The following is a 57,671-nucleotide window of genomic DNA, read 5'->3' as shown; positions in this document are numbered from 1 at the left end:
AGCGCCCCGATGACGATGTGCGGTCCAGGATATCGGCCGTCGAGCAGCGCCTGGTCGACGAATACGGCTATGACGCCCATAGCGCGCGCGAAGCGCTCAACTACGTAACCACCTTGCTGGCGCAGGAATAGCCATGTCCGCCACGCGCTCGCCAGGCAACGGCAATCAGCATGGCCCTCCGGCAAGGGATGACCGCGCAGGCTCGCCAGCCACGCCAAGCACGGTGCATTCCGCCGGCGCGACAGCGCCAACGGGCACAGCGCCTGCCCTGGCCCAGCCGTGGTACGGGCTGTTCTCGCGCGGCGCGCGCGACTGGCTGCGCCACAACCAGAAAGTGCGCGACGCCGTGCAGGCGCACTTGCCCGAGCTGATCGCCACGCCTGACCTGATCGGCGGGCCGCAGCAACGCACGGTGCAAGTGCCCATGCGCCTGCTTGAACATGTGCATTTCCGCCTGGCGCCCGCGCGCACCAGCGTGGGTGCGGGCCAGGGTGGCGGCCAGCCCGGCGATCTCCTGCGCGCGGCCCGCCCCGCCGCCACGGGCGGGGCGGGAACGCAAGGCGAAGGCGGCGATGGCGAGGGCGCGGTGCGCCTGCTGCTCGAGTTTCCCATCGACGATATTCTCGACTGGTTGTGGGACGCCTTCGAGCTGCCGCACCTGAAGCCGCGCCACCTGGGCGCCATCGATGAAGTCCGGCTCGTGCGTAGCGGCCTGGACCGTCATGGTGCCCGTTCGCGCCTGGACCGGCGGCGCACTGTCAAGGAAGCCATCAAGCGGCGCGCCTTGCAAACGCAACCCGTGCCCTTCACCAATGACGACTTGCGCTACCGCCAGGTGCTGCCACAGCCCCGCCCCAGCGCGAATGCCGTCGTGTTTTTCGTGCTGGACGTGTCGGCCAGCATGGCGCAGGCCGAGCGCAAGCTGGCCAAATCCTTCTTTTTCTTTGCCTTGCAGGGCTTGCGCCGCAGATATGTGCGCGTGGAAACGCGCTTTATCGCCCATACGACGCGGGCGTGGGAGTTTTCCGAAGCCGAGTTCTTCCAGGTCAACGGCATGGGCGGCACCATGGCGTCCACCGCCTTTCGCCTGAGCCGGGAGCTGCTGCAGGAACACTACGCGCCGGGACGCTACAACGCCTATCTGTTCTATGCTTCCGATGGCGAGAATTTCAGCGAAGACCGGGGAGCGACCAGCCTGGTCCTGGGCGAACTGGGCACCTTGCTCAACTATATGGGCTATGTGGAAACCGTGCCTGGCGTGCCGCGCAGCCTGGAAACGGAAATGCACAGCCTGTGCGCCGAGCAGGAACGGCGCGGCTTGCCCTTGCACAGCAGCATCCTCAGCAAAAATGACGATATCTGGGCGGCCATCCGCACCTTTTTCCAGCACGAGGCGGCAGAAACGGAGGAACCGCCATGACCCAGCCTGACGCTCAGCGCCACGGCGACACGGCCGGCCTGGACAGCTACGCGGCGCGCATTGAAGCGCTGGCGCGGGAACTGGGGCTGGCATTTGCACCCGTCGAGTTCGAGCTGGTGCCGGACAGCTTCATGGCCGAGATCGCCATCTATGGCTTGCCCGTGCGCATGCGCCACTGGTCGTTCGGCGTGCGCTACATCCACCAGCTCGTGCATCAAAAAATGGGCAACTCGCATATGTTCGAAGTCATGTTCCCCGGCGACCCTTGCCACGCCTACATGGCCGAACACAATTCCGTGGCGGAAAACACCCTCGTCACAGCGCATGTGCTGGGCCACGCCGACTTTGCCAGCCGCAATGCCCTGTTCCTGCGTTTCGGTGCCATGGCGGGCCAGCACATCCTGGAACAAAGCGCGGCACGGGCACAGCGTCTCGAAATGGCGCTGCAACGCCATGGGCAGGAGCAGGTGGAAGCCGTGCTCGACGCGGCACTGGCGCTGGAACAGCATGTGGACATCCACGCCGAACTGCACCGCCCGCCCTATGCGGCATCCGGGCCAGCCTGCGTGACGGGTACGCGCGACAGGACCAGCGACGACGCTCCTTTTGCACAACGCTACCGGCGCCTGCCCGGCGAAGCGGCCGCGCGGGCGGCGCACGAGGCGGCACGGGCACGCGTGACGCAGCGCCCGCTCCTGCCGCCGCAGCCCGAATACGACTTATTATGGTTCATTGCGCAATATGCGCCTGAGCTGGCCGACTGGGAACGCGACATTTTCCTGGCCGTGCGCGAAGAGTCGTTTTACTTCTATCCCGTGTACGCCTGCCAGATCATGAACGAAGGCTGGGCCTCGTACTGGCATGCGCGGCTGCTGCGCGAAGCCGACTTCCTGCCGCCGGCCTTGTATCTGTCCGCCATCAAGTCGCATTCGGACGTGGTGCGTCCTTACGCGGGCGAGCACCAGCAGGCGTTGGCCGTCAATCCCTATCACCTGGGCTTTTGCATGTGGGAACACATCATCGAGCGCGAAGGATTGGCGCGGGCGCGCCAGATTTGCCGCGACGACGATGACTGCAGTTTCATACGCAACTATCTGAACGGCGAACTGGCTGACCGCCTGGGCCTGTTCGTGCATGAAAGCCGCCGCGATGGCGAAACGCGCCTGGCCAGCCGCGACTTGCGGGCCATCCGCGAAGCCATCCTGGCGCCCAAATACAACTATGGCGCGCCGTGCATCGCCGTGACCCTGCTCAATGACGACGGCAGCCTGGTGCTGCGCCACGATCACCAGCGCGACGGGCGCGGCCTGGACCTGGAGCGGGCGGAACAGGTGCTGGCCTACATCGCCCGCGTCTGGCGCCGCCCCGTCACCCTGCATACGGCCGATTTCCGCGGCACGCCCCGGGTTCTGCGCAGCAAGGCCGACGGCGTACCCGAGCCGCCCGAACCGGCAGCATCATCAACAACGTCAACAACGCCGACAGCGCCGCCCGTGCAACGCTAGACGACAGGAGGCCGAGCGAATATCAAGCATATGTGTCGGGCATGTGTATCGGACGCGTGGATCAGGCCTGGATCGGACACCGGCTACGGAAGCCAGCTGCGCGCCCACCTCAGGTGCGGCCAGCAAGCGCCACATACCAGGCGATGGTGTGCCGCAAGCCTTGCGCCAGGTTGTGCGTGGGTACATAGCCGAGCAAACGGGCCGCCTTGGCGATGTCCGCCTGCGAATGGCGCACGTCGCCGGCGCGAAACTCGCCGTACCGCGGCGCCTGCTGCACGTGCTGCGGGTGGACGGCCAGCAGCATTTGCTGCATGGTGGCGTGCAACTGCGTCAGGCTGGTGCGGGCGTTGACGGCCACGTTGTAGACCTGGTTCACAGCCGCCGGGTCGGTGCCGGTGGCGGCGAGGATATTGGCTTGCACGGCATTGTGCACGAAGCAGAAGTCGCGGCTGGTGGCGCCGTCGCCATGGATGTGCACGGCCTGGTTGTCCAGCATGGCGGCGATCCAGCGGGGAATGACGGCCGCGTAGGCACCCAGCGGATCCTGGCGCGGACCGAAGACATTGAAATAGCGCAGTCCCACCGTCTGCATGGCGTAGCAGCGCGCATACACTTGCGCATACAGTTCGTTGACATATTTACTCAAGGCATACGGCGACAAGGGCGAGCCGATGTGCTGTTCCACTTTCGGCAGGGCCGGATGGTCGCCATACGTGGCGCTGGAAGCCGCGTACACGAAGCGCCGCACGCCTGCGTCGCGGGCGGCGGCCAGTATGTTCAGGAAGCCGCTGACATTGACGGCGTGGCACAGCAGCGGGTCTTCCAGCGAACGCGAGACGGAACCGAGCGCCGCCTGGTGCAGCACATAATCGACGGCGACGGCTGCGCCGGAACCGTCCGGACCGGCACGGCCGCGCCCGGCCAAACTGCCGCCGGGACCGCTACCACCATCGGCAGCGCTTGTCTCACCATCGGTCTCACTGCCGCCGAGGCCGATGCCGGCGGCCTGCACCGGCGCACCACACGCGCGCGCGCACGCCTGCGGGTCGCGGATATCGCCTTCGATGAAGGTGAAGCGCCGCCACGCCTGTTCTCCCACGCTGGCGCGCACCAGTTCCAGGTTGTGCCGGTGGCCTGTCATGAAATTGTCGAGCCCGCGCACTTCCTGGCCCAGGTGCAGCAAGGTTTCCAGCAGGTGCGAACCGATGAAGCCGGCCACGCCCGTCACCAGCCAGCGGCGCGGTGCGCTGGCCAGCTGCGCGCACGCTTGCGCGTAGGCGCCGGCAGCCGGGCTGCCAGCAGTGGCGCCTTGCGCCGTGTTTGCAGCCCGGTCGAAGGCATCGGCCGCCATCACAGCCGCCATACGTGCAGGCCGCCATCCTCGAGCGGACGGGGGTCGAAATGCGATTTGATGTCGATGAAGCAGCCATTTTCCTGCACCTTGGCCTGGAAATCGGCCAGCGGGCGGGCCAGCAGGGCCTGGTGCGAAACGGCGCTGATGATGGCCTCGGCCCGCGGCAGCTGCTCCCAGCTTTCCAGCGATAGCCCGTATTCTTCCAGCGCTTCACGGCCATCGGCGACGGGATCGTGCACATGGACCTGCACGCCGTACGATTGCAATTCGTGGATCATGTCGACCACTTTCGAGTTGCGCAGGTCCGGGCAATTTTCCTTGAAGGTCAGGCCCAGCACGTTCACATGCGAGCCCTTCAATTTGAAGCCGGCGCGCACCATCTCCTTGATGGTTTTTTCCGCCACGAACTTGGCCATGCCGTCGTTGATGCGGCGCCCGGCCAGGATCACGTGCGGGTGGTAGCCGAGCATTTCCGCCTTGTGCGTCAAATAGTATGGGTCGACGCCGATGCAGTGTCCGCCCACGAGTCCGGGCCGGAACGGCAGAAAATTCCATTTCGTGCCCGCCGCCTGCAGCACTTCCAGGGTATCGATGCCGATGCGGTCGAAGATGATGGCCAGCTCGTTCATCAGCGCGATATTCAGGTCGCGCTGCGTGTTTTCGATCACCTTGGCCGCCTCGGCCACGCGAATGCTCGAGGCACGGTGCACGCCGGCCTCGACCACGCCTTCGTACAGGGTGGCCACCTTGTCCAGGGTGGCCGCATCGTCGCCCGAGACCACCTTGCGAATGCTGTGCAGGGTATGATCCCTGTCGCCCGGGTTGATGCGCTCGGGTGAAAAGCCCACATGAAAATCCTCCTTCCAGCGCAGGCCCGAATGCTGCTCGAGGATGGGGATGCAGATTTCCTCGGTGGCGCCCGGATACACGGTGGATTCGTAGATGACGATGGCGCCGCGCCGCATGTGGCGGCCGACGGCCGCGCTGGCGCCGGCCAGGGCCGAGAAATCGGGATTGTGCGCGCTGTCGACGGGCGTGGGCACGGCCACGACGATGAAATCGGCCAGTTGCAGCTCGGCCGGATCGCAGCCGACGCTCAGCCATTGCGCGGCCAGCAGCTGTTCATGGCTGACTTCGCCCGTCGGGTCGATGTGGCGCTGGTAGCTTTCCACCTTGCGGACCGACAAGTCAAAGCCGATCGTGCGCTGGCGCATGCCAAACGCCACGGCCAGTTGCAAGCCCACATAACCGAGCCCCACCACCGCCACCACACCCGCATTGCTATCCACATTGCTGTCCATATGCTTGTGCTCCGAATGGTTGCGGCCCGAGCATCGCCGTCCGGGAAATTCTACGGTTGCCGGTCCGGCCATTCTTGAGCGGGAACAAGAAACACGGGCCGGCGGCCAGCAGGCGCGCCGACAATCGGCGGCTTGTTGAGCGCAATCAAGGAGACCGGCGGCCATCTTTTTAAGCTAGGCCATGCCGATTCCTCATGCACGCCGTTACCGGAGACTTCCATGGCCCGTTCCCTGCCCCGCCCTTTCCCTGGCCTGCCTGCCGCCGCGCTGTGCTGCACCCTGCTGCTGCCCCTGCTGACGGCGTGCCACGGCACGCAGAGCAGCGAGACCCTGATGGCCGACGCGCAGCAGTACCGCCAGAAAGGCGAAGCACGGGCCGCCATCATCCAGTTGAAGAACCTGCTGCAAAAGGAACCGGACAATGCGGCCGCGCGCTTGCTGCTGGGCAGCATCTATATCGACACGGGAGAAGCGCTGTCGGCCGAGAAAGAATTGCGCAAGGCAAAGTCGCTGGGCCTGGCGTCGCAGCAAGTGATGCCATTGCTGGGCAAGGCCTGGCTGATGCTGGGCCAGTTCGACAAGGTGCTGGCCGAGATCGCCGACGATGCAGCGCAACCCGCCAGCGTGCTGGCCCTGCGCGGCGATGCCTTGCTGGCCCTGGGCCGCCGGGACGAGGCGCGCGCCCTGTACTCGCGCCTGCTCGAAGCCCACCCCGACCAGGTCGAGGCCTTGCTGGGCCTGGCACGCCTGGCGGCGCTGGACCAGCAAGTGCCGGCGGCCGAGCTGCTGCTGGCGCAAGCCTTGAAAAGCGCGCCCGCCAACCTGGACGCCTTGCGCCTGCAGGGCGATTTGCTGCGTCTGCAAGGCAGGAACGGCGCGGCGCGGCTCGCGTACATGCGCATACTCAAGATAAAACCGGACAATACCCAGGCGCATATCGACCTGGCCAACCTCGACATCGTGGAAAAGCGCTACCTGGAAGCGGCGGCCCAGCTGGCCACGGCGCGCAAGACGGCTCCCAACAGTCTAGGCTTGCTGCAGACGCAGGCGCTGCTCGACTTCCGCCAGGGCAAGAACAAGGCGGCCTTGCAAGCTTTGCAACTGGTGCTCAAGGCGGCGCCCGATCACATGCCGTCCATCCTGCTGGCCGGCGCCGTGCAACTGGCGCTCGGCTCGCCGCCCCAGGCGGAAACCTATCTGCAGCGCTTCCTGGCCGTGTACCCCAGGCATCTGTATGCCGTCAAGATGATGACCTCGATTGAGTTGATGCGCGGCAAGACCGATGCGGCCATCGGCTTGCTGCAACCGATGCTGGCCGCCTTCCCCGACGACGTGGAATTGCTGTCGCTGGCCGGCGAAGCCCACTTGCGCGCGCGCCAGTACGACAAGGCAACAGCGTATTTCGAACAGGCCAGCACCCTGGCGCCGGACACGGCCAGGCTGCACGCGGCGCTGGGTATCAGCCGCCTGGGCATGGGCGAGAACAGCCGCGCCATCAATGAACTGGAACGCGCCAGCATGCTCGACAAGAGCACGCCGCAAGCGGGCACCATGCTGGTGATGACCTTGCTGCGCAACAAGCAGAACGACAAGGCCCTGGCCAGCGTCAAGATGATGGAGCAACAGCAGAAAGGCACGAATCCCTTGCTGCTGAACCTGAAAGGCGGTGTCTACCTGGCCTTGCGCGACTTGCCCGCCGCGCGCGCCAGTTTCGAGCAAGCCCTGGGCATGGATCCCGTGTATTTACCTGCCTTGAACAACCTGGCACAGATCGACCTGGCCGAGAAAAAGCCGGAGCAGGCGAAACAGCGCTTCGAGCGGGCGCTGGCGAAGGCGCCGAAAAATGCCGACCTGTGCGCGGCGCTGGCCAAGCTGGCCGCATCGGAGGGCAAGACGGACGAGGCGCGGCGCTGGCTCGAACGGGCCCACCGCGACAATCCCGACGCCGTCGCGCCGGCTCTGCTGCTGAGTAACTTTTACCTGAAGACGGGCGCGCCCGACAAGGCGCTGGAACTGGCGCGCACCCTGCAGACGGGCCATCCGGGCGATGCCGATGCGCTGGCCCTGCGCGCCCAGGTCGAGTACAGCGCCGGCCAGGCGCCGGCCGCGCTCGACAGCTACAGCAAGCTGGCCAGCCTGCAAACCACCTCCGCGCCCTTGCAGATGCGCATCGCCAGCCTGCACCTGGCGCTGGGCGACCATCATCATGCGCTGCAAGCCGTCAAGCGGGCGCAGGCGCTTGACCCGGCCTTGCTGGAAGCGCGCGTGGTGGAAGTGGCGATGCTGCTGAACCTGAACCGCCAGCGCGAGGCGCTGGCCGTGGCGCGCCAGGTGCAGGAACAGCAGCCGAAGCTGGCAGCCGGCTACAAGCTCGAGGGCGACGTGCTGATGGAGCAAAAGCTGCCGCAGCAAGCCGTCAAGCTGTACCAGCACGCCTTCGGCATCAGCCCCATCGGCCCCTTGCAGGTGCAGCTGTACCGCGCCTTGCAGGCGTCGGGACAGGACCGCGAAGCCGAGACGCGCATGGCCGCCTGGCTGAAAGCCCATCCGGAAGACTTGCCGACACGCACCTATCTGGCGGGTACCCGGCTGGCAGCGAAGCAATACCGCGCCGCCATCGAGCACTTCCAGTATGTCGTTGCCAAGGACACGGGCAACGTGGTGGCGCTGAACGACCTGGCCTGGGCGTATCAGCAGGAAAAAGATCCGCGCGCGCAAGCCACGGCCGAGCAGGCACTCAAGCTGGCGCCCGACAATCCCGCCGTGCTCGACACCCTGGGCTGGATCGTGCTGGAGCAAGGCGACGTCAAGCGCGCCACGGCCCTGCTGCGCAAGGCGGCGGGCCTCGCGCCGAAGTCGCCCGAAGTGCAGTATCACCTGGGCGCGGCCCTGGCGAAATCGGGCGACAAGGGCGGTGCGCGCAAGCAACTGGAACAACTGCTGGCCGCCAACAAGGACTTTCCGCAGCGGGCCGCAGCGCAAGCCTTGCTGACCCAGCTGTAGGCCATGGCTGTGCACGCGGCCATGCCCGGCCTGGCGGCGCGGCCGCTGGCCTTGCTGGCGGGCACGGCCTGCGTACTGGCCTTGCGCCATTATCCGCTGGGCCACGGCTGGCCCGGCCTGCTGTTTGCCGCCCTGCTGCCCGCGTATTTCCTGCTGCTGTGCTGGCGCCCCGCCTGCTGGCTGTTCTGCGTGCCCGCCCTGCTGCCCGTGCTGGACCTGGCGCCGTGGACGGGCTGGTTCTTCCTCGAAGAAATCGACGTGCTGCTGTTGCTGACGGTGGCTTGCGGCTACTGGCGTCTGGGCAGGCCGGCCCGGGGCGCAGCGGCGCGCCTCTCGCCGGCCGCCCGCGCCTGTGTGCTGCTGTGCAGCCTGGCCTGGCTGGCGGCGCTGCTGCGCGGCGTCCTGCCGCTGCCGCAGCTCGAGTTGAATGCCTGGGATAACTACCTGAGTCCCTATAACAGCTTGCGGCTCGGTAAAGCCTGGGCTTGGAGCATGCTGCTGCTGCCGATGCTGCTGCGCGACGCGGACCCTCCCGCCTTGCGCCGCTATGCGCTGCCGGGCATGCTGGCCGGGCTGGCCATGGTATCCCTGTTCGCGCTATGGGAACGGGCAGTGTTTCCCGGCCTGCTGAACCTGTCCAGCGATTACCGCATCACGGCGCCGTTTTCCGCCATGCACACGGGCGGCGCGGCGCTGGACGGCTACCTGGCCCTGAGCTTGCCGTTTGCCGCACTGTGGCTGGCGCGCGCCCGCAGCCGCTGGCAGGCGGCGCTGGCCATGCTGCTGCTGGCCCTGGCCCTGCACGCGGCCTTCACCACCTTTTCACGGGGCCTGTACGCGGCGCTGGCAGCGGCCCTGCTGCTGGCATTCTGGCAAGCCCTGCGGACGGCGCCCGGCGCGGCGCGGCCACCGCAAGGCCAGCCGCCCGTGCGCCAACTCTTGCTGAAGCTGCTGCTGGCCGGCCTGGGCACCGTCCTGCTCGTATACATGTTCAGCCTGGCCGGCTACCGGGGCTTGCTCGCCGCCGCCGTCCTGCTTGCAGCCAGCTTCGTGCTGGCGGCGCGGCCCTTGCCGTGGCGCCTGGCGCCGGCCAGCCTGCTGTGCGCGCTGTGCCTGCAGGGCTTGCTGGCCGCCTGGTGGCCGGAGCCGGCCGGCCAGCAAACGGCCGGCTGGCTGAAAGGCCCGTATTTCCTGTTCCTGCTGGCCGCCGCGCTGCTGGCGGGCGCGTTGTGGCCCAGTGGCGCTGGGGGAAAAGGGCCAGCCAGGCTGGGCCTGGCGATGGTGGCGTGGACCATGCTGGCGTGCAATCTCGCCTGGATAGGCTGGCACTGGGCCGGTGCTTCCGCCCTGGCGCCGGCCGGCCTGGTCGTGCTGCTGGCCATGCTGATGCTGTGCAACGGACGCTTGCGCCCACCGCTGTGGCGGCTGGACCGGGTCAGCCTGAGCGTCGCGGGCGCGGCCGGCATCCTGCTGCTGCTGGCCATTCCCGTCTCGGCCAGCTATTACGCCACCGAACGTTTCGCCACCACCGCCTTCGACATGCAAGGCCGCTTGCGCCATTGGCGGCAAGTGCTGGCGATGCAGCCGTCCGCTTGGGACGACCGCCTGTTCGGCATGGGCATGGGCAGCTTTCCCGCCACCTATTACTGGCACAATCCCCAGCGCGAGGTGCCGGCCAGCATCGCCTATGCGGAAGATGGCGGAAGCGAGGAAAACCCGGGTAACCGCTATGTGCGCCTGGCCAGTCCCGGCTACAGCGCCGGCTATGGCGAACTGCTGCGCCTGCTGCAACGCCTGCACGTGCAGCCGGCCACGCGCTACACCCTGGCGCTTGATGCACGCCGGAGCGGGCCCATGCCCGTGCTGCTGGTGCGCCTGTGCCAGCGGCAATTGCTGTATGCGCAAGGCTGCGTGCATGTCCCGCTGCGCCTGCGCGCGCCGGCCAGCACGCCGGCCGGCACGTGGCAGCACTACGAGGTGCCGTTCGACAGCGCCTGGCTGGGCGGGGGCGCCTGGCTGCTGCGCCCGCCCGTGCAACTGGAACTGGCGGCCAGCGGCACGGCCACCTCGTCCGTGATCGAAGTCGACAATCTGAGCTTGCGCGCGCCCGGCGGCGAGGAATTGATCGCAAACGGGCGCTTTACGCAGGCCAACAATTACTGGTTTTTCAGCAGCGACCACCATCACTTGCCGTGGCACATCAAGAGCATGGCGCTGCATGTGCTGGTGGAAACGGGCTGGTGCGGCGCCCTGTCCATGCTGGCCCTGCTGGCCGTAGCCGGCCTGCGCCTGCTGCGTCAGGCCGGCCACGGCGATTCCTGCGCGCTGGCGTGCGCCGCCGCCCTGCTGGGTTTTCTCGTCGTCGGTCTGTTCGACAGCCTGCTCGACGTGCCGCGCATCGCCCTGCTGTGCTATCTGATGCTGCTGTGCGCGCTGCTGCAGCCCCCGCCACCTCCGACCGTTGAAAGCGCGCCGCCATGAAATTCCTGTCTTCCGTCCTATTGTTTTGCCTGGCCCTGGCCCTGGCCAACGTGCCGTGCCGCGCCGATGCGGCGCTGGCGCAAACCATCGCGCGCGTGAAACCGTCCATCGTTGGCGTGGGCAGCCTGCAAAAGACGCGCACGCCGCCCATGAATTTCATCGGCACGGGTTTCGTGACGGGCGACGGCTTGAGCGTGCTCACTTGCGCTCATGTGATCCAGAAACTGCTTGACGCTAACCCGAACGAAATCATCGGCATACTCACGGGCCAGGGCGAGGTGGCGCAATTCCGTCCCGCCAAGGTCCAGGCGCTGGATACGGAACACGACCTGGCCTTGCTGCGCCTGGCGGGCACGCCCCTGCCCGCCCTCGCGCTGGGCGACGCGGCCGCGGTGCGCGAAGGCCAGGCCATGGCGTTTACGGGATTTCCGCTAGGCACCTTGCTTGGTTTGCACCACGTGACGCACCGCGCCACCGTGTCATCGCTGACGCCGGTGGTCATGCCCAGCGAAAACGCGCAGCGCCTCGACGTGCGGCGCCTGGCGCAACTGCAAAAGGCGCCGTACACCGTGTTCCAGCTGGACGCGACGGCGTATCCGGGCAGCAGCGGCAGCCCCCTGTTCGATCCCGAGACCGGTCTCGTCTACGGCATCGTCAACATGGTGTACGTCAAGGGCCTCAAAGAGGCCGCCATCAGCGCGCCCAGCGGCATCACTTACGCGATTCCAGGCAGCTACATGCAGGCGATCTTGCTGAAAAACAAATGAGGTATCAGTTGCGCCCCTGCCTCAGCCGGTCCGTAATGCCAGGCTCATCCCATGTCGGAAAAAAAAAGGGGTAAAACGACCGTTCACCCCCATGCTGTTCCATCAGGCCACCGTATTTGCGGATCTGGGCCCCCATGTAATCGAGGTCCAGCCGTAGCAGCACGGCCGGCGCCCCCACGCGCGTGCACTCGCGCTCGCCGCCGAAGTCCTTGAAACCCAGCATGCGCTTGTAAAACACCACGTGGCGCGGGTTGACTTCGATCACGTAATCTGTAAAGCCGTGAATATTGTGGGCATAGATATAAGAAATATGAATCAGCGCCGCAAACACGCGCTTGCTCACGCCCTTGTCGATGGCCAGGCGTGATGGTTCGCACAGGCGCCGCCCCTCTTCGCGCAGCACGTCGAGCTTGTCGCGGAAGTTTTCATCGGCGGGCAGGCCTGTCTCGTCATTGTCAAGGCACAGTGTCATGGTGCCGACGGTGCTGCCGGCCGTTTCTGCAAACAGCGTGATTTTATTCAGGGCATGCGCGATGCCGGGATCGACGGCATAGCCGCGCCAGCCGTACATCTTGCGGATCAGCAAACTGGCCGCCTCGCGCCGGCCGCGCGAATTGGCCATGCGGATATGAAAGCGCTGCAGGTCGAGCTCGTGCTCCATGGCAGGGTCGATCTGCCCCTCGCCCACCACCAGGTCACTGAAGGTGCCTGGCGTGTCGAAGGAAATAATGGGTTCATCTTCAAAGCTCATCTTGTCCTCACGTTCATCGGCCGCCGTCGAGACGGACTGAAGCCAATGCCTTGTGACAAGATAAAAACTGGAGAAGTTCCCACATCCAGCTAAAAAAACAGAAGAAATGTGCTATTCAATAGCAAAATTGCATGCTGAAATTTGCCCGCAAGTACAAAATGACAAACAAAAATGCTGTTTTGATATTGTCGAGCTTGCTATTAAAAGAAGCTTTCCGGTATCAGCAGCACGTCGCCCGGCCGCATCATGACGTTGGCGGAAATATCGCCTTCTTTCAATAAATCATCGAGGCGCACGCGCAACTGCTGCTGGTTGCCTTCGCGCATGCGGATGATGCTGGCCTTGTTGCCGGCCGCAAAATCGGTAATGCCGCCCACGGCGATGAGCACGTCCATCAGCGACATGCCCAGCCGGTATGGCAGCGCCTGCGGCTTGGCCGCCTCGCCGATGACGCGGATCTGCTCGCCATACGGGCCCGAAAAATTGGTGACGATGACCGTCACCACGGGCTGCTGGATGAACTTGCTCAACGCTTGCTCGATGTCGCGCGCCAGCTGGGTCGACGTCTTGCCGCTGGCAGGCAAATCCTCGACCAGCGGCGTGGTGATCTTGCCGTCCGGCCGCACGGCCACCGTCAGCGACACTTCCGGGTTGCGCCAGACGATGATGTTGACGGAGTCGCCCGGTCCGATCAGGTAATCGTGCATGGGCGCGCTGTCGTCGGCCGGTGCCAGCGGATGGCGCGTGCGGCAGGCACCGAGCAGGCTGGCAGCGCCCGCCAGAACCAGCGTGTTGCAGACAAATGCACGGCGAAACGGATTCATGCGGAGCCTCTTCGAGTCGATGGCGCATCCATGGCCGGCCCCGCAGAACCAGCCTGGGCCGCGAACTTCCTATGATTATTAAAACTTGGCAAGAGAACCTTGAGGCGTATCAAGAAGCAATCATCTTGGGAAATCTTGCTTCACAGCCGCCCTATACTTTGCTTACCCAACAGGCAAGCATTTCTTGCAAGATGCCGTCGTTGTCCGCGCCGCCACCCCATCTACCGTGCAGCACCGTCACCTGAAGGAAGCGACATGGAAGAATTGATACAGCAACTGCTTTCCAGCCTGAAAGGTATCTGGAAGTACCGCTGGCATGCGGTGCTGGTGGCGTGGCTGGTGGCCATCGCCGGCTTCATCAAGGTGATCACCCTGCCCGACGACTTCCAGACGTCGGCGCGCGTGTTTGTCGATACGCAAACCATCCTCAAACCGCTGATGGCCGGCATGACCAGCGTGCCGAACACGGAACAGCAGGTGGCCATCATGAGCCGCACCCTGCTCAGCCGGCCGAACGTGGAGCGCGTCATGCGCATGGTCGACCTCGACCTCGATTCGAAGACCGTGCGCGAGCACGAAGCCCAGCTCGACGACTTGATGAGCCGCATCAAGATCACCGGCACCAACGCGTATGACATCTACACCATCAGCTACAGCGGGCGCGACCCGAAGCTGGTGCGCGACGTGGTGCAAAGCCTGCTGACCATCTTTGTCGAAGGCAGTTTCCAGGGCAAGAAAGGGGATACGCAGAAGGCGGTGCAATTCATCGACGAGCAGATCAAGAATTACGAGGACAAGCTGAGCGCGGCGGAAAACCTGGTGAAGGAATTCAAGATCCGCAACAACCTGCTGCTGCCGCGCCAGGGCATCGATTATGGCAGCCAGCTGCTGATGTCATCCGATAGCCTGAACAATGCCAAGCTGGAACTGGTCGAGGCGGAACAATCGCGCAAGGCCATCCAGAGCCAGATCGAGGGCGACGAGCCCGTGCTCGACCTGGAGCCGAACGCTTCGGCCATCACGAATCCCGAACTCGACGAGCGCATCGCGTCGATCAACAAGAACCTCGACAGCCTGCGCATGCAATTTACGGAATTGCATCCCGACATCATCGCCTCGAAGCGCCTGGTGGCCCAGCTGGAAGAACGCAAGATCGAGGAAAGCAAGCTGAAAACGGCGGCCGGCGACCCGGGCAAGAACTACAGCCCCATGCTGCAGCAGCTGAAGGTGGCGTTGACGGACGCGGATGCCAAGGTGGCCGCCATCAAGGCCCGCGTGCAGGAATACAGCGCGCGCAATGAGCGCCTGCTGGCGCAGAGCAATGCCGTGCCCGAAGTGGAGTCGCAGCTGGCGCAGCTCAACCGCGACTACATCATCAACAAGGAAAACTATGAAAAGCTGATCGGCCGGCGCGAAGCGGCCAAGCTGTCGGGCGAACTCAGTTCCACCACCGAGATGATGGCCTTCAAGATCATCGACCCGCCCACGGTGCAATATGCGCCCGTCGGCCCGAACCGCCCGCTGCTGTTCAGCGCGGCGCTGGGCGCGGCCCTGGTGGCCGGCGTCGCCACGGCCCTCCTGATCAGCCAGGTGCGCCCCACCTTTCTCAGTCCCGCCGAACTGCGCGATGCCACGGGCTTGAACGTGCTGGGCACGGTATCGATGAACTGGACGGCGCTGCAGCAGGTGCGCCGCCGCCGCGCCCGCTATGGCTTTGGCGCCTGCCTGGGCAGCCTGTTCGTGCTGTACGGCGGGGTCATGACGGCCGCGCTGCTGAAATTCTAGACCACGCCACGGGAGCGACGATGAGCAGCAAGGACAGCGGCAAGCAGGAACCCACGATCCTGGGCGTGGCCGAGGCCGGCGTGCCGTATGGCGCGGAAGGTGCGGATGGCGCGGATGGCGCGGACACGGCCCGCTCGCCCCAGTACCGCCCCCTGAACCTGGCCCGGCTGGCCGAGCAAGGCATGCTCACGCACGATGGCGGGCGCAGCTCGGTGGCCGAGGATTTCCGCATCATCAAGCGCCCGCTGCTGCGCCAGGCGCGCGCCAGCGGCGCCGAGGCCATCCGCCACGGCAACCTGATCGTCGTCACCAGCGCCATGCCGGGCGAAGGCAAGACGTATTGCGCCATCAACCTGGCCATGAGCATCGCCATGGAAATGGATATCACGGTACTGCTGGTCGATGCCGACGTGGCGCGCCCGTCCGTGCTGAAAGTGCTGGGCCTGCCACCGGAACCGGGGCTGATGGACGTGCTGCTCGACCCGCAACTGGCCATGGCCGACGTGATCCTGAAAACCAACGTTGCCAACCTGAGCATCTTGCCCGCCGGGCGCAGCAACAAGCACGCGACGGAATTGCTGGCCAGCCGCGCCATGAGCCGGTTGCTGGCCGAGATCGCCAGCCGCTATGCCGACCGCATCGTCGTCTTCGACTCGCCGCCTCTGCTGATCACCAGCGAGGCGCACGCGCTGGTGGGGCAGATGGGACAAGTGGTGATGGTGGTCGAGGCGGAAACGACGACCCAGCACGCCGTCAAGGAAGCGCTGCGCCAGATCGAGTCGTGCGAACACATTCATTTGATCTACAACAAGACCAAATCGTTCCCCGGCAACGACTACTACGGCTATGGCCATTACGATTAGCCGCGGGGTTTCGCTACCGCCGCCGCTGCTGCTGCCCTTGCTATCCCTGCTGCTGCCCCTGCCGGCCGGCGCCGTCGACTGGCTGGTGAAACCGTCGCTGCGCCAGCGTGTAAGCTATACGGACAACGCCTTGCGCGCACCGCCCGGCCAGGCGCAATCGGACTTCATCACGGAGATCGCACCCGCCATCGCCCTTATCGGCACGGGTCCCCGCCTGCGCGTGCACCTCGATTACAGCTGGCACAAATACCTGTCCGGACAACGTGCCGATACGGACAACCATGAACTGGCCGCCTCGGCGGACGCCGAGCTGGTCAAGGACTGGTTCTTCATCGATGCAAACGCCAGCGTGAGCCGGCGCAACATCTCGCCGTTCGGCCCGCAATTGATCGACGACCTGCCCGGCACGGACAATGCCAGCACCGTGCGCACCACCGGCATCAGCCCCTACCTGCGCCACCGTTTCCGCGGCCTGGCAACGGCCGAGCTGCGCTACACGCGCAACACGGTCGACAGTGGCGGCGCACTGCTGTCCGTGCACAGCGATGAAATGGAGTTACTGCTCAGCGGCGAGCCGCGCGCCAGCGGCTGGACCTGGAACGCCAGCCACGACGTGCGCCGCACGCAGGACAGCAAGCTGGCCCCCGTGCGCATGCAGCGCAGCAGCGTGGGCCTGCGCTATCCGTTCAGCAGCAAATGGGCGGCCACGGCCAGCGGCGGCATGGAAAAGGAAGGCTATCTGTCAAACACCGGCAAGGCGCCGGCAGGCCGCTTCTGGTCGCTGGGCGGCGTGTGGACGCCGTCGCCGCGCACCAGCGTGGCCTTCAGCACGGGCAAGCGCTTCTTTGGCCACACCTACAGCCTGGACGCCACTTTCCTGCAGCGCCATACCAACTGGCAACTCAATTACAGCGAAAACATCACCACCATGCCCACGCAGTTTTCGCGCCTGGGCGACCGCGACGCAGGCCGGCTGCTCGATCAATTGTGGCGCGGCATCTTTCCCAACGCGCGCGACCGGCGCCTGCGCATCGATGCCTTCCTGCGCTACGCCAACAGCCTGGGGCCGGAACGGGGCGCCATCAATTACTTCAGCCACCGCTATTTCCTGCAAAAACAGCTGAAGCTGACGATGGCGCGCGCCACGGCGAAAAGCACGATGATCGCTGGCGTCACGGCTGTCGACCGCACGGCGCAAACGGCCAGCGGCATCGACAGCGGCTTGCTGCCCGGCGTGGAGTTCGGCAGCGAAGACCGCACGCGCCAGATCGGCGGCAACGTGGGCTGGAGCTGGCAAGCCAGCTCGCGCACCAGCGTGAATGTCAATGCCGGCTACGCCAGCGTGCGCTCGCTGAGCGTGCCCCGGCGCGACAACAACATCACCCTGACGGCCGGCTACACGCGCATCCTGCAGCCGGACATGACGGCCAGCATCGACGTGCGGCACACGCGGCACGCCAGCAACCACGGCGGCGATTACCGCGAAAACGGCGTCAGCGCCACGCTCACCATGCATTTCTAAGGAGGCCGCAGCATGTCCGACCCGTCTCTTGTGTCCGCCGCGCCGGCGCACCTGCTGTGCGTGGTGGCCGCGCGCCCCAACCTGATGAAGATGGCGCCCATCCTGGCGGCCCTGGCCCGCCAGGCGCCTGCCGTGCGCGTGACCTTGCTGCATACGGGCCAGCACTACGACACGGCCATGAATGGGCAGCTGTTTATCGACCTGGACCTGCGTCCGCCCGACATCAGCCTCGACGTCGGCTCCGGCAACCACGCGCAGCAGACGGCCGAGATCATGCGCCGCTTCGACGCCGTGCTCGATGCGCAGCCGCCGCTGGCGCCCGACGCCGTGCTGGTGGTGGGCGACGTCAATTCCACCCTGGCGTGCGCGCTGGTGGCGGCCAAGCGCGGCACGCCCGTGATCCACGTCGAGGCCGGATTGCGCAGCGGCGACCGGCGCATGCCCGAGGAAATCAACCGCGTGCTGACGGACCAGTTGTCCGACCTGCTGCTGACCAGCGAGGAAGGCGCGCGCGCCAACCTGCTGCGCGAAGGCATCGTCCCCGAACGCATCCATTTCACGGGCAACGTCATGATCGACAGCCTGCGGCAGCAATTGCCGCGCGCAGCCAGGCCCGCCGCCACCCTGCGCGCCCACGGCCACGCCTGCCCGCCCGCGTATGGGCTGCTGACCCTGCACCGGCCGTCGAACGTGGATGATCCGGCGCAACTGGAAGCGCTGCTGCAGGCGCTGGGGCAACTGTCAACCCGGCTGCCGCTGCTGTTTCCCATCCACCCGCGCACCCTGGCCGGCTTGCGCCTGGCGGGCCTGGAGCCGCTGCTGGCGCGGCATGCCATCATCTGCCTGCCGCCGCTGGGCTACCTGGAAATGCTGGGCCTGATGCAGGAGGCGCGCCTGGTGCTGACGGACTCCGGCGGCATCCAGGAAGAAAGCACGGCCCTGGGCGTGCCCTGCCTGACCCTGCGCGCCAATACGGAGCGGCCCGTCACTGTCAGCGATGGCACGAATACCCTGGCCGGCACGCAGCCGGCCGCCATCCTGGCGCTGGCGCGGGGCATCCTGGACACGGGCGGCAAGCGCGGCCGCATTCCGCCCCTGTGGGATGGCCACGCGGCCGAGCGCATCGCCGCCGTCATCGCGCCCTGGCTGGCGGCGCGCCGGGGCACGCCATGACGCCGCCTTCAGCTGTGATATTGCGCAACGCGCTGACCATCGATGTGGAAGACTATTTCCAGGTATCCGCCTTTGCGCCGCACATCGCGCGCGCCGACTGGCCGCGCCTGGAATGCCGGGTCGAGGCGAATATCGAGCGCATCCTGCTGCTGCTGGACGCGCGGCGCATCCACGCCACCTTTTTTACCCTGGGCTGGGTCGCCGAGCGCTATCCGGCCATGCTGCGCCGCGTGGCCGCCGCCGGGCACGAAGTGGCCAGCCACGGCTATGCGCACCTGCGCGCCTGCGACCAGTCGGCCGCGCAGTTCGCCGAGGATGTGCGCCACAGCAAGACCATCCTCGAGCAATTGACGGGGCTGGCCGTGCACGGCTACCGGGCGCCCAGCTTTTCCATCGGCGCGGCCAACCTGTGGGCCTTCGACGTGCTGCAGGAAGCGGGCTACCGCTACAGTTCCAGCATCTACCCGATCCGCCACGACCATTACGGCATGCCCGATGCTCCCCGCTTCGCCTGGCGCCCGCGCGGGCCGCACGGCATGCTGGAACTGCCCGTCAGCACCGTGCGCCTGCGCGGGCGCAACCTGCCGGCCGGCGGCGGCGGCTACTTTCGATTGATGCCGTATGCACTGTCGCGCTGGCTTTTGCGACGCATCAATTCGCGCGACGGGCAAGCTGGCATATTCTATTTTCATCCTTGGGAACTCGATCCCGGCCAGCCGCGCCCGACGGGCCTGAGTGCCAGGACGCGCTTTCGCCACTACCTGAACCTGGGGCGCATGGAAGCGCGGCTGGAACGCCTGACGCGCGATTTCGCCTGGGACCGCATGGACCGTATTTTTCTGGAAAGCACATGATGCACGAGGCCAGCCTTGCCCCCGACCCGGTACAGTCCAGCACCGCCATCGCCGTGCGCTCCCTGCAGGGACACGAACATGGGCGCTGGGATGCCTTTGTCGACACGTGCCCGGAAGCGACCTTCTTTCACCGCGCCGGCTGGCAAACCATCATGCAGCAAGGGTTTAACCACGACAGCTATTTTTTGTACGCGGAACAGGACGGGCGCATCGCCGCCGTGCTGCCGTTGGCCCATCTGCGCAGCCGGTTGTTCGGCTCCTCGCTCGTCTCGCTGCCGTTTTGCGTGTACGGCGGCATCGCCGGCGGCGGCGCGGCCGTGCGCCGGGCCCTCGACAGCGCCGCGCAGGCGCTGGCCCGGCGCCTCGGCGTGGGGCAGCTGGAATACCGCTGGCGCGAAGTGGAGCAAAGCGCGTCGGAAAATGCGGACTCTTCCTGGCTGCAGAAACCCCTGTACGCGACCTTCCGCCGCCCCCTGCATGCCGACGCCGAACAGAACCTGCTGGCCATTCCCCGCAAGCAGCGCGCCGTCGTGCGCAAGGCCATGACGGGCGGACTGCACAGCGCCATCGACTATGACCTCAACCATTTCTACCCGGTCTACGCGGCCAGCGTGCACCGGCTGGGCACGCCCGTCTTCGCGCGCCGCCATTTTGCCCTGCTGCGCACGGTGTTTGGCAGCGATTGCGAAGTCCTCACCGCGTATCACGGCCAGCAGGCGCAAGCCAGCGTGCTGCTGTTCTATTTCCGAGATGAAGTGTTGCCCTATTATGGCGGTGGCAGCGTGCTGGCGCGCAGCACGGGCGCCAACGACTTCATGTACTGGGAGGCGATGCGCCGCGCCAGCGCGCGTGGCTACCGCCTGTTCGATTTCGGCCGCAGCAAGCTGGGCACCGGAGCATACGACTTCAAGAAGAACTGGGGTTTTACGCCGCAGCCACTGCCGTATGCCTACAAGCTCGTGCGCGCGAAGTCCTTGCCGGACGTCAATCCCCTGAATCCGAAATACGCACTGTTCATCCGCGCCTGGCGCCGCCTGCCGCTGCCGCTGGCCAACCTGCTGGGGCCGCACATCGTGCGGCAACTGGGCTAAGCGACGGGACCCGCCATGCGCGAACTTTTATTCCTCGCCCACCGCCTGCCGTATCCGCCCAACAAGGGCGACAAGATACGTTCGTGGCACATGCTGCAATACCTGAGCCGGCATTTTCGCGTGCACCTGGGCTGCTTCATCGACGATGAAGACGACTGGCAGCATGCGAAAACCGTGGCCGCCCTGTGCGCGAGCACGCGCTTCATCGCCTTACGGCGCGGCACGGCCCGCTGGCGCGCCATGCAGGCGCTGCTGTCGCGCCAGGCCATGAGCGTGCAGTACTACCGCGATGCGCGCCTGCTGCAATGGGTCGATGGCTTGCTGTCGGGCGGCAAGGTGCGCCACGCGCTGGCCTTTTCCGGGCCCATGGCGCAATACATCGACGGCAGCGCGGGCCGCGCCCTGCACCGCGTGATCGATTTCGTCGATGTCGATTCCGACAAATGGCGCCAGTACGGCGACAGCAAGCCCTGGCCCATGTCGCAGCTGTACCGGCGCGAAGCGCATCTGCTGCTGCAGTACGAGCGCCATATCGCCCAGCAATTCACGGCCGCCAGCTTCGTCTCGGCGGCCGAAGCGGCCCTGTTCCGCCAGTGCGCACCGATGGCGCGGCGCAAGACGGGCTATTTTAATAACGGTGTCGACACGGCGTATTTCACGCCCATGCCGGCCCAGCCCGGCGTGTATCCACCGGGGATGCAGGCGCTGGTGTTTACGGGCGCTATGGATTACTGGCCGAACGTCGACGCCGTGCAATGGTTCGTGCGCCACGTCTGGCCCGCCCTGCGGCGCCAGTTCCCCCAGTTGCAGTTCTATATCGTCGGCAGCGCGCCCGTGCCCGCCGTGACGGCGCTGGCAAAGGTAGCTGGCGTGGTGGTGACGGGCAAGGTGCCCGACATCCGGCCCTACCTGGCTGGTGCGGCGCTGGCCGTGGCCCCCCTGCGCATTGCCCGCGGCGTGCAAAACAAGGTACTGGAAGCGATGGCGATGGGCAAGATCGTACTGGCCACGCCGCAGGCGCTCGAAGGCATCGCCGCCCAGCCGGGCCTGGAACTGCTGCTGGCGCGCGACGATGCCGAATTCATCCACCATGCCGCGCGCGTGCTGCGCCATGCCCAAGGCAGCGCGGCCGAAGGCAACGGCGCGGCCATCGGCGCGGCGGCCCGCCAGCTGGTGCTACAGGATTACGACTGGGAACGCAACCTGCGCGGCCTGGGCGCCATGCTGGGTGTATCGGCCGAGACCGGTACGGATACGCCTGCCAGCGGCGCCGCCGCGCCTTTGCTGCCCGTGCGGGAGCCATCCACATGAGTCTGCAACTCGACCAGCTGGCCCGCTTGCCGGATGCGGCCGTCTGGCCGCACGGCCAGGACCGGCAGCAAGCGTTGATGCTCCTGCTGCTGGCCCTGGCCGCCGTCGTGCTGCTGTACCACGCCACCTTCTGGTCGATGGTGGAACTGTGGTCCCGCTCGCAAACCTTCGCGCACGGCTTCCTGATCGTGCCCATCAGCTGCTGGCTGGCCTGGCGCCAGCGCGCCCGCCTGGCCGCGCTGGCGCCCCAGCCGTCGCGGCAGGGCTTGCTGTTGCTGGGCGCGCTGGGCCTGGCCTGGCTGCTGGCCGACGCCGCCAACGTGCCCGTGGTGGAACAGTATGCGGCCACCGCCATGCTGCCCGCCTGCGTGCTGGCCATCCTCGGCTGGCCGGCCGTGCGCCTGCTGGCGTTTCCACTCGCGTATCTGTTCCTCGCCGTGCCGTTTGGCGAAGTTTTCCTCGATCCCCTGATCGACTTCACGGCCGCCTTTACCGTCACCGCGCTGCAATGGACGGGCGTGCCAGTGTTTCGCGATGGCAGCAATTTTTCACTGCCCACCGGGAACTGGTCAGTGGTGGAAGCGTGCAGCGGCTTGCGCTACCTGATCGCCGCGCTGGCCCTGGGCGCCCTGTTCGCGCATGTCCACTTCCGCAGCACGCGGCGGCGCCTGGCCGTCATGGCCGCCGCGCTGCTCGTGCCCATCCTCGCCAATGGCGTGCGCGCCTACCTGATCGTAATGCTGGGCCACCTGAGCAACATGCGCCTGGCCGTGGGCGTCGACCACCTGATCTATGGCTGGCTGTTCTTCGGCCTGGTGGCGTTGCTGCTGTTCTGGCTGGCCGCGCGCTGGCGCGAATTGCCGCCGGCGCGCGCCGTGCCGCCAGCTCAACCCGTACGCCTGGGCGCCGCTGCGGCCAGCCCGCGCGCCGCCGTGCGCGCCAGCATCGCCTGCCTGCTGCTGGCGGCGCTGTGGCCGGCATTGGCGCTGGCCAGCCACCGCCACGACAGCGCCAGGCTGCCCGCCATCGTGCTGGCCTTGCCCGATCCGCCCGCCTGGCGCCGCCTGCACGCTGCGGCAGCGCCGTGGCAGGCGCCGTATGCGGGCGAGCCCGCGCTGTTTGCCGCCACGTATGCGCGCCAGGACGGCGACGGCGCGCCCGTGGGGCTGCAACTGCACTGGTATGCGCGCCAGGCGCGCAATGCCGAATTGCTGACGCATCTATCCTCGCCATACGGCGCGCGCTGGACGCCATTGGCGCAGCGCGTGCAGCACGTCAGCCTGGCCGGCGCTTCCATGGGCGTGCGCGAAAGCGTGCTGGCCCACGGCGGCGAGCGCCTGCTGGTGTGGCGCGTGTACCGCCAGGGCGGCATGATGACGGCCAGGCCCGTGCTGGTAAAACTGCTGCTGGCGCAAGCCAAGCTGCTGGGCAGGCGCCAGGATGGTGCCGACATCATCGTCTTTGCCGTCTACGACGAGCTGGCGCCGCCACCGCGCGCGCACCTGCAAGCCTTCCTGCGGGCAGCCCTGCCCGTCATCGAACAACGCTTGCAGGAGTTGCCGCATGGCCCTTGACCTCACTCGCGGCGGCCCGCAGGCGGCCAGCGCCGCCCCCCTGATCGTGCACGTGATCCACCAGCTCGACGTGGGCGGGCTGGAAAACGGCCTCGTCAACCTGATCAACCATTTACCGCCAGAACGCTACCGGCACGCCATCGTCTGCATGAAGAATGCCACCGCGTTTCGCCAGCGCCTGACCACCCCCGGGGTCGATGTCATCAGCCTGGACAAGCGAGAAGGCAAGGACTGGCGCCATTACCTGCACCTGTACCGCGTGCTGAAACAGCTGCGCCCGGCACTCGTGCACACGCGCAACCTGGGCTGCCTCGAAGCGCAATTGCTGGCCTGCCTGGCCGGCGTGCGCCTGCGCGTGCATGGCGAACACGGGCGCGACATGAGCGACTTGCACGGTACCCGCCGCAAATACCGGCTGCTGCGCAAATGCATGCTGCCGCTGGTGCAGCACTTCATCGCCGTCAGCGCCGACCTGGGGCAATGGCTGGTCGATGCCATCGGCGCGGCGCCCGCGCAGGTGTCGCACATCGGCAATGGCGTCGACAGCGTGCAATTCCATCCGCGCCTGGGCCCGCCGGCCGCCGTGGGTCCGCCCGGCTTCCTGTGCAATGGCGCCTTCGTCATCGGCAGCGTGGGCCGCATGGCGGCCGTCAAGGACCATGCCTCGCTGGTGCACGCCTTCATGCTGTTGCTGGCGCAGCCGGGCGCCCGCGCGCGCCTGCGCCTGATCATCGTCGGCGACGGACCGTGCCGCCAGGCTTGCCTGGATCTGCTGCAGCAGGCCGGCGTGGCCCATCTTGCCTGGCTGCCCGGCGCGCGCGACGACGTGGCGCAACTGCTGCGCGCCATGGACCTGTTCGTGCTGCCATCTCTGGCCGAAGGCAGCTCGAACACCATCCTCGAAGCGATGGCGACGGGGCTGCCCATCGTCGCCACGCAAGTGGGCGGCAATGCGGAACTGGTGCAGTCGGGCTGGAGCGGCACCCTGGTGCCGCCCGGGTCGCCCGAGATGCTGGCCGACGCCATGCTCGACTATTACAGCATGCCCGAACTGGGCCCCCGCCACGGCGCGCGCGGGCGGCGCCAGGTGCTGGCCGAGCACAGCCTGCCCGCCATGGCCGGCGCCTACCTGGCCGTGTACGACCGCCTGACGGGCGCGCGCCAGCCCTCTCCCCTGTCCACCATTCCCTGAAAGGCCTCCCATGTGCGGCATCAGCGGCATCTTTGATTTGCAGGGCCAGCGCGACATCGACGTGCTGCTGCTGGCGCGCATGAACCACAGCCTGCGCCACCGGGGGCCGGACGAAGGGGGCTTGCACCGCGAGCCGGGACTGGGCCTGGCGCACCGGCGCCTGTCCGTGATCGACCTGGCCAGCGGCCAGCAGCCGCTGTTCAACGCCGACCGCAGCATCGCCATCGTCTTCAATGGCGAAATCTATAACTATCGCAGCCTGATGGCGGAACTGCGCCAGTTCGGCCACCCCTTCCGCACCAGCAGCGACACGGAAGTCATCGTCCACGCCTGGGAGCAATGGGGCGAGCAATGCGTGCAGCGCCTGCGCGGCATGTTCGCCTTCGCCCTGTGGGACCGCCGCCGCCACCTGCTGTTCCTGGCGCGCGACCGCCTGGGCGTCAAACCCCTGTACTACGGCGAGGCGCAGGACGGCACCCTGCTGTTCGGCTCCGAACTGAAGGCCCTGCTCGCGCATCCGGCCATGCCGCGCGCGCTCGACCCGCTGGCCGTGGAAGAATATTTCGCGTACGGCTACGTGCCCGAGCCGCGCAGCATCTTCCAGCACGCGCGCAAGCTCCCGCCCGGGCATACGCTGTCGATTCGCGCCGGCCAGCCGCTGCCCGCGCCGCAATCGTACTGGGACATCCCGTTCACGCCGAATCCGCCCGCCAGCGAGGCGCAGGCGGCCGACGAATTGCTGGCGCGCCTGCGCGAAGCCGTGCGCCTCCGCATGGTGGCCGAAGTACCGCTGGGGGCCTTCCTGTCAGGCGGCGTCGATTCGAGCGCCGTCGTGGCGCTGATGGCCGGGGCCAGCGCCACGCCCGTCAACACGTGTTCCATCTCGTTCGGCGACCCGGCGTACAACGAAGCGCGCTACGCCGACCTGGTGGCGCGCCGCTACGCCACGGCGCACCACGCGCGCCAGGTCGGGCAGGACGACTTCGAGCTGATCGACCTGCTGGCCAACCTGTACGACGAACCGTTCGCCGACAGTTCCGCCATGCCGACCTACCGCGTCTGCCAACTGGCGCGCCAGCGGGTCACGGTGGCCCTGTCGGGCGACGGCGGCGATGAAAGCCTGGCCGGCTACCGCCGCTACCGCCTGCACACGCGCGAGGAAAAAGTGCGCAAGGCGATGGATCCGCTGCTGCCGGCCGGCCTGCGCCAGTCGCTGTTCGGCACCCTGGGGCGGTGGTACCCGAAGGCCGACTGGGCGCCCCGCTTCCTGCGCGCCAAGACCACCTTCGAAGGCCTGGCGCGCGACACGACGGACGCGTATTTTCACGGCGTCAGCCTGCTGGGCGACGCCATGCGCGCGCGCCTGTTCAGCCCCGAGATGCGGCGCAGCCTGCACGGCTACCGCGCCGTCGAAGTGCTGCGCCGCCACGCGCTGGCCAGTCCCGCGCAGGATCCGCTGTCGCAGGTGCAGTACCTGGACTTGAAAACCTACCTGCCCGGCGACATCCTCACGAAGGTCGACCGGGCCAGCATGGCGCATGCGCTGGAAGTGCGCTCGCCGCTGCTCGACCACGAACTGGTGGCGTGGATGTCCGGCCTGCCGCCGCAGTTCAAGCTGCGGCGCGGCGAAGGCAAGTACCTGCTGAAAAAAGCCCTGCGCCCGCTGCTGCCGGACAGCCTGCTGTACCGCCAGAAGATGGGCTTTTCGGTGCCGCTGGCCGACTGGCTGCGCGGCCCGCTGCGCCAGCGCCTGCAGCAACGGCTGCTCGGTCCCACCCTGGCGCAATGCGGCCTGTTCGACATGGACTACGTGCGCCTGCTGCTGGAACAGCACGCGAGCGGGCGGCGCGACTACAGCGCGCCCCTGTGGTCGCTGCTGATGTTCGAAGCGTTCCTGCGCCAGGTGCTGCCCGTCGATGGCCGCCAGGCGCCGGCGCCCGCGCCGGCCATGGCCATGGAGTGACGCCATGCGCATCCTGCACATCCTCGACCACTCGCTGCCCCTGCACAGCGGCTACACCTTTCGCACGCTGGCCATCCTGCGGCAGCAGCGCGCGCTGGGCTGGCACACCATGCAGCTCACCAGTGCCAAGCAGGGACCGTCGGATGGCGCGCAGCAGCTGGTCGACGGCTGGCATTTCTACCGCACGGCGCCCGATGCACGCTGGTGGGCGCGCCTGCCCGTGCTGCGGCAAGCGGCTGTCATCATCGGCCTGGCCGTGCGCCTGCGCCGGCTGGCGCAGCGGATCAAGCCCGACATCCTGCATGCGCATTCGCCGGCCCTGAACGCCATCGCGGCCCTCAACGCGGGCCGCGCGCTGGGCATCCCCGTCGTGTATGAAGTGCGCGCCTTCTGGGAAGACGCGGCGGCCGACCATGGCAGCAGCCGGCCCGGCGGCCTGCGCTACCGGCTCACGCGCGCGCTGGAAACCTACGCGCTGCGCCGCGCCGATGCCGTCACCACCATCTGCGACGGCTTGCGGCGCGAGCTGTGCGCGCGCGGCGTGCCCGCGCATAAAATCACCGTGATTCCGAACGCCGTCGATGCGGGCGCCTTCAGCGTCACGGCGTCCGGCGACCTGTGGCTGGCGCATAAACTGGGCCTGCACGGCCATCTGGTTCTCGGCTTCATCGGCTCGTTCTATGCCTACGAAGGACTTGCCCTGCTGCTGCGCGCCATGCCGCGCCTGCTGGCGGCGCAGCCGGCATTGCGGCTGCTGCTGGCCGGCGGCGGGCCGCAGGAAGCGGCGCTGCAGGTGCTGGCGGCGCAACTGGGCATAGCCCACGCGGTGGTCTTCGCGGGCAGAGTACCGCATGCGCAGGTGGCCGCCTATTATCAGCTGGTCGACATCTGCGTGTATCCGCGCCTGCCCATGCGCCTGACGGAGCTGGTGACGCCCTTGAAACCGCTCGAAGCGATGGCCCAGGGCCGCCTGGTGGTGGCGTCCGACGTGGGCGGCCACCGCGAACTGGTCGAGCATGGCAAGACGGGCATGCTGTTTCGCGCCGGCGACGCCGAGGCGCTGGCGCAAGCCATACTGGCTTTGCTGCTGGCGCCTGCCAGCTGGCCCGCGCTGCGGCGCCAGGCGCGCGCCTTCGTCGAGACGGAGCGCAGCTGGGGTGCCAGCGTGGGCCGCTATGCGCCCGTGTATGCGCGCGTGGCGGCGGCCCGCATGGCGGTGAATGCGGCCGGAGTCATGCCATGATCTTCACGGGCCTGCGCATCGCGCTGGTCGGTCCGCTGCCGCCGCCGGCCGGCGGCATGGCGAATCAGACGGCGCAACTGGCGCGCAAGCTGCGCGACGATGGCGCGCAAGTGCAGCTGCTGGCCGTCAACGGCCCCGCGCTGCCGCCCTGGCTGGCGCGCATCCGCTACCTGCGCGCCGCGCTGCGCCTGCCCCTGCTGCTGTGGCGCCTGTGGCGCACGGCCAATACGGTCGACCTGTTCCACATCATGGCCAATTCCGGCTGGTCCTGGCATTTGCAGGCAGCGCCCGCGCTGTGGATCGCCAGCCTGAAAGGCAAGCCTGCCCTGCTCAATTACCGGGGCGGCGAAGCGGCCGCCTTCTTCGCCCGCTCGCCGCGCCTGGTGGCGTTCAGCCTGCGCCGCGCCAGCGCCATCGTCGTGCCCTCGGCCTACCTGGCCGGCATCTTCGAGCAATATGGCCATACGGCCCACATCGTGCCAAACGTGGTGGACTTGCAGCGCTTTGCGCCGGCTGCGCCACGTGCGCCGCCCGGGGACGGCCCGTGCATCCTCGTGGCGCGCCACCTGGAAAGCCTGTACGACAACGCCAGCGCCGTGCGCGCCTTCGCCATCGTGCGCGAGGCTTTTCCCGCGGCGCGCCTGGTGCTGGCCGGCGGCGGGCCGCAGCGCGCGGCGCTGGCGCGTCTGGCCAGCTCCCTCGGCGTGAAAGATGCCGTGCGCTTTGCCGGCCACGTCGACAATGCCGCCATGCCGGCCCTGTACCAGGCCAGCGACATCGTCCTCAATCCCAGCCTGGCCGACAACATGCCCAATTCCGTGCTCGAAGCGCTGGCCTGCGGCGTGCCCGTCGTCAGCACCAACGTGGGCGGCATCCCCGCCCTGCTGCAGGATGGCGTGACGGCGCTGCTGGTGCCGCCCGGCGAGGCGCCGGCCATGGCGCAGGCCATCCTGGCGCTGCTGCGCGACCCGCCCCGTGCGCGGGCCATGGCAGACGCGGGCCTGGCGCAGGCCGCCACCTTCGGCTGGCCCGGCATCGCGCCCAGACTGGCCGCGCACTACCGCCGCATCCGCGCCGCACCGCGCCCCGGCGCCTACACGCGCTGCGTCGCCCGCTGGCTATTCCCCCTGCATGAATGGTGCAAGGGCCACCACAGCGCGCGCCTGCTGCATCGGCTGGAACGCTCGCAATGGTGGAGCGCGCAGCAGCTGGAAGCGTGGCAGCTGGCGCGCCTGCGCGCGCTGCTGCGCCACGCGGCCGATCACGTGCCGCATTACCGGGCGCTGTTCGCCCGCAGCGGTTTCGATCCCGGCCAGCTCAGGCAACTGAGCGATCTGTCGCGCCTGCCGCTGCTGCGCAAGGGCGATATCGCCGCCGCGCGCGACAGCTTCAAGTCGGCCCGCGCCGTGGGCTTGCGGCCGTTCGCCACGGGTGGCTCCAGCGGCGAGCCGCTGCAGTTTTTCCTGGGACGGCGCAGGGTCAGCCACGACATCGCCGCCAAGTGGCGCGCCACGCGCTGGTGGGGCGTCGACATCGGCGACCGCGAAGCCGTGTTGTGGGGTTCGCCCATCGAGCTGCACGCGCAAGACCGCGTGCGCCGCCTGCGCGACGCGCTGTTGCGCACCACCCTGCTGCCTGCGTTTGCCATGTCGCCCGCGCGCCTCGATGGCTATGTCAGGCAGTTGCGCCGCTGGCGTCCGCGCATGCTGTTCGGCTATCCGTCGGCCCTGTGCCGCATCGCCAGCCACGCCAGCGCGCGCGACCTGCCGCTCGACGGCCTGGGCGTAAAAGTGGCGTTCGTCACGGCCGAACGCCTGTACGACGAGCAGCGCGCGCAGATCGCCGCCGCCTTCGGCTGCCCCGTGGCGAACGGCTACGGCGGGCGCGACGCGGGCTTCATCGCCCACGAATGCCCGGAAGGCGGCATGCACATCACGGCCGAAGACATCATCGTGGAAATCCTTGATGGCAATGGCCAGCCGCTGCCGCCAGGGGCCACGGGCGACATCGTCGTCACCCACCTGGCCACGCAGGACTACCCGTTCATCCGCTACGCCACGGGCGACGTGGGCGCGCTGGGTGCAGAACCGTGCGCCTGCGGACGCGGCCTGCCCCTGCTGCAAAAAATCGAAGGACGCAGCACGGATTTTCTGACCGCCGTGGACGGCACCGTCATGCACGGCCTGGCCCTCGTCTACATCGTGCGCGAACTGCCGCAAGTGCGCAGCTTCAAGATCATCCAGGAATCCCTGCTGCGCACGCGCGTGCTGCTGGTCTGCCTGCCCCGCCTGGACGCCACCACCCGCGTCGCCATCGTCACCGGCTTCCAGGCCAGGCTGGGCGCACAGGTGGACATCGCCATCGAGGAAGTCGAAGAAATAGCGGCGGAGGCGTCGGGGAAATACCGCTATGTGCTCAGCAAAGTCGCCTAGCACGGCGGCCTTCAGCGATATCATACATTTCCTGTTCACCAGGCGGTCATGCCGGTCCAGTTCTACTGGCCTACAGCTCCAGCTCCGTGTTCAAGCACTTCTCGAACCACAGCGCATCGTCGGCGTGTCTTGGCACGCCGGGCGTTCAGTCGTCCACCAGATCGAAGTCGGCAAACAAAGCGTCCGCCGTCAGGTAAACCAGCAGCGTGCGCGCCGGCTGGATGCCGCTGGCGCGGAAGGCAAGGATGCTGTCCACCTTGCTGTCATGGCGTTCGATCGCTCGGCCGGCAACGGGCTGCTCGTGCAAAAAAGTCAGCGATTTTGCATGGGCCAGTTCGCCTACCGCCTGTGTGCCAAAATTGCGTTTGATGCCAGCTGTGGCGAATGCCGAGTTGGCCAAGGCGCTGCCGCCACGCGCAATGTCGGCAAGCACGGCCTGTATATTCCGGGTACGCGCAGGATTGGGGTCGGTGCGGGCTTTGACCGTGCGCATCAGCGGGCCGATGCGCGGCGCCGTATTGACCTTGTCTTTGGTCGTCACGACAACGTCAGTCACCTCTCCTTGTGCATCGACGGCAAAAGCCAGTTCGCAATTGCGCGACGTCGAATGGAAGCGCTGTGGGCCGACGGGCACGAACACTTCGTCGGGCAAGCCATCGGAAATGCTGCGCAGCCGGCCATCCTGCATATCGAAGGTGCCCATCGTGTTGTTCGCCAGCTCGTAGCGGCCCGTGTAGCGGATGAGTTCCCTGGCATCGATGTTGACGGCGGGGTGCTTGCGCAACACGTCGTGGTCGGCATCCAGCCAGCGATAGGCGCGGCCGATGGCGGCGGTCAGGCGGTCCATCATGCGGGAATTGTCGTTCGCGTTAATCATGATCACGGCACCCTGGCCTGTCCGGGAAAATGCCGTCAGCAAGGTATCGAAGCCTTCGTCGCGCCCGCCGTGCGAAAAGCGTTGCGCGCTGCCGCTGCCGTGCAGGAAGACGCCCAGGCCCGCGTTCTCTATTTGCGGGGTCAGCATCTGTTGCGTCAAGGCTGCCGAGATGAGCGGGTTGGACGTGCCGGCCAGGGATTGCTGCACGCCGATGGCGAAGCGCGCCAGGTCCGATGCGTTGGTCCATAGACCGGCCGCCGCCATTTCTGGATACACATGCCAGCGGCCGACCACCATGCTGCGATCGGCAAGGTGGCCGCTGGCATTCAGGCGCGCGCGCTCGGCTGGCGGCGGTTGCAGATAGGAGCTCTCCTGCATGCCCAAGGGCTTGAGGACGGCGTCGCGCATGTAATCGGGAAACGCCTGGCCGCTCACGTCGGCCACCATTTGCTGCATGACGGTATAACCGCCACCGGAGTAACGCACCTTGCTGCCTGGAACAATGTCAACGCGAATGGCTGCGGTATTCGCGGGTTTCTCCCCGTCGAGCACCTGGACCACGCCGGGTAATGGCGCATTGCTGGCGTAGCCGGGGAAGCCGTGCACGGTCAGCCCGGCGTTATGGCTTAGCAACCTGCGCAGGGTCACCTTCTGTTCGGCCGCCAGGGTGCTGTCCGGCAGCTTCCACGTGAGCAGCCTGGTATTGACGTCTTCGTCAAGGGCAAGCTTGCCTTGCTCTACCAGGTGCAGCGCGCCCAGCGCGGCGACCGGTTTGCTGACCGAACCGGCCTGGAACAGTGTGTGCGGGCTGACCGGCGTCTTGCCGCCCTTTTCCGTGACACCGTACCCTTGCGCCCTGACAATCTTGCCGTTCTCGATGATGGCAAGCGATAGGCCGGGAATTTGCCGCATCTTCATTTCGGCTTTGATGATGTCGTCCAATGCGTCCGCCTGGACACCGCTTGCGAACAACAGGGTAACGATGACTGCCAGGGAATGAACTCGCATGAACGCTTCTTTCAATGGTGGTTGACGGATGTCAGGAAGGAAAAGTTGACGATACGTCACCCTGCCCGGCCACCATGCAGGATTGCGACAGGCAGTCGGATATCAGTCATGGGCGGTCATTTTCCCGGATGAGTTGCGGTGCGCATTGGCGGGCGTGAGCGCTTCCGGGCGGGCAGGTTCCGCCCCGAAGACGACGGTGGCCCGCATGAATCGAGTGACGGAGTCGCTGAAAAATGACTGCCGGTCGGCGTCCTCGTCTATTTGCGCAACAAAGCCGGCTGGAATTGTTGCGCAAATCCGGCTTGGCGCGAGTCCGCCCAGAAAGTCAGGACTTTTGCGGTAAAGTCAGGCCGCTTTGAAACGCCAGCTTGATGTCCCTTTCGTGCGAGTAGGCGGAAGATTCCCACACCTCGCCTGCTTGAAGCCGGGTGTATGTCTGAAAGATATTACGCCGCCACGGGGATGGTCTGGAAGCAACGTAGCCAGTGAAAAAACGTTGCGACTGTTCTTGGGTCCCGAAGCACAACAAGAATGACAAAGGGGTAGGCGTTGAATCGCAAATGGCGGGAAAACCGCCTCCATGCGACGCAAGATGTTCCAGCGCCCGCGGACGATCGGCGAACAAAGCGAAAAGCGGCAGGCTGCGTTCGGCGAGCAGCTGGCACATCTCCTCAATCGAGGAGCGCGCCGTCAAACCCGCCACTTGCCAGACAATGGAGCTGGCAGCTTTTTCGGGCCGAAGCAAGCCGCCGAATAGAACGCAACCATCGTAACCGGCTGCGCCGCCCCTCTGCGCAAGCCACTTCTTCAGGGCTTTGCTGGCGATGGAGAGGTCGACCGTCATGCGAACATCGCTGCGGGAATTATAGCGCTCGGACTCGAACGATACCTCGAAAACGGTGTCCTTATCGGCAGCCAGCTTCTTCCAAACGGTTCCTGCCTTGTTGGGTTTAAAACCATGCGGCAAGAGAAATTTCCCGACTTCCTGGCAAGCATGAAGAAACTGGGCTTTTGGATCGCGCTGACGGTTGGCGGGATCGGCCGACCACGCTTGCCATTGGCTGTAGCGCTGGTCGAGCATGGGTTTCAGTTGATCGAATTTCTCCCAGGTATTCTGGACGTGATAGACGCTGGGATACTCAAAGCCATGTGCAGCGGCGTAACGGTTGAATACGTCACAATAGTCTTGCAGAAAGCTGCCATGCTTTCGGGCGAATGTCGACTTTTCATCGTAATAGTCAACGGTGAAAGCATTGCCCTGATCGTTGAGATCGTCTTCCCATAGCTTGCCATCGCAAGCATCGATCAGAAATTGAAGTCCGGTCATTTCCCGACTTGCCAGACGCCTTAGCTCCTCGGGGGAATCTGTGCGGTGGAAATCGCTCGCCATGTCCTGGTTCAGCAACCAGGCCAGGAACATGCCGATATGGATACCGCCATTCTCTTCCGGCAAATCATCGGGAAATTTTCCTCCAGAATGCCAATCAATCCTGTCATACGCCATTGTGCAAACCCATAAAAATATCGAAATAGTCATTGTCCTGTTGCTTCAGCGCACTTGCCAGCGTGCCGGGTAACGCCCTGATCCGGGTAATGGACGTCACTTGTCCTCCTCTGCGTATCCTGATCATCGTTGCTTTTTCCAGTCCGTTACTGGCCGGCTGCTGCCGGCCATGCAGGACCTACCGGGCGGCGGCATACAGCGCGTCAACGTCCCCGCCGCGGATCAGGTCGAGGTGCCGGCCTATCCATTCTGCCGGGCGATCCCACCAGGCGATGTCCAATAGCCGTTGCACAGAAGCGGAATCGAAACGCTCCCGGACGACACGTGCCGGATTGCCGCCGACGATGGCGTAGGGCGGGATGTCGGCAGTGACAACCGAGCGCGCTGCGATGATAGCGCCATCGCCGATCCGTACCCCAGGCATGATGAGCGTGTCGTAGCCGATCCAAACGTCGCTGCCGATAATCGTATCGCCTTTATATGGCAATTCTCCCTCGACAGGCCGTGCAGTTTCCCATCCATTGCCAAAAATGAAGAATGGATAGCTTGAAATCCCGTTCATTTGATGGTTGGCGCCGTTCATGATGAACTTCACCCCACGCGCGATCGCGCAGAATTTGCCGATTCTTAGGCGATCGCCAATGAACGGGAAATGGTACAGGACATTGTCTTCGAAATGCTCGACGCCGTCCGGATCGTCGTAATAGGTGTAATCGCCGATTTCAATATTGGGGCGGGTGATGATATTCTTTAGAAAACAGATTTGCGGGAATCCAGGCATTGGATATGTGGTGTTTGGATCAGGACCTTCCATGCTCTCTCCATTTTTAATATTCCGGGTGAAGTACGCCATAGCGGCCCCGGAATCACATTAACTCATGCACTTCACACGGTGCCCGACCATCCGCTCGCGGCCAATAGCGTGCCTCAGCATGAATTTTATTGCCATCATGACAAAACGAGGTTTTTCAAGGCGCGGATACATTCAAGGGGACACGGAAACAATTACTGCCCGAACATCTGCTCCAGCCTTTGCTGATCCCCTGCCGCCACAAAACACCCCGCCTGCCAGCGCTGCGTGCGCAATGCCTGGATCGATTCCGGCGCGCACCACGGCGGATACACGCGCAGCGCGCGCTTGCCGCCCTGGCCGGCGCGCGACATCACGCCCCGTTCCAGCAGCACGCTGCGCGGAAAAATGAAAAAGCCATGCCGCGCGCCATCGTCGTCGGCCACGGCAATGATGACGACATCGACAGGATCCGCTTCGTCCAGCGGGGCGATGTCGGCTTCGGGATGGGGGCGCTTCCAGACGGTGACGAACTGGCCCGTTTTCGTCGGCGTGGTCTTGGCCACGCGCAAGACCAGGCGCTTGCCATGCAGGTCGGCGCGGCAGGCGCCGTAGTCCGCGCTTTCCGCTTCCGGCACGGGGGCTTGCGGCAAGCCAAGGAAAGCCCAGGGACTGGCCTTCATTGCGCGCTGAACTCGGCTGCGGCCTTGGCCGCCCACAGCGCTTCGGCGTGGCTGGCGAACGGGCTGTCGTAGCCGTCGACCTTGCCATCCTCGTCGACAAAGTACAGCCACCAGCCGTCGGCCTGCTCGCGGATGGCCGTGTGGCCCGGTGCGCAATGGGTTTCGATGGCGTCGCCTGCGGCCAGGGTGGTAATGCTGATGCCGCGGTGAATAATATGCTCGGGTGTCATGGAAAATAGGTCATGCGAAAAAATCAATGGCCGTAGTGTAGCCGCGCCGGCGAATCCTTGCCAGTGCGCTACACTGTTCTTTCACATGGAGGACGACATGGCATCACAGCAAGGCACGGTGGATTTTTTGCTCGACCAGATGGCGGGCGCGGGCAGCCTCAGCGCAAAAAAAATGTTTGGCGAATACGGCCTGTATTGCGACGGCAAGATGTTCGCCATCGTCGCCGACGACCAGCTGTTCATCAAGCCGACGGATGCGGGACGCGCCTGGATCGGCGCACAAGGCACGCTGCAGGAAGCGCCGCCCTATCCGCAAGCCAAGCCGTATTTCCTCATCGATGGCGGGCTGTGGGATGAGCGCGACTGGCTGAGCCAGCTGGCGCGGCGCACGGCCGATGCCTTGCCGCTGCCGAAACCCAAGCCGCCGCCCAAGCCTAAAAAGCAGGTGTCAGCTGGCTAGTACGCTGTTCCCGCAAGCCTTGCCCTGACGGAAGCACGCCAGGTTGTGATACGTGATGGCGGCGATCTCGCGCAGCGCTTCGATGGTGAAGAAACCCTGATGGCCCGTCACCAGCACGTTCGGGAACGTCATCAAGCGCTGGAAGATATCGTCGTCGATGATGTCGGACGAGCGGTCCTGGAAGAACAGATTGCTTTCCTGCTCGTACACGTCGATGGCCAGGGAGCCCAGCTGGCGCGATTTGAGCGCCTCGATGACGGCGCCCGTGTCGATCAGGCCGCCGCGCGAGGTATTCACCAGCATGGCGCCCTTCTTCATCAGCGGCAAGGTTGCCTCGCTGATCATGTGGCGCGTGCTTTCCATCAAGGGGCAATGCAGCGAGACGATGTCGGATTCGGCCAGCAGTTGCGGCAATTCCACCATCGTGCCCAGCTGCGCGAACGCGGGCGCCGGATACGGGTCATGGCCCAGCACCGTGCAACCGAACCCTTTGAAGATGCGCGCCGTCGCCAGGCCGATCTTACCCGTGCCGACGATGCCGACCGTCTTGCCGTGCAGTGTCGCGCCCAGCAAGCCGTCCAGCGAGAAATTGCCTTCGCGCACGCGGGCGTAGGCGCGGTGCGTGTGGCGGTTCAGGGTTTGCACGAGGGCCAGCGTGTATTCGGCCACGGCTTCCGGCGAATACGCGGGCACGCGGGCAACGAACAGGCCCAGGCGCCTGGCCGCTTCGAGGTCGAGGTTGTTGTAGCCGGCGCAGCGCAGCAGGATGGCGCGCACGCCGTAGCCATGCAGGGATTCCAGCACGGGCGCGTCGAGCACGTCGTTGACGAAGACGCACACGGCGTCGGCGCCTTGCGCCAGGACCACGGTTTCCTGGCTCAGCAAGGCGCTGTGGTAGACCAGTTCAATGCCGGCAGCGTCGGGCTGGGACGGCAAGGCTTCATCGAAGAAACGGCGGTCGTAGGGCTGGCTGGCAAAGAAGGCGATTTTCATGGGGAGTCCTGGAACTTGCTGGATGGCAAAACATCATCATAGCGCATGCGCCCTGCCCCACGCTGTACGCCTGGCACCTGCCGCAGGCTATTTGGGTTCGCGGGGCAAGGTCAGCACATGACGCAGGTAGGCCGTTTCCTTGGCGTGCTGCGCGTGGTAGCGCTCGCGCGCGGCGCGCGTGGCCGCCTGGTGGGCCGCGATACCGGACTCAGTCAACTCCGCGCCGAAGTCCGCCGGCGGCTGCAGCGGGCCGCCAAACAGGCGCGCCAGGATGAAACGGCCCACATTCTCGCGATAGTGCGATGCTTCCCAGTAATAGCGCATCTCGCGCGCGCCCGTCACTTGCGGGATCGGTTCGCTGGTGATGCTGTTGAAGCCGGAAAAATCAAGCAGGCGCACGTCGCAGCCCAGGCGCCGGTGGCGGCCGGCCAGCTGCGCCAGGTCGCGCTGCCATGTTTCCATGGCATCCCACTTGCCGCGCCAGTACAGGGCGTCCAGCGTGAGCGCGTGCGTGGGATTGATGTACAGGCGCAAGCGCGTGCCGCCACGGCACAGTTTCCCGACGCTCGTATCGAAGGCATGCAGGGCCGGTTCGGTCGGTCCCAGGCCATCGCCGAATTCCTGCAGCCTCGGCGTGAAGGCGCGCGCCGTACCGACCCAGCCATGGTTGCGGGCGGTGATGCAGGACTGGTCGCGCTGGCCGTGCAGGGCCAGGCTGGAGAGGCAGGCGCCGTCATAGCTGCCGCTGAGGATGCGCCAGGTGTCGCGCGTCATGTCAACCGTCAGGCCGCGCTTGATGTTGAGCAAGGCACGCCGCGCGAAAAAGGCGGGCCCGCCGTCCGTCAAGCCCGGCTCCACGCCGGCCGATCCCAGTTCCAGCGAAAACGAGGGCGCGTCGATGCCCCACACCATGGTGTCGACATGGCTGACCCTGGCCGCGTGTTCGGCCAGGCGGATGGCGTCGCCGATCGAGGCGCCCGAGACGGCGCTGTTGAAGACGCTCTTGCCATCGAACAAAGTACGCATGCTGCTGGCCGGCAAGCCCATTTCCGTGCGCGAATTGCCGATATACACGACGGCGGGCCGGTAGCGCGCCACGGCATACGTCTTGCCCCACACTGCGAGCTTTTCATACGTGGGACGCAGGCGCTGCACCGCGGGACTGTCCCACTGGTGCAGCAGATACGGGTCCACGCGGTAATTGACGGCGGAAACGAGTGCCAGCGCGGCCAGGGCGCAGGCAAAGAAGATGGCGAGGTAGCGGCGGGCGGCGGTATCCATGGTCAGCACCGGAAATAGGGAAACTCGGCGACCCGCCGCATGCGGCAGCTGCCGGCGATGAACAGGGACAGGAATGGGAACGAATGAAACGGCATGACTCCTCCTTGCTTCAACGCCGGATCAGCGGCCCGTCCAGCACCCGCTGCGCATAGGCCGCCTCGCGCGCATGTTCCACGCGATAGCGGTCGCGCGCCGCGCGCGCGGCCGCATGGTGGGCGTCGACGTTGGCCTGCGTCAGCTCCACGCCGAAGTCGGCCGGCGGCGGCGTGTCGCCGCCAAACAGGCGGGCCAGGATCAAGCGGCCCACATTGTCCCGGTAGTGCGACACCTCCCAGTAATAATGCATCTCGGGCTTGCCGCTGACGAGCGGGGTCGCTTCCGTCGTGATGCTGTTAAAGCCGGAAAAATCATACAGGCGCACGTCGCAGCCCTGCTGGCGGTGGCGCCCGGCGAGCTGCACCAGTCCCCGCTGCCAAGCCTGCATGGCATCCCACTTGCCGCGCCAGTGCAGCGCATACAAGGTCAGCGCGTGCGTGGGGTTGATATACAGGCGCAGGCGCAGGCCACTGCGGCACAACTTGCCGATGCTGGCGTCGAGCGCCAGTGTCGATGGCGGCGTCGGCCCCAGTCCATCGCCGAACTCCTGCAGGCGCACGGGAATGGCGTCCTTCGTGCCGAGCCAGTGCCGCATGCCCTTGCGGGTGCACGTCTCGTCGCGTTGTCCATACAAGGCCAGGTTGGAGCGGCAGACATCGCCGGCCTTGCCGGTGAGGATGCGCACGCTGTCCTCCGTCATGTCCAGGGTCAGGCCGCGCTTCAGGTTGACCAGGGCGCGCCGGGCGAAAAAGCCATGCTCGGCGCCCGTCAGGCTGTCTTCCACCCGCGCCGCGCCCATGTCCAGGGAAAAAGTGGGCGCGTCGATGCCCCACACCATGGTCTCGACGCGGCTGACCCTGGCCGCATGCTCGGCCAGGCGGATGGCGTCGCCGATCGAGGCGCCCGACACGGCGCTGTTGAAGACGCTCTTGCCGCCAAACAAGGCGCGCACGCCCGTCGGCAAGCCCAGTTCCGTGCGCGAATTGCCGATGTAGATGATGGCCGGCCGGTAGCGCGCCACGGCATAGGTCTTGGCCCAGGCGCCGAGCTTTTCATTCAACTGGCGCGGACGCTGCAGCAAGGGGCTGTCCCACTGGTGCAGCAGGTAGGGGTCGACCTGGTAGTTCAGGAGCGAGACGGAACCGAGCACCAGGAAGACGCAGGCGAGGAAGCCGGTGAGGTAGCGGCGGGCGGCGGTATCCATGGTCAGAACTGGAAGTAGAGAAATTCGGTGACCCGGTTCATGCCGAAGATGCAGGCGACGAACAGCGCGGCCAAACCTACGCTCCAGCGGCGCGTGGGCCGCCAGCTGAAGGCCCAGCGTCCTGCCGGTTGAAAGATTCTTTCAATGGCGGGTTCGTAAAGAAAGAATATTTCTTGCGTATTCGGCGCCTTGAAAGCCAGCAGCATGGCGCCCAGCAGCACGGGCAAGCCGGGGCCGGCCAGTTCGATCCAGCGGATGCCGTCAAAGGCCGGATGCAGCCCCCATTGCGCCAGGCTGGCCGCGTGGCTGGCCAGGCCGCGCGGCAGGCTTACGCCATTCGCGCCCACCAGCGCGCCCGTGATGTCCCAGGCGGTGGCCACGTCGGGCGCGCGGAAGAAAATCCAGGCCAGCATGACGGCAAAAAAAGTCAGCAAGGTGGACCACCAAGCGGGCCACCAGCGCGCCCGGAGCGAACCGAACGCGCTCTGCCACGCCTGCTGCAGCACCAGGTACAGGCCGTGCAAGCCGCCCCAGATGACGAAGGTCCAGCCGGCGCCATGCCACAGGCCGCCCAGCAGCATGGTCAGCATCAGGTTGCGGTAGCGCATGGCCTCGCCGCGCCGGCTGCCACCCAGGGGAATATACAGATAGTCGCGCAGGAAACGCGACAAGGTCATGTGCCAGCGGCGCCAGAAGTCGGCGATATTGGCCGCCTTGTACGGCGAATTGAAGTTCAGCGGCAATTTCACGCCGAACAGGCGCGACAGGCCGATGGCCATGTCCGAATAGCCGGAAAAGTCGAAATACAGCTGGAAAGTGTAGGCCAGCACGCCGATCCACGCTTCGATCAGGGTCGGTTCGGCGCCGGCCGCGAAGACGGGCATGGCCAGCGGCGACAGGTTGTCGGCAATCAGCACCTTTTTTGCCAGGCCTATCGTAAAGATCGACAGTCCGATGGCGAAATTGGCGGCGCGCGGATGGGCGTTGGCCGGATCGGCGAACTGCGGCAACATGTCGCGGTGGTGCAGCACGGGGCCGGCGATCAGGTGCGGGAAATAGCTGACGAACAGCACATAGTGGATAAAGCGGTATTCGCGCACCTCGCCCCGGTAGCAATCGGCGAGGAAGGCGATCTGCGTAAAGGTAAAGAAAGAGATGCCGATCGGCAGGATGATATCGAGGCCGGACAAGGGCAGGCTTGCAGCGCCAGCACCGGCGGCAATGGCATTCACGCTGTCGATGAAGAAATTCGCATATTTGTAGTAGAGGAGCAACCCCAGGTTCAGCGCCAGCGCCGCGACCAGCACGCGCTTGCGGGCCGCGCCCGCGCTGGCGCCGATCAGGCGGCCGGCGCCGTAATTGACGCAGATCGAGGCCAGCAGCAGCGGCAGGTAGCGCACGTCCCACCAGGCATAGAAGAACAGCGAGACGAGCGCCAGCCAAATTGCGGGCGCCAGGCGGCGCCAGCTGGCGGATGCAGCGGCGGTGGCCAGGCGGTCCAGCAAAAAATAGCCGGCTAGCACGATGGGCACATAGCCGAACAGGAAAGCGAAGGAATTAAACAGCATGCTGCCTCCTGGCCGGCAAGGACTGCGCCTGGTAATAACACTCGGCAATCTGCGCCGCCACCCGTTCCCACGTAAAACGTTCCACCAGGGCTTGCACGCGGGCGCGCTCGGGCGGCAGCGCCAGCAATGCGAGGATGGCCTGGCGCTGCGCGGCGCCATCGTCCCAGGCCACCTTGCGCAGCGCGAAGACGGAATCGGGCAAGTCCAGCGCGCTTTGCGCCGTCATGACGACAGGCGTGCCGGCCGCCAGCGCTTCAAGCACGCTCAAGGGAAACACTTCGCCCTGGCTGGGCAAGGCCGCCACGGACGCCGCATGGTAGGCGCTGGCCAGCAGCGGGTCGGCGTGGTCGAGCGCACCGAGCCAGCTGACGTGCGGCAAGTCCAGCAGCAGTTGCAGATACGCCTGCTGTTCGCGCGGCGCGGCGCCGATCAGCACCAGGGGCAAGCCGGCGCCCGCCAGCGCCTGGGCCAGTCCCAGCTGGTTTTTATACGGTGAGATGCTGCCCACCATCAACACGAACGGTCCGGCGATGCCCGTTTCGCGCAGGAACAGATCGCCATTGGCCGTGAAGAAATGCGGGTTGATCCCATTCGGCAGGACGCGGACGGCGTCGGCCGGCATGCCGAAACCTTGCACCATGGCGTCGCGTTCGGCCTCGCCCAGGGCGATCACCACGTCGGCCAGCTGCAAGGCGCGCCGCGTCTGCGCATAGCTCGTCTGCACCATCCACTCCGTCAGGCGTCCCGCCAGCCGGTCGGCCAGCCGCGCGCGCCAGGCGCTGGCCCGGCCCCAGCCAGGCGACAGCAGCGGCGACAGCACCACCGGTACGCCTTGTTCGCTGGCCATTTCCATGATGCGGTAAGTGCCATTGCTCGCCGAAAACACGTGCAGCACGTCGAAATCGGCCAGCCGCTCATGGTTGGCATCCACTAGTTGCACTTCCAGGGGCCGCGCCGGCAGCTGGGGCAGCCGGTTCAGCGCGGCAATGGTTTCGCGTACCTGGATCTGCAAGCCGCCGTCGCGCTGGAACAGCATCGGGTAGGACAAGATACCGACACGCATGGTCATCCTTTCGTGCATTTGACTGCCAGCCAACGGCCAGCCAGCTTGCGTTGCAATAACAGAAACTCACTAGCGAACTCATGCTTCAACAGGAACAGGCCGGCCAGCCAGCACAGCAAGGTGGCCAGCGCCGTGCCCGTCAGCGCCAGCAGCGCCGGGGTCTCCACAGGCAGCCACAGCAGCGAAGCGACGGGCGCGACGGCACTGACGCCGCAGAGCAGCAGGCTCTTGCGCAATGCCCGGGCCAGGATGCGCCAGTCCAGCGCGCTCAAGCGCCGCAGGCAGCCGTAGTTCAGCCAGCTGCGCAGCACGTTGCTGAGCACCACGGCCCAAGCCACCACCACCAGGCCGAACGGCGCAGCCGCCAGCAGCAGCGCCACTTTGATAACGCCCGCGCAGGCATCGAGCCGCACCTGCGCATGCAGCTGGCCCGTCGCCACGAACAGGTAGCGGGCCATGCTGAACATGCTATACACGGCCGAGGACAGGCACATGATGCGGATCAAGGGCACACAGGCCAACCATTGCGAACCGTACAACACCTTGACCAGCGGCAAAGCCATACAGGCGAGAAAGAGAAAAAACGGCCAGGCCAGCGCCGTCATGTAGCTGATCGTGCGCAGATACACGAGTTCCGCCCCGCCCTGCCCCCCTTCCCCGCGCGCGCGCGCCGCGAACAGGGGAAACACCACGGGCGAAATCGCGCTGGTGATCGCCTGGTTGAAGATATTCAGCACGCTTTGCGCCTTGCCGAACAGGGCCAGGCTTTCAATGCCGATCAGCTTGCCGATGATGAGGTCCGGCGCCGCCACGCCCGCCTCGTCGACGAGGCCGCCCCCCGTCGCATATGCGCCAAAGCGGGCGATATCGCCCATGCCGCGCCGTCCCGGCAGCCACGGCAGCTCTGCGGGCCGCACCAGCAGGCTCACCAGCAGCGAAGCGCAGGAGCCGGCCAGCGCCGCCCACACCATGCTCATGTAACTGTAGCCATGCAGCGCCAGCAGCACGGCCACCAGCAGGTTGACGACGCTATTGGCCGCGTTGATGGCGTAGATGGCGCGAAAGCGCAGTTGCCGGCGCAATATAGGCAAGGTCAAGGCGCTGAACGGTATCAGGAGGAAATTGATCGCCAGCAGGCGCAGCACGAGGGTCAGCCGGGGTTCGCCATAGAAATGCGCCAGCGGCGCGCTGGCCAGCAGCACCAGGCCCGCCAGCAGCCAGGCGACGAGCAGGCTGGTGGCCAGCGCGGCCCGCAATTTCACCGTGTCGAGCTGCTTTTCCTGGATCAGGTATTGCCCCACGCCAAAATCACGCACCACTTGCGCCAAGGCCACCAGCACGGCGCCCAGCGAATACACGCCCACTTCGGCCGGCGTCAGCAGGCGCGACAGCACCATGGTGGCGGCAATGCCCAGCAGCAGCACCGTGTATTTTTCGGCGAACGAGAAAATGAACGAATGGCGGGTGGCGCTCATGCGGGCCGCCCGCGCCTACACCAGGCCCGCATAGAACTGGCGCAGCTGGCGCTCCAGGCGCGGCATCGAGTAGCGCTGCACGGTCTCCTCGCGGGCCAGCCGTCCCATGCGGGCGCGCCGGGGGGCATCGAGCAACAGCGCTGCTACGGCCGCGCAGGCGGCGTGCTCATCGTCCAACGGCAGCAGCAGCCCCCCTGCGCTGTCGTGCAGGATATCGTGCGTGCCCGGCACATCCGTGCCCACGGCCGGCACGCCGCAGGCCATGGCTTCGATGGTGGCGATGCCGAAACCCTCGTTCTTGCTCAGCAACACATGCAGGTCGAAGGCCGGCATCAGCAGCTCGACGCGCTGCCAGAAACCGGCAAACACGATGCGCTCCTGCACGCCCGTCTGCTGCGCCTGCAGCCGCAGCATGGCGTCCAGCGGCCCCGTGCCCACCAGCACTAAATATAAGCTGGGAAATTGCGCGGCCAGGCGGGCGAACATAGCCAATAGCGCTTGCGGGCGCTTTTGCGCGGAGAGTCTCGCCACGCAACCGAGCACGAGCGCGTCCGGCGGCAACCCGAGTTGCTGCCGCGCCAGCATCCGGCGTTCGGGCGAAACAACAAAAGTGTCCGTATCGACGCCATTGGGAATGATGGCCAGCCGCGTCTGCGGCGCCAGCATGTCACGGTACAGGTCGAGGAAATGCCGCATGGCCGACGGCGACACGGCATACACGCCCTTGACGCTGCGGAACGCTTCCTGCAGCCGGGGCCGCTGCCAATCGCTGAAGGCTTCCAGGGGAAACGCATTGTGCACGCTGATCACGGCCGGCAAGCGGCATTGCCGGGCCAGCCACAAGATGGAAGCGCCATAACTGGTCCAGCAAAACGCCACGTGGACGAGATCGGGCCGCAGCCGCCGCAGCCGCCACGCACCCGTCAGCCTGGCGCGCAGCCAATTCCAGCGGCGCCAGGCCCAGTGTTCGAGAAACAAGGGCGGTTCATACACTTGCACCTGCAAGCGCTGCGCGCGCAGGCCCTGTGCCCAGTGCGTAAAGCCGGGAAAGCGCCGCAGGGCCAGCACGCTGTCATAGCCGCTCGCGCCCAGCACTTTCGCCTCTTGCGCCATGCGCAGCTCCATGCCGCCCAGCTCGCCCGAATAACTGCTGATGACGATGCGCGGCAGGCGCTTGCGCCGTCCCCGCCACGCTTCATGAAAAAAGCCTCGCAGCCAGGCCCGTTCCCACTGGCGCAGGAACAGGTCGGCGTGGTCGCGCCGCAGCCAGGCCCGCACGGCGCCGAGGGTATCGCGCACATATCTGCCCAGCATCCAGCGGGGCACGCCCAGCCACTCCACGCTGGGTTCGAATGTCGCCAGCCGGCATTGGCCCCGGCCAAACAGCATGGCGCGGCGCAGTATCCAGGCGCGCTGCACTTGCGGGATGCGGATGATGTGCGCCACCCTCGCCTGCGGACAGAACCAGGAAGGGTTGCCGGCCGCATGCATCTCCAGGTTGAGCCGGGTTTCACTGCCCATGGCGTAATTGGCGCCCTGCGGGCCGATGCTTTCGTCATAGCGGGCGCCCGCCTCGAAGATGCGGCGGCGTATCGCCATGTTGGCGCCCCAGACCAGGCCCGGATAGATGGGGGCGTCGCGCAGGTCGGGGCTGGTAATGCCCCACGTCAAGCCGACAGGGGTCAGGCGCAGCAGCCAGTGCGCAGGTCGCTCGCGCCAGGCGGGCACGATGGCGCCGCCGAACAGCGCGTAGCCAGGATGGCGGCGCGCGCTGTCCTGCAAGCGGCACAGCCAGTCGGATGCGGGCATGGCGTCGTCGTCGCCAAAGACGAACAGCTCACCGCCGTCGCCGCCCAGGCGCAAGGCATATTCGACGGCGCCGTTCAGGGCCGGACTGCGTCCCCGCCGCGCCACATAGATATAGCTCAAGGGCAAGCGCCCGCGGAAGGCGGCGATCACCCGGGCCGTGGCGTCAGTGCTGCCATTGTCGGCGATGACCAGGCGCCAGCCGCCCGCGGGCGCGCGCAGTCCCATGTAGGCGCGCAATACTTGGGGCAAGGTGCCGGCGCCATTATAGGTCGCCATGAGAACGGTCAACAAGGACATGCCTCCTTGGTCTTACCATGACAAAACTGATTGGCAGTTTCAACAACGCCGAGCGGTATTGATCCAGTGTACTGAGCCTGCCCGCCAGCCCGTTGACAGGCATCAAGACCTTGCCAACCCGGGCAACACCAGGAGCGTCCCCCTTCATGCGCGACATACTGATTACCGTCATCATCCTGGGTTCGCTGCCCTTCATCCTGAAGGCGCCGGCCATCGGCGGCCTGATGTGGGTCTGGGTCAGCGTCATGAACCCGCACACGCAAGGCTGGGGTTTCGCCACCCACATGCCGTTCGCCTTCATCATCGCCATCGCCACCCTGGTCAGCCTCGTAATGACGCGCGAGCCGAAAAACCTGCCCCTGACGCCCATCAGCGTGCTGCTGCTGCTGTTCGTCGCGTGGATGAACCTGACGGCGCCGTTCGCCCTGCTGCCCGAGTCGTCGTGGGTGCAGTGGAACAAGGTCATGAAGATCATGCTGATGAGCTTTGTGGTGATGATGGTGATACGCACGCGGCGCGACATCGTGCGCCTGGTCTGGGTGCTGGTGGTTTCGATCGGCTACTACGGCGTGAAAGGCGGCATCTTCACCATCCGCAGCGGCGGCACGGAGCGGGTCTGGGGGCCGGAAGAAACATTTATTGGCGATAACAATGCGCTGGCCCTGGCCCTGATCATCACCATCCCCCTCATGTATTATCTGCAGCAAAACACGGACAAGCGCTGGCATCGCCACGGCCTGTCGGCGGCCATGCTGCTGTCCGCGCTGTCCGCGCTGGGCTCGTATTCGCGCGGCGCGCTGCTGGCCATCGCCGCCATGGGCCTGTTCATGTGGCTGAAAAGCGAGCGCAAGATGGTGCTGGGCGCGCTGCTCGGCACGGTCACGCCGCTGTTGCTGGCCTTCATGCCCGAGCGCTGGGCCGAACGCATGGACACCATCAACACGTATCAGGACGATGTGTCCGCCATGGGCCGCCTGAATGCCTGGCGCATGGCCTGGAACCTGGCGCGCGACCGTTTTATCGGCGGCGGCTTCGACGTCTCCGACGCCGCCATCTTTGCCCGCTATGCGCCCATTCCCACGGATGTGCATGCGGCGCACAGCATCTATTTCCAGGCGCTGGGCGAACACGGCTTCGTCGGCCTCTTCATTTACCTGGCGCTGGGCATCGCCACCTGGCGCACGGCGGCCGCCATCATCCGCCGCACGCGGGGCAAGCCGGAATTGCGCTGGGCGCACGGCCTGGCCACCATGAGCCAGGCCAGCCTGATCGGCTTTGCCGTGGGGGGTGCCTTCCTCAGCCTGCTGTACTTCGACATGCCGTATTACCTGATGGCAGCCCTGATCGCCACGCGCATCATCGTCGAACAGCAGGCGCCGGCCCTTGCATCCCGCCCGGCCAAGGCGCGGGCAACGGTGGCGGAGCAGCCATGACGGCAACGCTGTCCATCCTGATCTACCACCGCGTGCTGGCACGGCCCGATCCGCTGTTTCCCGGCGAAGTCGATGCGGCCCTGTTCGAGCGCCAGCTGCGCCTGTTGCAACGTTTCTATACGCCGCTGCCGCTCAGCGATGCCGTGCGGCGCTTGCAGGATGGCAGCCTGCCGCCGCGCGCCGCCTGCATCACCTTTGACGATGGCTATGCGGACAATGCGCAAGTGGCCCTGCCGCTGCTGCAACGCCATGGCTTGCACGCCACATTCTTTATCGCCACGGGCTATCTGGACGGCGGACAGATGTGGAACGACGCGGTGATCGACGCCGTGCGCCACGCGCCGGGTCCCGTGCTGGACTTGCAGGAACATGCGCTGGGGCTGCTCCCCATCGCCAGCCTGGCACAGCGGCAGGCGGCCATCGCCACCCTGCTGGGCCAGCTCAAATACCAGCCATTTGCCCGCCGCCAGCACCTGGCCATGCAGATCCGCCGCCAGGCGGGCGCCACGGCAGGCCCGGCGGCGATGCTGAGCACGGCGCAGCTGCGCCAGCTGCATGTGGCCGGCATGGAACTGGGCGCGCACACGGCCAGCCATCCGATTCTGTCCACCTTGGCGGAGCGGGCGGCGCAGCGCGACATCGCCCATGGCAAGCACCAGTTGGAAGCGCTGATCCAGGCGCCCGTCTCCCTGTTTGCCTATCCGAATGGCAAGGCCGGACGCGACTACGGCGCGCCGCACGTGGCCATGGTCAAAGACCTCGGTTTCCAGGCGGCCGTCGCCACGGACTGGGGCGTGGCACGCCCCGGCGCGGGACTCGACCTGCTGCAGCTGCCCCGCTTTACGCCGTGGGATCGAGGACGGCTGGCGTTTCTGTGGCGCATGCGGCAAAACCGCCGGCAAGCGCACCCAGTGCGCCCGGATGCTGGCTGAGCCACTGTTCCAGCATCAGCAGCAGCCACACCATGGTGCCGTGATAGGCAGGGTGTTCCGCCAGCAAGCGCCCTTGCAGATCGTCAATGAAGGCGGGCCGCACGATGCCGCGTCCGCGCAGCTGGGTCAGATTGTCGAAGGCAAACTCGCGCAGCGGCACGTGGCTGTGCAGCCACTGGCCGAAAGGCAAGCCGAAGCCGTGCTTTTTCTTGCGCACGATGGCCGGCGGCAGGATTTCCGCCAGCGCCCGCTTGAAGAAAGGCCGCAGCCGCATGCCGTCGAGCTTATCCTGCGGCGCCAGGCGCGCAGCGAACGCCACCATCGCATCGTGCAGGAAGGGAAACGCCGCTTCCACGCCGGCCAGTTCGCACGCCTTGCGCACCTTGAACAGGTCGTTGTCGGCCAGGGTAAACCGCATGTCCAGCGCCAGCAACTCATTGATCTGGCTCAAGCCCTGCCCTTGGCGTTCCCAATACGCGCCATTCACGCAGCCGGGCGCCATGCCCGGGTCGATGGTGTCGATAAAACCCGCTTCCAGCACCGTGCGGTGGCCATGGCGCAGCAGCAGGTTGTAGCTGTCGAGGCGGGCAGGCAGCGGCAGGCTCGCCTGTTCGATGTAGCGGCGCACCTTGTCGCCCAGCCGCCACGGTTTGCTTGTCTGTTCGCGAAACAGCAGCGGCTCGATGATGGCTTGGCGCAACATGACGGGCAAGCGCTCGTACTGCGACAGCAAGGCCTGGTGCGCATAGCGCTCATTGCCACCAAACAATTCATCGCCGCCGTCGCCGCCCAGCAGGCGCGTCACGCCATCCTCGCGCGCCATCTGCGCGCAATAGTAGGCGGGAATGGCCGAGGCATTGCCGAAAGGCTGGTCGAAAATGGCCGCCATGGCGGGAATCGCGGCCAGCACGTCGTTTGGCGTCACGTAGCGTTCGTGGTGGATGCTGCCCGCATGGCTGGCGGCCAGGCGCGCATACGCCATTTCATCATAGCCGGGCGCGTCAAAGCCGATGGAATACGTGCGCGCGGGCCGGCCCGTCACCTGGCCCATGATGGTGGCCAGGGTGGAGCTGTCCGTGCCGCCGCTGAGAAACGCGCCCGTGTCCGCCCCATCCGCACCCAGGCCGCTTTCCACGGCCTGGCGCAGCAGGCGCAGGAATTCCTGCTTGTTGCTGGCAAAGCTGGCCCGCGTGCGCGTGCGCGCAGCCGGCTCCTGGAAGGCCAGTTGCCAGTAGCTGCCCTTGCATTGCTTGCCGCCCCGCACATGCAGGTATTCACCGGGCAACAAGCGCTGCTGGCCAAGATAGACCGTGGCCGGGCCGGGCACCATGTGGAAGAACAAATAGTGATACAGGGCTTGCGGATCGAGCGCCCCCCGCACGGACGGATGGGCCAGCAAGGCGTCATGCGAGGAAGCAAAGAACAAGCCTTGCGCATTGCTTGCATAGCTGAGGGGGTGGATGCCGGCGCGGTCCACTGCCAGCAGGGCCGAGCCGGAAAAGGCGTCGAGGATGGCCAGGGCAAATGGCCCCGACAGGCTGGCGCAGGCCGCCACGCCCCGGCTCAGCCACAGGGCAGCGAGGCGGCATGCCACGTCGTCCGCCGAGCCGTCGAGTTCGGGCCGGCCCCAGATGGCCACCTGCAAGCCATCTTGCTGGTACACATGACGGCTGCCGTCGATGGCGGCCACGGCCACCCCGCCCACTTCGCTCAAGCTGTCGGCCCTTGTCGCGCTATCGAAGCGCGACAAGGGCGCCGCCATGCTGGCCAAGGCGGCCTGCGCTGCGCCATCGGCTGCGCTGCCGCCGGCACTCCCCCCGCCCGCCATCGCCAACCAACCGCACAGGCCGCTCATACGAGTACCTCGGCCGGCAGCGGATGGCCGAGAAAGGCCGTCGGACTGGCCGTCAAGCCATACGCGCCCGACTGGAACACCACTACCAGGTCGCCCTCTTCAGCGCGCGCCATCTCCATCTGGTCGGCCAGCAAGTCCAGCGGCGTGCACAACGGTCCCACGACGGATGCCACTTCGCGCGCCCCGCCCTGCAGCCGGTTGCCGATGGCGACCGGGTAATTCTTGCGGATCAACTGGCCAAAATTGCCCGAGGCCGCCAAATGATGGTGCAAGCCGCCATCCGTCACCAGAAACACTTGTCCATGCGATACCTTGCGTTCGATCACCTTGCACACATACACGCCCGCCTCGGCCACCAGATAGCGGCCCAGTTCCAGGTTCAGGCGCGCGCCCGGTGCCGCCTGGGCCAGGATGGCGAGCTGCCGCTGCAAGCCTGCGGCCACGGGCGCCAGGTCGAGCGCCTGGTCGCCGGGAAAATACGGTATGCCGAAGCCGCCGCCGATATTCAGGGTGCGCAAGGGCGATGGCGCGCTGTCGGCCAGTTGCAGGGCCAGCTGCACGCTCAGGGCCTGCGCTTCGGCCAGGGCCGTCGCCGACAGGCTTTGCGAACCTGCATACAGGTGAAAGCCGTGAAAATCAAGCCCCAGCTGGCCGATGCGGCCCAGCAATGCCGGCACGAGGGCCGCATCGACGCCAAACGGCTGCGCGCCGCCACCCATGCGCATGCCCGTGCGGCGCAAGGCGAAATCGGGATTCACGCGCACGGCCACCCTGGCCGTCACGCCCAGCCGTTCACTGGCCAGCGCCACCCTTTCCAGCTGGGCGCCAGACTCCACGTTGATCAGCACGCCAGCCGCCACGGCCCGCGCCAGTTCTGCGTCGCTCTTGCCCGGCCCCGCAAAACTGATGCGTTCGGCCGGCATGGGCGTATCGAGCGCGGTGGCCAGTTCGCCGCCGGACGCCACGTCAATGCCGTCGACCAGGCCCGCCAGCCACTGCACCACGGCCGGCATGGGGTTGGCCTTCATGGCGTAATGCACGTGCACACCAGCGGGCAAGGCGGCGCGCAATTGCGCCACGCGCCGCGCGATGTGCGCCCGCTCATAAGCGTAGAACGGCGTGCTGCCCACCCGCTGGGCCAGCCGGCGCAGGGGCATGCCGCCGACCAGCAGCATGTCGTTTTCCACCGCAAACTGGCGCAGCGGTGGGTGCGGCGGCAATTCCGTATTGTTCGAGTGAATCAAGTCCTTCATGCGGCATCTCCTGTTTGGACCGCATACGCGCGTGCCAGTTCCCTGGCCAGCAAGGGACGGTCGATCTTGCCGTTCGGATTGCGCGGCAGCACGCCGTTGCGGATTTCCACCCACAGCGGCACCATATAGCTGGGCAAGCGAGCGCGGCAGGCCGCCAGCACGCTGTCGCGCAGCAATTCCACACCGGGCGCGGGCGTGACGAGCAAGGCAATGGCCTGGCCCAGCACGGCGTGGGGCAAGCCCAGCGCGGCCGCTTCGCCCACCAGCCCGCTTGCATACGCCACTTCCTCGATCTCGGCCGGGCTGACCCGGTAGCCGGACGTCTTGATCATGTCATCGCTGCGGCCCACGAAATACAGATAGCCATCCGCATCGCGGCGCACCGTGTCGCCCGACCAGACGGCCAGTTCCGGCAGCACCAGGCCGCTGGCCTGCGGCGGCAGCGGCTTGAAGCGTTCGGCCGTGCGCGCCGCATCGTTCCAGTAGCCGAGCGCCACCAGCGCGCCGCGGTGCACCAGTTCTCCCGGCTCGTCCGCGTCGCACACGCTGCCATCCGGACGCAGCACCAGCACTTCCGCGTTGGGAATCGCTTGCCCGATGGAATCGGGGCGCCGCTCCAGCTGTTCCGGCGCCAGGTAGGTCGAGCGGAACGCTTCCGTCAAGCCATACATCAGGTAGACCTGCGTGCGCGGCAGCGACTGGCGCAGCTTGTCGAGCGTGGCGCGCTGCATCACGCCGCCCGAATTGGTGATGTAGCGCAAGGGCGTGGACAATGGCCAGCTCAGCTGCGACAGCTGCACCCACAGGGGCGGCACGGCGGCCAGGCCCGTGATGGCTTCCTGCTCCACGGCTTCGACGATATCGCGCAGCAGCAGATAATTCATCAGCACGGCGCAGGCGCCGCTGGCAAACGCCGTCGTCAGCTGGCTCAAGCCATAGTCAAAACTGAGCGGCAGGACGCATAAAATGCGGTCCTCCGGCGCGTTGCGCAGGTAGCCCGACACGCTGAGCGCGCCCGCCAGCATGTTGCGGTGCGACAGCACCACGCCTTTCGGCCGCCCCGTGCTGCCGGAGGTATATAAAATGGCGGCCATATCGATGTCGATCGCCGCATGCGGCTTGGGTACGGGCGCACCAGAGGCGGGCACATTGGTGGGCACCGCAGTCCACGGCAGCACGCGGACCTTGTCCAGGCTGGACTCCGCATGCCCTTCGCCCGTCAGCAGCACCGTCCGCAAGTCCGGACAGGCGGCCAGCGCCGGACCCAGCTGCGCCAGGCGTTCGCGCGACGTGACGAGGATGGTCACATTGCAATCGGCCAGGATGTAGGCCACCTGGTCCGGCTTGAGCAGCGGATTGACGGGCACGAAGACGCCGCCGGCGGCCGCAGTACCGAACATGGCGCTGACGTTTTCCGGGCGTTTTTCCAGGTACACGGCCACGCGCGCGCCACGCTGCAAGCCCAGGGTCAGCAAACTGCCGGCCGCCTCGCGCACGGACTGCGCCAGCGCGGCATAGCCTATTTCCTCGCCCTGCCACGACAGGGCCGGCGCGTGGGGGGCGCGCTGCGCCGTTTCGAAGATCAGATCGTGTATCAGTGTCGCCATCGTTTCGCCCCTCTGCTCGGCATGCCAGGTCATGCATCCCCTATGATTGGGACAAACGGGCGCGGCAGTGTTGATTTTTATCAAGTAAGCGCCTCTCGCGGCGGCCGGCCGCCGATCCGGCGCAATGCTTGAGGCCGCGCAACATCGGCCCCGGGCCGCTGCGCTCTAATGGACAGCGTTGGCTGCATAGCCGCCCCATCCCCGACCGCCATGGCCCTGTCCCTGCGATTTCCCCTGCTGCAACGGCTAGCCGACAGCCTTCGCCAGCTGAGCTGGCGCGACAGCGCCTGGCTGGCCGTGGCCCGGCTGCTGGCCCGCATGCCGGGCGGGCGCTGCGCGCTATATCGTTATCAATTCGTCGCGCAAGCCGTGGCGCCCGGTTCGCTGTGCGGCGGGCGCGGCCAGTCGATCACGGTGACGCCCTGCCTGGCGGAAGCGGACTTGCCCCCCGGTCCCGAGCGCCGGCCCGGCGCGCTGGGCGAACGCTATCGCCAGGGCGCGCAATGCCTGGTGGCGCGGAACAAGAGCGGCATGGCCGGCTGGATCTGGCTGCTGCGCCACGGCTGCCAGGAAGACGAGGTGCGCGCCCGCTATGCGCTGGCGTCGCAGCAGTCGTCGTGGGACCTGGACGTGTGGGTGCATCCGGAACAACGGGGCGGCCTGGTCTTCGCGCGCCTGTGGGAAGAAGCCAACGCCGTGCTGTACGCGCAGGGCGTGCGCTGGTCGTGCAGCCGCATTTCGCGCTTCAACCGCGCCTCGCTGGGCGCCCATGCGCGCCTGGGCACGCACGCGCTTGGCACGGCCACGTTTATCCGCTGCGGCCGCTGGCAAGCCATGGCCGCCAGCCTGCCGCCTTACCTGCATCTGTCGCGCCGCCCCGGCGATATCCCCTGCCTGGCCTTCGATACGTCGTCCCTGCCGCACTACCCTTCCCTGGAGCTGACATGCCGCATCTTGAAGCAGTAAAGCACATCCTCGACACCACCCTGGGCTTGAACGGGCGCGTGCTGGAGGCCCACACGCCGCTCCTGGGCAGCGTGCCGGAACTCGACTCGATGGCCGTGATCGGCGTGATCGCCGCGCTGGAAGACCATTTCGGCATCAGCGTCGCCGACGACGATATCCACGCGCGCCACTTCGCCACCGTGGGCACCCTGCATGATTTCGTGTTTGCAAAGCTGCGACCATGAACCGCGCCGCCCTCGACGCCTTGCCGCTGCTGCCCTTCTTCCTGCCCGCCAGCGGCGGCCAGCGCTACTGCCTGCTGCACCTGCCGCCACCGGGCCAGGCCGCGCGCGGCGGCATCCTCTACGTCCATCCATTCGCCGAAGAGCTCAATAAAAGCCGTCACGTGGCCGCCGCGCAGGCGCGCGCCTTTGCCGCCGCCGGCTACAGCGTGCTGCAGATCGACCTGTTTGGCTGCGGCGACAGCAGCGGCGACTTTGGCGAAGCGCGCTGGGACATCTGGCACAACGACCTGCACCTGGCTTGCGCGTGGATGGCGCAGCGGGTCGACGGCCCCTTGACCGTGTGGGGCTTGCGCCTGGGCGCCCTGCTGGCCCTCGATTTCGCCAGCCGCCCGCCGCTGCCCCTGGCGCGCCTGCTGCTGTGGCAACCGGAACTCGACGGGCGGCGCAGCATCGACCGCTTCCTGCGCCTGCGCCTGGCGACCCGCATGCTGGCCGGGACTACACAGGAAGCGCCGGGCCAGGCGCGCGCCGCGCTGGCGAACGGTGAAGCTGTGGAAGTGGCCGGCTACCTGCTGGCGCCAGAACTGGCGCAGGCCATCGATGACGTCAGCGTAGCCGCGCTGCTGCCCGCCATGCCTGTCTACTGGCTCGATTACCACGCGGCGGACCAAACGGGCCCGTGGTCGCCGCCGCTGTTGGCCCGGCAATGGCGCGAACGCGGCGCCGCCGTGCATGTGGCCAGCTTCGATGACGGCCCGTTCTGGCACAGCGGCGAACTGCTGGCTTGTCCGCAACTGCTGTACGCCACGCGGAAACTGTGCCGCGACTGGCTCGACGAGGAAAGGCCCCCGCCATGAAGCGCGACGACGGCCTGCAGCGCCCCGCGGCGCACGCCGTGCGCGAGCTGGCCCTGCGCTTTCGCAGCACAGCTGAAGACAGCGAGGCGCAGGCGCGCCTGGCCGGCATCCTCAGCCTGCCAGGCGTGCCGGGCCAGCGCGGCGTATTGATCGTCACGGGCGGGCCGCAGTACCGCGCCGGCAGCCACCGCCAGTTCGTCTTGCTGGCCCGCGCCCTGGCAGCGCAAGGCTGGCCCGTGCTGCGTTTCGACTTGCGCGGCATGGGCGACAGCGAGGGCAGCGCGCGCGATTACCGCGCCGCCGGTCCCGACATCGCCGGTGCACTGGCACAATTCTTCGATGCCGTGCCGGCCTTGCGCGAAGTGGCGCTGTGGGGCTTGTGCGACGGCGCCACGGCCGCCGCCTGCCATGCGCCACATGACGCGCGCGTCAAAGCGCTGGTCCTGCTCAACCCGTGGGTGCGCAGCAGCGCCGGCCTGGCGCGCGCCACCCTGCGCCACTATTATCTGCCACGCCTGCTGCAAGGCGGTTTCTGGCGCAAGCTGGCCAGCGGCGGACTGCGACTGGGCGCCAGCCTGGCCTCGCTGCGGCAGGTGGCCGCCGCCATGCAAGAACCGGCAACGCCGGAAGACGACGCGCCCGCGCCAGCCCTGCTGCGGGCGCTGGCGCAATTCCAGGGCAAGGTACTGCTGATCCTCAGCGGCGACGACCTGGGCGCGCGCGAGTGGCAAGCCCTGCTCGATGGCGATCCTGCCTGGCGCGCCGTGGCCGCCCGCCCGCAATGGACGCAGGCGCAGGTCGATGGCGCCAACCATACGTTCGCCAGCGCCGCCTGGCGCGGCGAAGTGGAGCAGCTGTGCGCGCGGTGGCTGCAGTCATGCTAGCGCTCAAGCCGAGCGCGGCCCGACCGAACGCAGCCCGACCAAAACGGGTGCTGATGGTCGCCTACCATTTTCCGCCGCTGGCCGGCGGCAGCGGCATCCTGCGCACCCTGGGCTTTGCGCGCCATCTGCCCGACTGCGGCTGGCAGCCGCTCGTGCTCAGTCCCGCGCCGTTCGCGTATACGCAGCGGGGCGACTCGCAGCTGGCGCAGATCGGCGCGCAAGCCACCGTGCGGCGCACCCTGGCGCTGGACGCGGCGCGCCACTTGGCCATCGCCGGGCGCTACCCGCGCTGCCTGGCGCTGCCCGACCGCTGGAGTTCCTGGTGGCTGAGCGCCGTGCCGGCCGGCCTGCGCATGATCCGCGAGTACCGCCCCGATGCCATCTGGTCGACGTATCCGATCGCCACGGCGCACCTGATCGCGCTGACCCTGCAAAAACTCAGCGGCCTGCCATGGATCGCCGACCAGCGCGACCCGATGCTCGATGACAGCGACCCGCTGGCGCCGTATCCGCCCGAACCGCGCCTGCACCGCATGCATGCGTGGATCGAACAGCGCATCGCGGCGCGCAGCGCGGCCATCGTCTGCACCACGCCGGGCGCCATCGCGGCGCACCAGCGGCGCCTGGCACAGGTGGGGCGCGAGCGCTTCTGCCTGATCGAAAATGGCCACGACGATGACGAGGGCGCCGCGCCGCCGGACGGGCCGCGCGGCCAGCGCAGCCGCTTCCTGCTGCTGCACAGCGGCGTGATCTACCCGTCCGAGCGCGATCCGCAAGCGCTGTTCGAAGCCCTGGCGCGGCTGCGCCACGACGGCGTGCTGCATGCCCGCAATTTCCAGCTGGTGCTGCGCGCCACGGGCCACGATGCGTGGCTGGCGGGATTGCTGGCGAAATACGGCATCCTCGACCTGGTCAGCCTGGAACCGTTGCAGCCGCATGGCGCGGCGCTGCAGGAAATGCTGGCCGCCGACGGCCTGCTGCTGCTGCAGGCGGCCAACTGCAACGGGCAGATTCCCGCCAAGCTGTATGAATACCTGCGCTGCCGCCGGCCCATCCTGGCGCTGACCGACCTGGCGGGCGACAGCGCGGCCAAGCTGCGCCACTGCGGCATCGACACCATCGGCCAGCTGGCATCGAGCAGCGACTGCGCGCGCGCCCTGCTGCGCTTCCTGGAACTGGCGCGCCAGGGGCGCGCGCCGCTGGCCAGCCCCGCCGCCATCGCCCTGCAATCGCGGCAAGCCCGCAGCAATGCCCTGGCCGATTTGCTGGACCAGGTCAGTCACAGGAGCCCGACATGAAGCATCCCTTGTTAGCCTGCGCCCTCGCCGCCTGCTGCGCCGGCGCCGGCGCCGCCGATTGTCCGCCCTACTTCAAGCATACGCCGGGCGGCGACTATACGAGCGCGGACGACCGCGCCGGCCTGTCCGTGGTCGAAAAGTTCCATTTTTCGCGGGCAGTGGAAACGCTCGCGCAGGGCCTGACGGGCAGCCTGGGCGCCGACATCAGCTACACATTGGAGCACTTCCCGAATCACCACCGGGCGCTGGCCTCGATGGCCAAGCTGGGCTTGCGCCTGAAAAGCGCGCAGCCGCCCGGCGCCCGCTACACGGTCAGCTGCTATTTTGAGCGGGCGATCGCCTTCGCGCCGCACGACGTGACGGCGCGCATGGTGTATGGCAGCTATTTGCTCTCCACGGGCCAGGACGCGACGGCGCTGGAACAGCTGGACGCGGCCAGCCGCCTGGCACCCGAGCAGGCCACCATCCAGTACAACCTGGGCCTGATGTATGTGAAGAAGAAGGAATACGAGAAGGCCAGCGTGCACGCGCAAAAAGCCTATGCCCTGGGGTTTCCCCTGCCGGGCCTGAAGAACAAGCTGAAGGCGGCGGGCAAGTGGAGCGAGCCGCCGCCGG

The 57,671-nt window shown here is 66.6% G+C and carries 46 protein-coding genes (2 of these 46 cut by a window edge); 27 read left to right on the top strand and 19 right to left on the bottom strand.

Translation table 11 applies throughout. The annotated features are described in order from the left end of the window. The 3 genes in view from U0004_RS15400 to U0004_RS15390 are tightly spaced (at most 2 nt apart) and all read left to right on the top strand, a layout consistent with a single transcriptional unit that may run on beyond the window. A protein-coding gene (locus tag U0004_RS15400; protein ID WP_081345494.1) for a serine protein kinase crosses the window boundary here: on the top strand, nt 1–131 show its end. It extends 1,834 nt beyond the left edge of the window; the window shows 131 of its 1,965 coding nt (coding positions 1,835–1,965); its start codon lies off the left edge, out of view; the stop codon is at nt 129–131. A 2-nt stretch (nt 132–133) separates the two neighbouring features. Then, nucleotides 134–1,420, top strand: a complete 1,287-nt coding sequence (locus U0004_RS15395; RefSeq protein ID WP_081345493.1) for a DUF444 family protein — start codon at nt 134–136, stop codon at nt 1,418–1,420. Then, nucleotides 1,417–2,925 (top strand): SpoVR family protein, encoded by a 1,509-nt coding sequence (locus U0004_RS15390; protein WP_081345492.1) that lies wholly within the window; start codon nt 1,417–1,419, stop codon nt 2,923–2,925. Before U0004_RS15395 ends, U0004_RS15390 begins: the two co-directional genes overlap by 4 nt. Nucleotides 2,926–3,034: 109 nt before the next feature. On the opposite strand, the gene U0004_RS15385 is transcribed toward U0004_RS15390, so the two are convergent. Both U0004_RS15385 and U0004_RS15380 read right to left on the bottom strand, forming a co-directional pair. Further along, a complete protein-coding gene (locus U0004_RS15385; RefSeq protein ID WP_231958251.1) occupies nt 3,035–4,288 on the bottom strand; it encodes an SDR family oxidoreductase in 1,254 nt (417 codons plus the stop codon). Beyond that, nucleotides 4,276–5,580, bottom strand: a complete 1,305-nt coding sequence (locus U0004_RS15380) for a nucleotide sugar dehydrogenase (protein WP_070254402.1) — start codon at nt 5,578–5,580, stop codon at nt 4,276–4,278. The genes U0004_RS15385 and U0004_RS15380 overlap by 13 nt, the downstream gene beginning before the upstream one ends. 219 nt (nt 5,581–5,799) lie before the next feature. Between U0004_RS15380 and prsT the strand changes: the two genes are divergently transcribed. The 3 genes from prsT to U0004_RS15365 are packed head-to-tail and all read left to right on the top strand — an operon-like array spanning nt 5,800 to nt 11,831. Continuing rightward, complete coding sequence (prsT, locus tag U0004_RS15375) at nt 5,800–8,583, top strand: XrtA/PEP-CTERM system TPR-repeat protein PrsT (RefSeq protein WP_070254401.1); 2,784 nt, start codon at nt 5,800–5,802, stop codon at nt 8,581–8,583. Between the two features lie 3 nt (nt 8,584–8,586). Further along, entirely contained in the window at nt 8,587–11,064 is a 2,478-nt protein-coding gene (locus U0004_RS15370) for a hypothetical protein (protein ID WP_070254400.1), read from the top strand. Next, on the top strand, nt 11,061–11,831 hold the full coding sequence (locus U0004_RS15365; protein WP_070254399.1) for a S1 family peptidase: 771 nt from the start codon (nt 11,061–11,063) through the stop codon (nt 11,829–11,831). Before U0004_RS15370 ends, U0004_RS15365 begins: the two co-directional genes overlap by 4 nt. Nucleotides 11,832–11,835: 4 nt before the next feature. Here the strand turns inward: U0004_RS15365 and U0004_RS15360 are convergent, their stop codons facing one another. Both U0004_RS15360 and U0004_RS15355 read right to left on the bottom strand, forming a co-directional pair. Then, nucleotides 11,836–12,582 (bottom strand): N-acyl amino acid synthase FeeM domain-containing protein, encoded by a 747-nt coding sequence (locus U0004_RS15360; protein WP_070254398.1) that lies wholly within the window; start codon nt 12,580–12,582, stop codon nt 11,836–11,838. A 200-nt stretch (nt 12,583–12,782) separates the two neighbouring features. Next, nucleotides 12,783–13,406, bottom strand: a complete 624-nt coding sequence (locus U0004_RS15355; RefSeq protein WP_070254397.1) for an XrtA/PEP-CTERM system exopolysaccharide export protein — start codon at nt 13,404–13,406, stop codon at nt 12,783–12,785. 255 nt (nt 13,407–13,661) lie between these two features. On the opposite strand from U0004_RS15355, the gene U0004_RS15350 reads away from it, so the two are divergent. From U0004_RS15350 to U0004_RS15295, 12 genes are read left to right on the top strand one after another with little or no spacing between them, the layout of a single operon-like run. Next, nucleotides 13,662–15,191, top strand: coding sequence for an XrtA system polysaccharide chain length determinant (locus U0004_RS15350; RefSeq protein WP_070254396.1), 1,530 nt, complete (start codon nt 13,662–13,664; stop codon nt 15,189–15,191). A gap of 20 nt (nt 15,192–15,211) precedes the next feature. Next, nucleotides 15,212–16,054: an XrtA-associated tyrosine autokinase gene (locus tag U0004_RS15345; RefSeq protein WP_070254395.1), complete on the top strand. Its 843-nt coding sequence runs from the start codon at nt 15,212–15,214 to the stop codon at nt 16,052–16,054. After that, nucleotides 16,038–17,576 (top strand): TIGR03016 family PEP-CTERM system-associated outer membrane protein, encoded by a 1,539-nt coding sequence (locus tag U0004_RS15340; protein ID WP_070254394.1) that lies wholly within the window; start codon nt 16,038–16,040, stop codon nt 17,574–17,576. Before U0004_RS15345 ends, U0004_RS15340 begins: the two co-directional genes overlap by 17 nt. A gap of 12 nt (nt 17,577–17,588) precedes the next feature. Beyond that, nucleotides 17,589–18,749 (top strand): non-hydrolyzing UDP-N-acetylglucosamine 2-epimerase, encoded by a 1,161-nt coding sequence (gene wecB / locus U0004_RS15335; RefSeq protein ID WP_070254393.1) that lies wholly within the window; start codon nt 17,589–17,591, stop codon nt 18,747–18,749. After that, complete coding sequence (locus U0004_RS15330; protein ID WP_070254392.1) at nt 18,746–19,603, top strand: XrtA system polysaccharide deacetylase; 858 nt, start codon at nt 18,746–18,748, stop codon at nt 19,601–19,603. Before wecB ends, U0004_RS15330 begins: the two co-directional genes overlap by 4 nt. Beyond that, a complete protein-coding gene (locus tag U0004_RS15325) occupies nt 19,603–20,694 on the top strand; it encodes a FemAB family XrtA/PEP-CTERM system-associated protein (RefSeq protein ID WP_070254462.1) in 1,092 nt (363 codons plus the stop codon). The genes U0004_RS15330 and U0004_RS15325 overlap by 1 nt, the downstream gene beginning before the upstream one ends. Nucleotides 20,695–20,709: 15 nt before the next feature. Then, nucleotides 20,710–22,005: a TIGR03087 family PEP-CTERM/XrtA system glycosyltransferase gene (locus U0004_RS15320; RefSeq protein ID WP_070254391.1), complete on the top strand. Its 1,296-nt coding sequence runs from the start codon at nt 20,710–20,712 to the stop codon at nt 22,003–22,005. Then, on the top strand, nt 22,002–23,579 hold the full coding sequence (gene xrtA / locus U0004_RS15315) for an exosortase A (RefSeq protein WP_070254390.1): 1,578 nt from the start codon (nt 22,002–22,004) through the stop codon (nt 23,577–23,579). Before U0004_RS15320 ends, xrtA begins: the two co-directional genes overlap by 4 nt. After that, a complete protein-coding gene (locus U0004_RS15310; RefSeq protein ID WP_070254389.1) occupies nt 23,569–24,771 on the top strand; it encodes a TIGR03088 family PEP-CTERM/XrtA system glycosyltransferase in 1,203 nt (400 codons plus the stop codon). Before xrtA ends, U0004_RS15310 begins: the two co-directional genes overlap by 11 nt. A gap of 10 nt (nt 24,772–24,781) precedes the next feature. Then, nucleotides 24,782–26,734 (top strand): XrtA/PEP-CTERM system amidotransferase, encoded by a 1,953-nt coding sequence (locus U0004_RS15305; protein WP_070254388.1) that lies wholly within the window; start codon nt 24,782–24,784, stop codon nt 26,732–26,734. A 4-nt stretch (nt 26,735–26,738) separates the two neighbouring features. Continuing rightward, nucleotides 26,739–27,977, top strand: a complete 1,239-nt coding sequence (locus tag U0004_RS15300; RefSeq protein ID WP_070254387.1) for a TIGR04063 family PEP-CTERM/XrtA system glycosyltransferase — start codon at nt 26,739–26,741, stop codon at nt 27,975–27,977. Then, nucleotides 27,974–30,409: a glycosyltransferase gene (locus tag U0004_RS15295; protein ID WP_071653634.1), complete on the top strand. Its 2,436-nt coding sequence runs from the start codon at nt 27,974–27,976 to the stop codon at nt 30,407–30,409. The genes U0004_RS15300 and U0004_RS15295 overlap by 4 nt, the downstream gene beginning before the upstream one ends. A gap of 145 nt (nt 30,410–30,554) precedes the next feature. Here U0004_RS15295 and U0004_RS15290 read toward each other — a convergent pair whose 3' ends face one another. The 5 genes from U0004_RS15290 to U0004_RS15270 form a co-directional block, all read right to left on the bottom strand. Next, on the bottom strand, nt 30,555–32,294 hold the full coding sequence (locus U0004_RS15290; protein WP_081345491.1) for a serine hydrolase domain-containing protein: 1,740 nt from the start codon (nt 32,292–32,294) through the stop codon (nt 30,555–30,557). A 325-nt stretch (nt 32,295–32,619) separates the two neighbouring features. After that, the gene (locus U0004_RS15285) at nt 32,620–33,831 is read right to left on the bottom strand and encodes a DUF7832 domain-containing protein (protein WP_217495225.1); all 1,212 of its coding nucleotides are present in this window, start codon (nt 33,829–33,831) and stop codon (nt 32,620–32,622) included. Between the two features lie 145 nt (nt 33,832–33,976). Beyond that, nucleotides 33,977–34,612 carry a Vat family streptogramin A O-acetyltransferase gene (locus U0004_RS15280; protein ID WP_071653637.1) on the bottom strand — a complete coding sequence of 212 codons (636 nt, stop codon included), beginning with the start codon at nt 34,610–34,612 and terminating at the stop codon, nt 33,977–33,979. A 191-nt stretch (nt 34,613–34,803) separates the two neighbouring features. Then, the gene (locus tag U0004_RS15275) at nt 34,804–35,271 is read right to left on the bottom strand and encodes a MepB family protein (protein ID WP_070254383.1); all 468 of its coding nucleotides are present in this window, start codon (nt 35,269–35,271) and stop codon (nt 34,804–34,806) included. Then, the gene (locus tag U0004_RS15270; RefSeq protein WP_070254460.1) at nt 35,268–35,501 is read right to left on the bottom strand and encodes a hypothetical protein; all 234 of its coding nucleotides are present in this window, start codon (nt 35,499–35,501) and stop codon (nt 35,268–35,270) included. The genes U0004_RS15275 and U0004_RS15270 overlap by 4 nt, the downstream gene beginning before the upstream one ends. Before the next feature lie 97 nt (nt 35,502–35,598). On the opposite strand from U0004_RS15270, the gene U0004_RS15265 reads away from it, so the two are divergent. Further along, complete coding sequence (locus U0004_RS15265) at nt 35,599–35,961, top strand: TfoX/Sxy family protein (RefSeq protein ID WP_070254459.1); 363 nt, start codon at nt 35,599–35,601, stop codon at nt 35,959–35,961. Here the strand turns inward: U0004_RS15265 and U0004_RS15260 are convergent. The 7 genes from U0004_RS15260 to U0004_RS15230 all read right to left on the bottom strand — a co-directional run bounded on the left by U0004_RS15260 (nt 35,950) and on the right by U0004_RS15230 (nt 45,741). Next, nucleotides 35,950–36,954 carry a 2-hydroxyacid dehydrogenase gene (locus tag U0004_RS15260; RefSeq protein WP_070254382.1) on the bottom strand — a complete coding sequence of 335 codons (1,005 nt, stop codon included), beginning with the start codon at nt 36,952–36,954 and terminating at the stop codon, nt 35,950–35,952. The genes U0004_RS15265 and U0004_RS15260 overlap by 12 nt on opposite strands. 87 nt (nt 36,955–37,041) lie before the next feature. Continuing rightward, nucleotides 37,042–38,235: a hypothetical protein gene (locus U0004_RS15255; RefSeq protein ID WP_070254458.1), complete on the bottom strand. Its 1,194-nt coding sequence runs from the start codon at nt 38,233–38,235 to the stop codon at nt 37,042–37,044. A gap of 109 nt (nt 38,236–38,344) precedes the next feature. Then, entirely contained in the window at nt 38,345–39,535 is a 1,191-nt protein-coding gene (locus U0004_RS15250) for a hypothetical protein (RefSeq protein WP_070254381.1), read from the bottom strand. A gap of 2 nt (nt 39,536–39,537) precedes the next feature. After that, nucleotides 39,538–41,103, bottom strand: coding sequence for an MBOAT family O-acyltransferase (locus tag U0004_RS15245; protein WP_070254380.1), 1,566 nt, complete (start codon nt 41,101–41,103; stop codon nt 39,538–39,540). Then, on the bottom strand, nt 41,093–42,166 hold the full coding sequence (locus U0004_RS15240; protein WP_070254457.1) for a glycosyltransferase family 4 protein: 1,074 nt from the start codon (nt 42,164–42,166) through the stop codon (nt 41,093–41,095). The genes U0004_RS15245 and U0004_RS15240 overlap by 11 nt, the downstream gene beginning before the upstream one ends. Before the next feature lie 2 nt (nt 42,167–42,168). Beyond that, nucleotides 42,169–43,641 (bottom strand): lipopolysaccharide biosynthesis protein, encoded by a 1,473-nt coding sequence (locus U0004_RS15235; protein WP_070254379.1) that lies wholly within the window; start codon nt 43,639–43,641, stop codon nt 42,169–42,171. 15 nt (nt 43,642–43,656) lie between these two features. Continuing rightward, nucleotides 43,657–45,741 (bottom strand): glycosyltransferase, encoded by a 2,085-nt coding sequence (locus U0004_RS15230; protein ID WP_231958250.1) that lies wholly within the window; start codon nt 45,739–45,741, stop codon nt 43,657–43,659. Between the two features lie 152 nt (nt 45,742–45,893). Here U0004_RS15230 and U0004_RS15225 point away from each other — a divergent pair, with 152 nt between their 5' ends. Continuing rightward, nucleotides 45,894–47,180 carry a putative O-glycosylation ligase, exosortase A system-associated gene (locus U0004_RS15225; RefSeq protein ID WP_070254377.1) on the top strand — a complete coding sequence of 429 codons (1,287 nt, stop codon included), beginning with the start codon at nt 45,894–45,896 and terminating at the stop codon, nt 47,178–47,180. Then, nucleotides 47,177–48,112, top strand: coding sequence for a polysaccharide deacetylase family protein (locus U0004_RS15220; protein ID WP_070254376.1), 936 nt, complete (start codon nt 47,177–47,179; stop codon nt 48,110–48,112). The genes U0004_RS15225 and U0004_RS15220 overlap by 4 nt, the downstream gene beginning before the upstream one ends. Here U0004_RS15220 and U0004_RS15215 read toward each other — a convergent pair. The 3 genes from U0004_RS15215 to U0004_RS15205 are packed head-to-tail and all read right to left on the bottom strand — an operon-like array spanning nt 48,021 to nt 52,827. After that, on the bottom strand, nt 48,021–49,967 hold the full coding sequence (locus U0004_RS15215) for an asparagine synthetase B family protein (RefSeq protein WP_070254375.1): 1,947 nt from the start codon (nt 49,965–49,967) through the stop codon (nt 48,021–48,023). The genes U0004_RS15220 and U0004_RS15215 overlap by 92 nt on opposite strands. Next, nucleotides 49,964–51,220, bottom strand: a complete 1,257-nt coding sequence (locus tag U0004_RS15210; protein ID WP_070254374.1) for a pyridoxal-dependent decarboxylase, exosortase A system-associated — start codon at nt 51,218–51,220, stop codon at nt 49,964–49,966. The genes U0004_RS15215 and U0004_RS15210 overlap by 4 nt, the downstream gene beginning before the upstream one ends. Further along, nucleotides 51,217–52,827, bottom strand: coding sequence for an acyl-CoA ligase (AMP-forming), exosortase A system-associated (locus tag U0004_RS15205; protein WP_070254456.1), 1,611 nt, complete (start codon nt 52,825–52,827; stop codon nt 51,217–51,219). The genes U0004_RS15210 and U0004_RS15205 overlap by 4 nt, the downstream gene beginning before the upstream one ends. A 210-nt stretch (nt 52,828–53,037) precedes the next feature. Here U0004_RS15205 and U0004_RS15200 point away from each other — a divergent pair, with 210 nt between their 5' ends. The 6 genes in view from U0004_RS15200 to U0004_RS15175 are tightly spaced (each overlapping or abutting the next) and all read left to right on the top strand, a layout consistent with a single transcriptional unit that may run on beyond the window. Beyond that, nucleotides 53,038–53,793, top strand: coding sequence for a GNAT family N-acetyltransferase (locus U0004_RS15200; RefSeq protein ID WP_070254373.1), 756 nt, complete (start codon nt 53,038–53,040; stop codon nt 53,791–53,793). Next, on the top strand, nt 53,772–54,017 hold the full coding sequence (locus tag U0004_RS15195) for an acyl carrier protein (protein WP_070254372.1): 246 nt from the start codon (nt 53,772–53,774) through the stop codon (nt 54,015–54,017). The genes U0004_RS15200 and U0004_RS15195 overlap by 22 nt, the downstream gene beginning before the upstream one ends. Next, nucleotides 54,014–54,874: a hydrolase 2, exosortase A system-associated gene (locus U0004_RS15190; protein ID WP_070254371.1), complete on the top strand. Its 861-nt coding sequence runs from the start codon at nt 54,014–54,016 to the stop codon at nt 54,872–54,874. The genes U0004_RS15195 and U0004_RS15190 overlap by 4 nt, the downstream gene beginning before the upstream one ends. Next, entirely contained in the window at nt 54,871–55,758 is an 888-nt protein-coding gene (locus U0004_RS15185; RefSeq protein ID WP_115057488.1) for a hydrolase 1, exosortase A system-associated, read from the top strand. The genes U0004_RS15190 and U0004_RS15185 overlap by 4 nt, the downstream gene beginning before the upstream one ends. Next, complete coding sequence (locus U0004_RS15180; protein ID WP_254676046.1) at nt 55,752–57,056, top strand: glycosyltransferase; 1,305 nt, start codon at nt 55,752–55,754, stop codon at nt 57,054–57,056. Before U0004_RS15185 ends, U0004_RS15180 begins: the two co-directional genes overlap by 7 nt. Then, nucleotides 57,053–57,671: the 5' portion of an ABC transporter permease gene (locus U0004_RS15175; RefSeq protein ID WP_070254369.1), read on the top strand. Its footprint extends 71 nt past the window's final position; the window shows 619 of its 690 coding nt (coding positions 1–619); the start codon lies at nt 57,053–57,055; its stop codon lies beyond the right edge, outside the window. Before U0004_RS15180 ends, U0004_RS15175 begins: the two co-directional genes overlap by 4 nt.

This window comes from Janthinobacterium lividum, assembly GCF_034424625.1.
GTDB lineage: Bacteria > Pseudomonadota > Gammaproteobacteria > Burkholderiales > Burkholderiaceae_D > Janthinobacterium > Janthinobacterium lividum.
This window is presented reverse-complemented; position numbering and strand designations above follow the sequence as displayed.

Bases quoted from the DNA above. Each gene is read 5' to 3' on its own strand.
- U0004_RS15395 (WP_081345493.1), top strand. From the start codon at position 134: ATGTCCGCCACGCGCTCGCCAGGCAACGGCAATCAGCATGGCCCTCCG.
- U0004_RS15390 (WP_081345492.1), top strand. From the start codon at position 1,417: ATGACCCAGCCTGACGCTCAGCGCCACGGCGACACGGCCGGCCTGGAC.
- U0004_RS15385 (WP_231958251.1), bottom strand. From the start codon at position 4,288: ATGGCGGCTGTGATGGCGGCCGATGCCTTCGACCGGGCTGCAAACACG.
- U0004_RS15380 (WP_070254402.1), bottom strand. From the start codon at position 5,580: ATGGACAGCAATGTGGATAGCAATGCGGGTGTGGTGGCGGTGGTGGGG.
- prsT (WP_070254401.1), top strand. From the start codon at position 5,800: ATGGCCCGTTCCCTGCCCCGCCCTTTCCCTGGCCTGCCTGCCGCCGCG.
- U0004_RS15370 (WP_070254400.1), top strand. From the start codon at position 8,587: ATGGCTGTGCACGCGGCCATGCCCGGCCTGGCGGCGCGGCCGCTGGCC.
- U0004_RS15365 (WP_070254399.1), top strand. From the start codon at position 11,061: ATGAAATTCCTGTCTTCCGTCCTATTGTTTTGCCTGGCCCTGGCCCTG.
- U0004_RS15360 (WP_070254398.1), bottom strand. From the start codon at position 12,582: ATGAGCTTTGAAGATGAACCCATTATTTCCTTCGACACGCCAGGCACC.
- U0004_RS15355 (WP_070254397.1), bottom strand. From the start codon at position 13,406: ATGAATCCGTTTCGCCGTGCATTTGTCTGCAACACGCTGGTTCTGGCG.
- U0004_RS15350 (WP_070254396.1), top strand. From the start codon at position 13,662: ATGGAAGAATTGATACAGCAACTGCTTTCCAGCCTGAAAGGTATCTGG.
- U0004_RS15345 (WP_070254395.1), top strand. From the start codon at position 15,212: ATGAGCAGCAAGGACAGCGGCAAGCAGGAACCCACGATCCTGGGCGTG.
- U0004_RS15340 (WP_070254394.1), top strand. From the start codon at position 16,038: ATGGCCATTACGATTAGCCGCGGGGTTTCGCTACCGCCGCCGCTGCTG.
- wecB (WP_070254393.1), top strand. From the start codon at position 17,589: ATGTCCGACCCGTCTCTTGTGTCCGCCGCGCCGGCGCACCTGCTGTGC.
- U0004_RS15330 (WP_070254392.1), top strand. From the start codon at position 18,746: ATGACGCCGCCTTCAGCTGTGATATTGCGCAACGCGCTGACCATCGAT.
- U0004_RS15325 (WP_070254462.1), top strand. From the start codon at position 19,603: ATGCACGAGGCCAGCCTTGCCCCCGACCCGGTACAGTCCAGCACCGCC.
- U0004_RS15320 (WP_070254391.1), top strand. From the start codon at position 20,710: ATGCGCGAACTTTTATTCCTCGCCCACCGCCTGCCGTATCCGCCCAAC.
- xrtA (WP_070254390.1), top strand. From the start codon at position 22,002: ATGAGTCTGCAACTCGACCAGCTGGCCCGCTTGCCGGATGCGGCCGTC.
- U0004_RS15310 (WP_070254389.1), top strand. From the start codon at position 23,569: ATGGCCCTTGACCTCACTCGCGGCGGCCCGCAGGCGGCCAGCGCCGCC.
- U0004_RS15305 (WP_070254388.1), top strand. From the start codon at position 24,782: ATGTGCGGCATCAGCGGCATCTTTGATTTGCAGGGCCAGCGCGACATC.
- U0004_RS15300 (WP_070254387.1), top strand. From the start codon at position 26,739: ATGCGCATCCTGCACATCCTCGACCACTCGCTGCCCCTGCACAGCGGC.
- U0004_RS15295 (WP_071653634.1), top strand. From the start codon at position 27,974: ATGATCTTCACGGGCCTGCGCATCGCGCTGGTCGGTCCGCTGCCGCCG.
- U0004_RS15290 (WP_081345491.1), bottom strand. From the start codon at position 32,294: ATGCGAGTTCATTCCCTGGCAGTCATCGTTACCCTGTTGTTCGCAAGC.
- U0004_RS15285 (WP_217495225.1), bottom strand. From the start codon at position 33,831: ATGACTATTTCGATATTTTTATGGGTTTGCACAATGGCGTATGACAGG.
- U0004_RS15280 (WP_071653637.1), bottom strand. From the start codon at position 34,612: ATGGAAGGTCCTGATCCAAACACCACATATCCAATGCCTGGATTCCCG.
- U0004_RS15275 (WP_070254383.1), bottom strand. From the start codon at position 35,271: ATGAAGGCCAGTCCCTGGGCTTTCCTTGGCTTGCCGCAAGCCCCCGTG.
- U0004_RS15270 (WP_070254460.1), bottom strand. From the start codon at position 35,501: ATGACACCCGAGCATATTATTCACCGCGGCATCAGCATTACCACCCTG.
- U0004_RS15265 (WP_070254459.1), top strand. From the start codon at position 35,599: ATGGCATCACAGCAAGGCACGGTGGATTTTTTGCTCGACCAGATGGCG.
- U0004_RS15260 (WP_070254382.1), bottom strand. From the start codon at position 36,954: ATGAAAATCGCCTTCTTTGCCAGCCAGCCCTACGACCGCCGTTTCTTC.
- U0004_RS15255 (WP_070254458.1), bottom strand. From the start codon at position 38,235: ATGGATACCGCCGCCCGCCGCTACCTCGCCATCTTCTTTGCCTGCGCC.
- U0004_RS15250 (WP_070254381.1), bottom strand. From the start codon at position 39,535: ATGGATACCGCCGCCCGCCGCTACCTCACCGGCTTCCTCGCCTGCGTC.
- U0004_RS15245 (WP_070254380.1), bottom strand. From the start codon at position 41,103: ATGCTGTTTAATTCCTTCGCTTTCCTGTTCGGCTATGTGCCCATCGTG.
- U0004_RS15240 (WP_070254457.1), bottom strand. From the start codon at position 42,166: ATGCGTGTCGGTATCTTGTCCTACCCGATGCTGTTCCAGCGCGACGGC.
- U0004_RS15235 (WP_070254379.1), bottom strand. From the start codon at position 43,641: ATGAGCGCCACCCGCCATTCGTTCATTTTCTCGTTCGCCGAAAAATAC.
- U0004_RS15225 (WP_070254377.1), top strand. From the start codon at position 45,894: ATGCGCGACATACTGATTACCGTCATCATCCTGGGTTCGCTGCCCTTC.
- U0004_RS15220 (WP_070254376.1), top strand. From the start codon at position 47,177: ATGACGGCAACGCTGTCCATCCTGATCTACCACCGCGTGCTGGCACGG.
- U0004_RS15215 (WP_070254375.1), bottom strand. From the start codon at position 49,967: ATGAGCGGCCTGTGCGGTTGGTTGGCGATGGCGGGCGGGGGGAGTGCC.
- U0004_RS15210 (WP_070254374.1), bottom strand. From the start codon at position 51,220: ATGAAGGACTTGATTCACTCGAACAATACGGAATTGCCGCCGCACCCA.
- U0004_RS15205 (WP_070254456.1), bottom strand. From the start codon at position 52,827: ATGGCGACACTGATACACGATCTGATCTTCGAAACGGCGCAGCGCGCC.
- U0004_RS15200 (WP_070254373.1), top strand. From the start codon at position 53,038: ATGGCCCTGTCCCTGCGATTTCCCCTGCTGCAACGGCTAGCCGACAGC.
- U0004_RS15195 (WP_070254372.1), top strand. From the start codon at position 53,772: ATGCCGCATCTTGAAGCAGTAAAGCACATCCTCGACACCACCCTGGGC.
- U0004_RS15190 (WP_070254371.1), top strand. From the start codon at position 54,014: ATGAACCGCGCCGCCCTCGACGCCTTGCCGCTGCTGCCCTTCTTCCTG.
- U0004_RS15185 (WP_115057488.1), top strand. From the start codon at position 54,871: ATGAAGCGCGACGACGGCCTGCAGCGCCCCGCGGCGCACGCCGTGCGC.
- U0004_RS15180 (WP_254676046.1), top strand. From the start codon at position 55,752: ATGCTAGCGCTCAAGCCGAGCGCGGCCCGACCGAACGCAGCCCGACCA.